The organism is Bradyrhizobium ingae (assembly GCF_055791185.1).
Genome location: NZ_JBVUBB010000024.1, coordinates 1 through 56,118 on the forward strand (window position 1 = coordinate 1; position 56,118 = coordinate 56,118).

51 protein-coding genes and 2 tRNA genes (1 of these 53 only partly in view) are annotated in these 56,118 nt (G+C 64.3%); 29 read left to right on the plus strand and 24 right to left on the minus strand.

All coding sequences use genetic code 11. From position 1 onward, the window contains the following. Positions 1–1,005 (minus strand): acetamidase/formamidase family protein (locus ACV1FX_RS27835; protein ID WP_473120766.1); only part of this gene is annotated, 1,005 nt, incomplete at its 3' end. 156 nt (positions 1,006–1,161) lie between these two features. On the opposite strand from ACV1FX_RS27835, the gene ACV1FX_RS27840 reads away from it, so the two are divergent. The 3 genes from ACV1FX_RS27840 (at position 1,162) to ACV1FX_RS27850 (ending at position 4,127) form a co-directional block, all read left to right on the plus strand. Then, on the plus strand, positions 1,162–1,965 hold the full coding sequence (locus ACV1FX_RS27840; protein ID WP_473120858.1) for a YdcF family protein: 804 nt from the start codon (positions 1,162–1,164) through the stop codon (positions 1,963–1,965). A gap of 52 nt (positions 1,966–2,017) precedes the next feature. Next, on the plus strand, positions 2,018–2,800 hold the full coding sequence (locus ACV1FX_RS27845; RefSeq protein ID WP_473120767.1) for a DUF169 domain-containing protein: 783 nt from the start codon (positions 2,018–2,020) through the stop codon (positions 2,798–2,800). A gap of 145 nt (positions 2,801–2,945) precedes the next feature. Further along, a complete protein-coding gene (locus tag ACV1FX_RS27850) occupies positions 2,946–4,127 on the plus strand; it encodes a saccharopine dehydrogenase family protein (protein WP_473120768.1) in 1,182 nt (393 codons plus the stop codon). Positions 4,128–4,191: 64 nt separating this feature from the next. Here the strand turns inward: ACV1FX_RS27850 and ACV1FX_RS27855 are convergent. Next, positions 4,192–4,957 (minus strand): IS5 family transposase gene (locus ACV1FX_RS27855; protein ID WP_473120769.1). Its coding sequence is split into 2 segments (ribosomal slippage): positions 4,192–4,449 and positions 4,451–4,957, totalling 765 coding nucleotides; the frame shifts between segments, so codons are not numbered across the junction. A gap of 254 nt (positions 4,958–5,211) precedes the next feature. On the opposite strand from ACV1FX_RS27855, the gene ACV1FX_RS27860 reads away from it, so the two are divergent. Together ACV1FX_RS27860 and ACV1FX_RS27865 are read left to right on the plus strand one after the other, a co-directional pair. Next, the gene (locus tag ACV1FX_RS27860) at positions 5,212–5,631 is read left to right on the plus strand and encodes a RidA family protein (RefSeq protein WP_473120770.1); all 420 of its coding nucleotides are present in this window, start codon (positions 5,212–5,214) and stop codon (positions 5,629–5,631) included. A 200-nt stretch (positions 5,632–5,831) separates the two neighbouring features. After that, positions 5,832–7,007, plus strand: a complete 1,176-nt coding sequence (locus tag ACV1FX_RS27865) for a saccharopine dehydrogenase family protein (RefSeq protein ID WP_473120771.1) — start codon at positions 5,832–5,834, stop codon at positions 7,005–7,007. A 140-nt stretch (positions 7,008–7,147) separates the two neighbouring features. Here ACV1FX_RS27865 and ACV1FX_RS27870 read toward each other — a convergent pair whose 3' ends face one another. Then, positions 7,148–8,344, minus strand: coding sequence for an FAD-dependent monooxygenase (locus ACV1FX_RS27870; protein WP_473120772.1), 1,197 nt, complete (start codon positions 8,342–8,344; stop codon positions 7,148–7,150). Between the two features lie 148 nt (positions 8,345–8,492). Here ACV1FX_RS27870 and ACV1FX_RS27875 point away from each other — a divergent pair, with 148 nt between their 5' ends. Next, positions 8,493–8,963, plus strand: a complete 471-nt coding sequence (locus tag ACV1FX_RS27875; RefSeq protein WP_473120859.1) for a MarR family winged helix-turn-helix transcriptional regulator — start codon at positions 8,493–8,495, stop codon at positions 8,961–8,963. A 25-nt stretch (positions 8,964–8,988) separates the two neighbouring features. Here the strand turns inward: ACV1FX_RS27875 and ACV1FX_RS27880 are convergent, their stop codons facing one another. From ACV1FX_RS27880 to ACV1FX_RS27910, 7 genes are all read right to left on the minus strand, one after another. Beyond that, a complete protein-coding gene (locus tag ACV1FX_RS27880) occupies positions 8,989–10,242 on the minus strand; it encodes an LVIVD repeat-containing protein (protein WP_473120773.1) in 1,254 nt (417 codons plus the stop codon). 112 nt (positions 10,243–10,354) lie between these two features. Then, positions 10,355–11,482: a substrate-binding domain-containing protein gene (locus ACV1FX_RS27885; RefSeq protein ID WP_473120860.1), complete on the minus strand. Its 1,128-nt coding sequence runs from the start codon at positions 11,480–11,482 to the stop codon at positions 10,355–10,357. A 79-nt stretch (positions 11,483–11,561) separates the two neighbouring features. After that, a complete protein-coding gene (locus ACV1FX_RS27890; protein WP_473120774.1) occupies positions 11,562–12,647 on the minus strand; it encodes an ABC transporter permease in 1,086 nt (361 codons plus the stop codon). A 1-nt stretch (position 12,648) separates the two neighbouring features. After that, positions 12,649–14,223 carry a sugar ABC transporter ATP-binding protein gene (locus ACV1FX_RS27895; protein ID WP_473120775.1) on the minus strand — a complete coding sequence of 525 codons (1,575 nt, stop codon included), beginning with the start codon at positions 14,221–14,223 and terminating at the stop codon, positions 12,649–12,651. 290 nt (positions 14,224–14,513) lie between these two features. Continuing rightward, on the minus strand, positions 14,514–15,779 hold the full coding sequence (locus ACV1FX_RS27900; RefSeq protein WP_473120776.1) for an O-antigen ligase family protein: 1,266 nt from the start codon (positions 15,777–15,779) through the stop codon (positions 14,514–14,516). 141 nt (positions 15,780–15,920) lie between these two features. Next, positions 15,921–17,444, minus strand: coding sequence for an undecaprenyl-phosphate glucose phosphotransferase (locus ACV1FX_RS27905; protein ID WP_473120861.1), 1,524 nt, complete (start codon positions 17,442–17,444; stop codon positions 15,921–15,923). 147 nt (positions 17,445–17,591) lie between these two features. Further along, a complete protein-coding gene (locus ACV1FX_RS27910) occupies positions 17,592–18,725 on the minus strand; it encodes a glycosyltransferase family 4 protein (RefSeq protein WP_473120777.1) in 1,134 nt (377 codons plus the stop codon). A 211-nt stretch (positions 18,726–18,936) separates the two neighbouring features. On the opposite strand from ACV1FX_RS27910, the gene ACV1FX_RS27915 reads away from it, so the two are divergent. Beyond that, positions 18,937–21,150: a GumC family protein gene (locus ACV1FX_RS27915; protein ID WP_473120778.1), complete on the plus strand. Its 2,214-nt coding sequence runs from the start codon at positions 18,937–18,939 to the stop codon at positions 21,148–21,150. A 75-nt stretch (positions 21,151–21,225) separates the two neighbouring features. On the opposite strand, the gene ACV1FX_RS27920 is transcribed toward ACV1FX_RS27915, so the two are convergent. Further along, on the minus strand, positions 21,226–22,407 hold the full coding sequence (locus ACV1FX_RS27920; RefSeq protein ID WP_473120779.1) for a GNAT family N-acetyltransferase: 1,182 nt from the start codon (positions 22,405–22,407) through the stop codon (positions 21,226–21,228). 133 nt (positions 22,408–22,540) lie between these two features. Here ACV1FX_RS27920 and ACV1FX_RS27925 point away from each other — a divergent pair, with 133 nt between their 5' ends. After that, on the plus strand, positions 22,541–23,593 hold the full coding sequence (locus ACV1FX_RS27925; RefSeq protein ID WP_473120862.1) for a polysaccharide deacetylase family protein: 1,053 nt from the start codon (positions 22,541–22,543) through the stop codon (positions 23,591–23,593). Positions 23,594–23,622: 29 nt separating this feature from the next. On the opposite strand, the gene ACV1FX_RS27930 is transcribed toward ACV1FX_RS27925, so the two are convergent. Continuing rightward, a complete protein-coding gene (locus ACV1FX_RS27930) occupies positions 23,623–23,832 on the minus strand; it encodes a DUF2842 domain-containing protein (protein ID WP_473120780.1) in 210 nt (69 codons plus the stop codon). A 94-nt stretch (positions 23,833–23,926) separates the two neighbouring features. Between ACV1FX_RS27930 and ACV1FX_RS27935 the strand changes: the two genes are divergently transcribed. Continuing rightward, positions 23,927–25,009 (plus strand): COX15/CtaA family protein, encoded by a 1,083-nt coding sequence (locus tag ACV1FX_RS27935; protein ID WP_473120781.1) that lies wholly within the window; start codon positions 23,927–23,929, stop codon positions 25,007–25,009. Here ACV1FX_RS27935 and ACV1FX_RS27940 read toward each other — a convergent pair whose 3' ends face one another. The 4 genes from ACV1FX_RS27940 to ACV1FX_RS27955 all read right to left on the minus strand — a co-directional run bounded on the left by ACV1FX_RS27940 (position 25,010) and on the right by ACV1FX_RS27955 (position 28,582). Continuing rightward, positions 25,010–25,402 carry a hypothetical protein gene (locus ACV1FX_RS27940; RefSeq protein ID WP_473120782.1) on the minus strand — a complete coding sequence of 131 codons (393 nt, stop codon included), beginning with the start codon at positions 25,400–25,402 and terminating at the stop codon, positions 25,010–25,012. Positions 25,403–25,632: 230 nt separating this feature from the next. Then, positions 25,633–26,913, minus strand: coding sequence for an O-acetylhomoserine aminocarboxypropyltransferase (locus ACV1FX_RS27945; RefSeq protein ID WP_473120783.1), 1,281 nt, complete (start codon positions 26,911–26,913; stop codon positions 25,633–25,635). A 153-nt stretch (positions 26,914–27,066) separates the two neighbouring features. Continuing rightward, on the minus strand, positions 27,067–27,651 hold the full coding sequence (locus tag ACV1FX_RS27950) for a CoA-binding protein (RefSeq protein WP_473120784.1): 585 nt from the start codon (positions 27,649–27,651) through the stop codon (positions 27,067–27,069). Between the two features lie 106 nt (positions 27,652–27,757). Continuing rightward, positions 27,758–28,582, minus strand: a complete 825-nt coding sequence (locus tag ACV1FX_RS27955) for an enoyl-CoA hydratase (protein WP_473120785.1) — start codon at positions 28,580–28,582, stop codon at positions 27,758–27,760. Positions 28,583–28,666: 84 nt separating this feature from the next. On the opposite strand from ACV1FX_RS27955, the gene ACV1FX_RS27960 reads away from it, so the two are divergent. The 6 genes from ACV1FX_RS27960 to ACV1FX_RS27985 all read left to right on the plus strand — a co-directional run bounded on the left by ACV1FX_RS27960 (position 28,667) and on the right by ACV1FX_RS27985 (position 32,348). Then, the gene (locus ACV1FX_RS27960) at positions 28,667–29,095 is read left to right on the plus strand and encodes a PaaI family thioesterase (RefSeq protein ID WP_473120786.1); all 429 of its coding nucleotides are present in this window, start codon (positions 28,667–28,669) and stop codon (positions 29,093–29,095) included. A gap of 157 nt (positions 29,096–29,252) precedes the next feature. Continuing rightward, positions 29,253–29,717 carry a 50S ribosomal protein L13 gene (rplM, locus tag ACV1FX_RS27965; protein WP_027522853.1) on the plus strand — a complete coding sequence of 155 codons (465 nt, stop codon included), beginning with the start codon at positions 29,253–29,255 and terminating at the stop codon, positions 29,715–29,717. A 1-nt stretch (position 29,718) separates the two neighbouring features. Beyond that, entirely contained in the window at positions 29,719–30,195 is a 477-nt protein-coding gene (gene rpsI / locus ACV1FX_RS27970; RefSeq protein ID WP_473120787.1) for a 30S ribosomal protein S9, read from the plus strand. 225 nt (positions 30,196–30,420) lie between these two features. Next, entirely contained in the window at positions 30,421–31,635 is a 1,215-nt protein-coding gene (locus tag ACV1FX_RS27975; protein WP_473120788.1) for a GGDEF domain-containing protein, read from the plus strand. Between the two features lie 59 nt (positions 31,636–31,694). Beyond that, positions 31,695–31,931, plus strand: coding sequence for a hypothetical protein (locus ACV1FX_RS27980; RefSeq protein ID WP_473120789.1), 237 nt, complete (start codon positions 31,695–31,697; stop codon positions 31,929–31,931). A 117-nt stretch (positions 31,932–32,048) separates the two neighbouring features. Beyond that, a complete protein-coding gene (locus tag ACV1FX_RS27985; RefSeq protein ID WP_473120790.1) occupies positions 32,049–32,348 on the plus strand; it encodes an antibiotic biosynthesis monooxygenase family protein in 300 nt (99 codons plus the stop codon). Positions 32,349–32,354: 6 nt separating this feature from the next. Here ACV1FX_RS27985 and ACV1FX_RS27990 read toward each other — a convergent pair whose 3' ends face one another. Then, a complete protein-coding gene (locus ACV1FX_RS27990) occupies positions 32,355–33,485 on the minus strand; it encodes an AI-2E family transporter (protein ID WP_473120791.1) in 1,131 nt (376 codons plus the stop codon). A gap of 293 nt (positions 33,486–33,778) precedes the next feature. Here ACV1FX_RS27990 and ACV1FX_RS27995 point away from each other — a divergent pair, with 293 nt between their 5' ends. Continuing rightward, a complete protein-coding gene (locus ACV1FX_RS27995; RefSeq protein ID WP_473120792.1) occupies positions 33,779–34,552 on the plus strand; it encodes a gamma-glutamyl-gamma-aminobutyrate hydrolase family protein in 774 nt (257 codons plus the stop codon). 233 nt (positions 34,553–34,785) lie between these two features. Here ACV1FX_RS27995 and glnA read toward each other — a convergent pair whose 3' ends face one another. Both glnA and ACV1FX_RS28005 read right to left on the minus strand, forming a co-directional pair. Next, positions 34,786–36,195: a type I glutamate--ammonia ligase gene (gene glnA / locus ACV1FX_RS28000; RefSeq protein WP_473120793.1), complete on the minus strand. Its 1,410-nt coding sequence runs from the start codon at positions 36,193–36,195 to the stop codon at positions 34,786–34,788. A 152-nt stretch (positions 36,196–36,347) separates the two neighbouring features. Then, positions 36,348–36,686 (minus strand): P-II family nitrogen regulator, encoded by a 339-nt coding sequence (locus tag ACV1FX_RS28005; RefSeq protein WP_007603495.1) that lies wholly within the window; start codon positions 36,684–36,686, stop codon positions 36,348–36,350. A gap of 377 nt (positions 36,687–37,063) precedes the next feature. Between ACV1FX_RS28005 and ACV1FX_RS28010 the strand changes: the two genes are divergently transcribed. Both ACV1FX_RS28010 and ACV1FX_RS28015 read left to right on the plus strand, forming a co-directional pair. Beyond that, positions 37,064–38,563: an NAD(P)H-hydrate dehydratase gene (locus ACV1FX_RS28010; RefSeq protein WP_473120794.1), complete on the plus strand. Its 1,500-nt coding sequence runs from the start codon at positions 37,064–37,066 to the stop codon at positions 38,561–38,563. Further along, positions 38,563–39,000, plus strand: a complete 438-nt coding sequence (locus ACV1FX_RS28015; RefSeq protein ID WP_473120795.1) for a GNAT family N-acetyltransferase — start codon at positions 38,563–38,565, stop codon at positions 38,998–39,000. Before ACV1FX_RS28010 ends, ACV1FX_RS28015 begins: the two co-directional genes overlap by 1 nt. Positions 39,001–39,005: 5 nt before the next feature. Here ACV1FX_RS28015 and ACV1FX_RS28020 read toward each other — a convergent pair whose 3' ends face one another. Then, positions 39,006–40,310, minus strand: coding sequence for a multicopper oxidase domain-containing protein (locus ACV1FX_RS28020; protein ID WP_473120863.1), 1,305 nt, complete (start codon positions 40,308–40,310; stop codon positions 39,006–39,008). A 155-nt stretch (positions 40,311–40,465) separates the two neighbouring features. On the opposite strand from ACV1FX_RS28020, the gene ACV1FX_RS28025 reads away from it, so the two are divergent. The 3 genes from ACV1FX_RS28025 to ACV1FX_RS28035 all read left to right on the plus strand — a co-directional run bounded on the left by ACV1FX_RS28025 (position 40,466) and on the right by ACV1FX_RS28035 (position 42,994). Next, positions 40,466–40,550 (plus strand) — tRNA-Leu (locus tag ACV1FX_RS28025). A 179-nt stretch (positions 40,551–40,729) separates the two neighbouring features. Next, entirely contained in the window at positions 40,730–42,091 is a 1,362-nt protein-coding gene (tig, locus tag ACV1FX_RS28030) for a trigger factor (protein ID WP_473120796.1), read from the plus strand. A 267-nt stretch (positions 42,092–42,358) separates the two neighbouring features. Further along, positions 42,359–42,994, plus strand: coding sequence for an ATP-dependent Clp protease proteolytic subunit (locus tag ACV1FX_RS28035; RefSeq protein WP_473120797.1), 636 nt, complete (start codon positions 42,359–42,361; stop codon positions 42,992–42,994). Between the two features lie 57 nt (positions 42,995–43,051). Here the strand turns inward: ACV1FX_RS28035 and ACV1FX_RS28040 are convergent, their stop codons facing one another. After that, complete coding sequence (locus ACV1FX_RS28040; protein WP_473120798.1) at positions 43,052–43,264, minus strand: hypothetical protein; 213 nt, start codon at positions 43,262–43,264, stop codon at positions 43,052–43,054. Between the two features lie 178 nt (positions 43,265–43,442). Here ACV1FX_RS28040 and clpX point away from each other — a divergent pair, with 178 nt between their 5' ends. From clpX to ACV1FX_RS28080, 8 genes are all read left to right on the plus strand, one after another. Next, positions 43,443–44,714, plus strand: a complete 1,272-nt coding sequence (clpX, locus tag ACV1FX_RS28045) for an ATP-dependent Clp protease ATP-binding subunit ClpX (RefSeq protein ID WP_254095610.1) — start codon at positions 43,443–43,445, stop codon at positions 44,712–44,714. Positions 44,715–45,034: 320 nt separating this feature from the next. Next, the gene (gene lon, locus ACV1FX_RS28050; RefSeq protein ID WP_473120799.1) at positions 45,035–47,458 is read left to right on the plus strand and encodes an endopeptidase La; all 2,424 of its coding nucleotides are present in this window, start codon (positions 45,035–45,037) and stop codon (positions 47,456–47,458) included. 61 nt (positions 47,459–47,519) lie between these two features. Then, on the plus strand, positions 47,520–47,924 hold the full coding sequence (locus tag ACV1FX_RS28055; RefSeq protein ID WP_473120800.1) for a GFA family protein: 405 nt from the start codon (positions 47,520–47,522) through the stop codon (positions 47,922–47,924). A 59-nt stretch (positions 47,925–47,983) separates the two neighbouring features. Continuing rightward, positions 47,984–48,060: transfer RNA gene (locus ACV1FX_RS28060), tRNA-Val, on the plus strand. Between the two features lie 234 nt (positions 48,061–48,294). After that, on the plus strand, positions 48,295–48,486 hold the full coding sequence (locus ACV1FX_RS28065; RefSeq protein WP_473120801.1) for a hypothetical protein: 192 nt from the start codon (positions 48,295–48,297) through the stop codon (positions 48,484–48,486). 285 nt (positions 48,487–48,771) lie between these two features. Beyond that, entirely contained in the window at positions 48,772–49,272 is a 501-nt protein-coding gene (locus ACV1FX_RS28070) for a hypothetical protein (RefSeq protein ID WP_473120802.1), read from the plus strand. Between the two features lie 182 nt (positions 49,273–49,454). Next, a complete protein-coding gene (locus ACV1FX_RS28075; protein ID WP_473120803.1) occupies positions 49,455–50,894 on the plus strand; it encodes a cytochrome P450 in 1,440 nt (479 codons plus the stop codon). Further along, a complete protein-coding gene (locus tag ACV1FX_RS28080; RefSeq protein ID WP_473120804.1) occupies positions 50,894–51,754 on the plus strand; it encodes a class I SAM-dependent methyltransferase in 861 nt (286 codons plus the stop codon). Before ACV1FX_RS28075 ends, ACV1FX_RS28080 begins: the two co-directional genes overlap by 1 nt. 6 nt (positions 51,755–51,760) lie before the next feature. On the opposite strand, the gene ACV1FX_RS28085 is transcribed toward ACV1FX_RS28080, so the two are convergent. The 3 genes in view from ACV1FX_RS28085 to ihpB are tightly spaced (at most 2 nt apart) and all read right to left on the minus strand, a layout consistent with a single transcriptional unit that may run on beyond the window. Then, on the minus strand, positions 51,761–52,747 hold the full coding sequence (locus ACV1FX_RS28085) for a cation diffusion facilitator family transporter (protein ID WP_473120805.1): 987 nt from the start codon (positions 52,745–52,747) through the stop codon (positions 51,761–51,763). Between the two features lie 2 nt (positions 52,748–52,749). After that, positions 52,750–55,965 carry an efflux RND transporter permease subunit gene (locus ACV1FX_RS28090; protein ID WP_473120806.1) on the minus strand — a complete coding sequence of 1,072 codons (3,216 nt, stop codon included), beginning with the start codon at positions 55,963–55,965 and terminating at the stop codon, positions 52,750–52,752. Further along, a protein-coding gene (gene ihpB / locus ACV1FX_RS28095; RefSeq protein WP_473120807.1) for a divalent metal ion exporter adaptor subunit IhpB crosses the window boundary here: on the minus strand, positions 55,958–56,118 show its end. 811 nt of this gene lie beyond the right edge of the window; the window shows 161 of its 972 coding nt (coding positions 812–972); its start codon lies off the right edge, out of view — the gene reads right to left on this strand; its stop codon occupies positions 55,958–55,960. Before ihpB ends, ACV1FX_RS28090 begins: the two co-directional genes overlap by 8 nt.

A 56,118-nucleotide genomic window follows, 5' to 3' on the forward strand; every position in this document is an offset into this window, starting at 1 on the left:
TGCCCCCCCCCCCCCCCCCCCCCCCCCCCCCCCCCCCCCCCCCCCCCCCCCCCCCCCCCCCCCCCCCCCCCCCCCCCCCCCCCCCCCCCCCCCCCCCCCCCCCCCCCCCCCCCCCCCCCCCTCCCAAAACAAAAAACCACCCACTGTATAAGAGACAGGCATATAGGCGTCCTCGCGCGACAGGTTTCGCTTCTCGCCCAGGAGCGCGATCATGTCGCGCAGCGCGCGCACCACGCATTGGTCGAGGTCCGGGTCCATCGCCATCGTGATGTAGTGCGAGGGCGTTTCCGCACGGGGATAGGCGAGGCGCATGTCCTTGCGTAGCGTGAGGCGGAAGCGGCCCTGCAGCGCGGTCTCGATCGCGGTGACGCAGACCTCGCCGTCGCCCTGCACGCCATGGCCGTCCCCGCAGGAGAACAGTGCGCCCGGCACGAATACCGGCAGATAGAGCGTGGCGCCTGCACCGAGCTCCTTGTTGTCGAGATTGCCGCCCATCGCGCGCGGGATCAGCGAGGAGATGCGGCCCCAGGCGGGCGGCGGCGCGACGCCCATCACGCCGAAGAACGGCTTGAGCGGCAGCTCGAGCCCCCAGGGCATGCGACCGACCATCCGCGTCAGATCGAGGGGAATGTTGAGGATGCGCGTCTCGTGGAAATCGTCGGGCAGGGTGCCCGAGAGCGGCTTGATGAGATTGTAGCCCCAATCCTGCCGCAGCCTGACATCGAGGATCTCGACGGCGAGCACGTCGCCGGGCTCTGCGCCCTCGACTGCGATCGGGCCGGTGAGGATGTGGCCGGGCAGCACGCGCTCGGACTTCGCGTGAACCTCGAACAGCTCCGGCGGAACATGAAACTGTTTGCGATCGGGCAGCACGTCCGGGCCGCCGCTGATGGTATCGACGGTCACCTCGTCGCCGCTCTCGATCGTGAGAACCGGCTTCAGCTTCGCCTCGAAGAAGCCCCAATGACAGGTTTCGGGACTGGATTGCAGGTGGTGACGGGTCATGGGTCTGGTCCGGTCGTTTGCGATTGTTTTCGTCGGGACTCGTCACTGCCGGGCTTGACCCGGCAATCCATCCTCTTCCAAGAAGATTTCTGAAGATCGGTCGGCCCGTCAAGGTCCGCGGATCGATAGGTTCGATGATCCAAAGCGAGGCTCCCCCTGTTATTCGTCCTGTCCAAGACGCTCGGCGTCGCGGTATTGCCCCTCAATTTCCTGGTCGAGCTCGGCATTCTCTCGCTCGTTCTGATGGCGACGCGCTTTGCGCGGGCCGGCCGCAGGCTTGCGGTGGCGGTGCTGGTCCTGCTGGCGCTGGCGGCATTCTCGCCGCTCGGCAAGCTGCTGCTCTATCCGCTGGAGTCGCGCTTTCCGAAGTGGGATTCCTCGCGCGGCGCGCCCGACGGAATCATCGTGCTCGGCGGCTCCGTCGACACCGATCTGTCGTCGGCGCATCGAACGCCGATCGTCGCCCATGCCGCCGATCGCATGCTGGCGCCTGCCGTGCTCGCGCGGCGCTACCCGAATGCGCGCATCGTCTTCACCGGCGGCAATGCCAATGTGATCTCCACCGAGGCCAAGGAGGCCGACTACGCCGCACCGATCCTGGAAGATCTCGGCATCGCCAAGCAGCGTCTGATCGTGGAGCGCAACTCGCGCAACACCTATGAGAACGCGATCTTCACCAAGGAGATTGTTGCGCCGAAGCCGGGCGAGCGCTGGCTGCTGGTGACCTCGGCGTACCATATGCCGCGCTCGATGGGGATCTTCCGCAAGGCCGGATTTGACGTCGAGGCTTATCCCGTCGACTTTCGGATGGGCGGCCGCGAGGACCTGTTCAGCTTCACCAATGTGGGCACCGATGGGCTCGTCCGAACCGACCTTGCCATGCGCGAATGGATCGGGCTCGTCGCCTATCGCCTGATGGGCCGGACCGGCGAGTTGCTTCCCGGGCCGGCCAGGGACTAGAACGGACGACATGAGCGCCGGCGCAGGATCGGCGCGCCGCCGGGAGGACGTCATGCGGCAGGACAGTGCTGAGCCGATCGATCTCGCCGGCATCGTGACCGACCTCAACGCGCTTTTGCGATTGAAGACGACAGTGATCGGCATGAAGCTGTTTGCACGCGCCGAGGACATGGAAGCGATCCCGAAGATCCGGCGGCCGAACGCGGTGCACACCACCGACCAGATCGTCAGCATGGCCTCGCGCCTCGGCTGGACTGTCGGCATCACCGCCGACGATCTCGTCGGTAGCCAATGCCGCGCCGTGATCGGCCTTGCGCCGCAGGACGAGAAATGGCTTGCCGGCGAAAGTTATGTCGGCGTGTGGCATGGCACGGCCGAGGACGCACGCAAGCGCCAGGAGGCGCTCGACGTGGTGCCGTTCGGCCAGTACAAGGCGCTCGCGGTGAGCCCGCTGGCGAGCGGGCGGCTCGATCCGCCGGACATTTGCCTGGTCTACGCCACGCCGGGGCAGATGATCATCCTGATCAACGGGCTGCAATATACCGGCTACAGGAAGTTCGAATGGGGCGTGGTCGGCGAGACCGCCTGTGCGGATTCCTGGGGGCGGGCGCTGAAAACCGGCGAGCCCAGCCTGTCCTTGCCATGCTATGCCGAACGGCGCTATGGCGGCGTGCCGGACGAGGAGATGCTGATGGCGCTGAGCCCGGCGGATCTCGCCAAGGCGATCACGGGGATGAAAGCGCTGGCGAAAAACGGCCTGCGCTATCCGATCCCGCCCTATGGAATTCAAAGCGACGTCCGCGCGGGCATGGGCGTGAGTTACGGAAAGAAGTAGATCGTCATTGCGAGCGAAGCGAAGCAATCCAGGATGCCACTGCGGAAACAGTCTGGGTTGCGTCGTCGCGGAGCCTGTCATCCCGGCCCGCCAAAGGCGGGACCGGGTGGCTCCTCGCAATGACGGTGCAAATTGAGGATGCAACATGAGTTCTTCGTCGAAATTCGACATCGTCGTCTATGGCGCGACCGGTTTCACCGGCCAGCTCGTCGCCGAATATCTCGCCGCGCATTACAAGGACGACAAGGCGCTGAAATGGGCGATGGCCGGCCGCAGCCTCGACAAGCTGAAATCCGTGCGCGATGCGATTCTCGCGCCGGCCGATACGCCGCTGATCGTTGCAGACGCGGCCGATCCGGCCTCGCTGAAGGCGATGGTCGAGCAGACCAGGATCGTGATCACCACCGTTGGTCCGTATCAGCTCTATGGCGGCGAGCTGCTCGCGGCCTGTGTCGCCTCCGGCACCGACTATATCGACCTCTGCGGCGAGCCGGTGTGGATGCGGCAGATGATCGACAAGCACGAGGCGCAAGCGAAGGCGAGCGGCGCGCGCATCGTGTTCTCCTGCGGCTTCGATTCCGTGCCGTTCGAACTCGGCGCGTTCTTCGTGCAGGAGGAAGCCAAGCGCGTGTTCGGCGCACCGGCATCGCGCGTGAAGGGCCGCGTGCGCGCCATGCGCGGCACGCTCTCCGGAGGCACTGCGGCGAGCGCGAAGGCGACCTTCGACGCCGTCGCCAAGGACATGAGCCTTGTCGCGATCCTGAACGATCCGTTCGCGCTGACGCCCGGCTTCACCGGCCCGAAGCAGCCGAAGGGCAACCGTCCGGCCTATGAGGAGGATCTGCAGTCCTGGGCGGCGCCGTTCATGATGGCGCTGATCAACACGCGCAACGTCCATCGCTCCAACATGCTGATGGGCTTTCCGTTCGGACAGGACTTCGTCTACGACGAGATGGTTTTGACCGGCCCCGGCGAGAAGGGCGAGGCCAACGCCAAGCTCGTGATGGCCGCGAACACGGAGAAGACCGGGCCGAACGCGCCGAAGCCGGGCGAGGGGCCCTCGAAGGAGGAGCGCGAGAACGGCCTGTTCAACCTGCTCTATGTCGCGATCGCGCCCGACGGCCGCCAGGTCCGCGCCGGCGTCACCGGCGACCGCGATCCCGGCTACGGCTCAACGTCCAAGATGATTTCCGAATGCGCGATCTGCCTGCTGCGCGACACACCTGATGTTGCGGGCGGCTTCTGGACCCCCGGCGCGGCGATGCAGCACAAGCTGATCGAGCGGCTCGAGGCGCATGCGGGGCTGACGTTCAGGGTGGAAAGCTAAGAGTCCGTCTCGGAACTCATGAAGTTCGCGCGATGCGTCTGATGAGGACCACGGCAGCGGCAGCCTAGAGGAAGGCGGTTGCCGATGCAATTGTGGCTTCCGCGTCTTTCCAGAGCCGTCGGTTTCGGTTGATCCAAGCGAAGAAGCGCTCGACCACCCAGCGTCGTGGTTGGACGGCGAAGCCGATCTGATCGGGCTTGCGTCGGACGACCTCGACGGCGATGCGGGTCGCGTTGGCGACGCGCGAGCCTTGGTATCCGGTGTCCGCGAAGACCTTCTCGATGAACGGGAAGGGACGGCGCGATGCGGCGAGAAGCGGGCCGGGCTCCATCACGATCCTGCACGCTGGCCGGGTGCGCAAATAGGACGAGGCCGCGCCCGTCGATATCGACAAGAGCGTGGCGCTTGCGCCCCATGATCTTCTTGCCAGCGTCGTAGCCGCGTGGACCGCCTGCCTCGTTGGTCTTCACGCTCTGGCTGTCGATGATGCAGGCACTTGGCGAGGCTGCACGCCCATTGCGTTCGCGATCGATCATCAGCAGGGCATGGTTCAATACCTTGAACAGGCCCTTGTCCCGCCAGATCGCGAACCAGCGATAGGCCGTGCTCCTCGGGGGAAGGTCGCTTGGAAGAAGCCGCCATGCGACGCCACTGCGCATCACGTAGAAGATCGCGTTGACGATCTGGCGCAAAGGCCAGGAGCGTGGCCGCCCCGTCCGTTTCGGTGCCGGCAGCAGCGGTTCCACCAGCCGCCATTCCGCATCCGTCAAATCCGTTTCGTATCGAAGCCCCGCGCGACTATGTTGCCGGCGAGTGGCTGGGGTCCACATCGCTTGCTCCGAGATGGGGGCGCTTGTGAGACGGGGCGAAGTCCTAGCTAGCGCTGAAAATTCGACGGGTCACCGAAGACGTTTATGCGACACGTTGATTGCGGTACGACTTATGAAAGCATAAGCGGGAAGATTTGGACCGATCCTCGTTCTGCGTCTCAAACACTCGTTTGCGATAGCCCGATGAGGATTCACACTTTTGCACAAGCCTGATATACCATCCCGTCCGCAAGTGACCAAAAATGTGAGGGTTTATGACGACTGATAAAGGAAGTACGATCCAACGTCTAAACCCGCCGGAGCTAGGGTCACCGCCGGGCTATTCGCAGGTGGTGGAAGTCAAGGCTAGCCGACTGATCTTCATCGCAGGTCAGACTGCGCTCGACCGGGACGATGTATTGGTTGGCAAAGACGACTTCACCGCTCAAGCCGATCAAGTTTTTCGCAATCTGAGTGCGGCCCTCCAGGCTGTGGGCTGCGATGCAAGACACCTTGTAAAAATGACAGTCTTTCTCCGAGACATGGGTAATCTCGGCGCGTATCGCGAGAGCCGAAACCGGTTCTTCACCACAGTAACGCCTCCGGCAGCGCCTGCTGTCACTCTGGTTGAGGTGTCAAAGCTCTACGGGGAAGACTTTTTGATCGAGATCGAAGGCATCGCCGCTGTCGCCTGATCTCATCTAGCGGCCATATTTCTCCCTTCGGATGGGAACGCGTAGACCTCTCACGGGCGAATATCATCGGCCAGCGCCCAAGCGTAGGATTTCGCCCTGTCCAGCAAACGGCTCCAAGATGGCCTGAACAATCCCTTGGAATCATACCCCCGACCGCTCAAACCTTTCGGGATGGGCTCTAAGCACAGGACGTCCGATCCATGTCGTCGAAGTTCGACATCGTCGTCTACGGCGCAACCGGCTATACCGGCCAGCTCGTCGCCGAGTACATCGCTGCGCAGTACGCGGGCGACAACGCGCTGACATGGGCGATGGCCGGGCGAAGCCGGGAGAAGCTCGCGTCGGTTCGCGACACGGTTGGCGCATCTGCCGACACGCCGCTGATAGTTGCCGATGCCGCCGATCCTGCGTCGCTGCGTGCGATGGTCGATCAAGCGAAGCTGGTGATCACCACCGTCGGTCCGTACCAGCTTTATGGCTCCGATCTGCTCGCCGCCTGCGTTGCGTCGGGCACGGACTATGTGGACCTCTGCGGCGAGCCGATCTGGCTGAAGCAGATGATCGACAGGCACGACGCGGCAGCCAAGGCGAGCGGCGCGCGGATCATGGTCTCCTGCGGTTTCGACTCGGTGCCGTTCGAGCTCGGTGCATTCTTTGTGCAGGAAGAAGCCAGGCGCGCGTTCGGCGCACCGGCGCCGCGCGTCAAGGGCCGCGTCCGCGATATGGTCTGGAAGTTCTCCGGCGGCACCTCGGCGAGCGCGCGGATTACCTTCCAGGCGGTTGCGCAGGACCTCAGCCTGGTGTCGATCCTCAAAGATCCGTTTGCGTTCACGCCCGGTTTTGAAGGTGCGAAGCAGCCGCGCGGCAACAAGCCCATCTTCGAGGACGACCTGCAATCCTGGGCCGCGCCGTTCGCGATGGCAACGCTCAACACCCGCAACGTCCATCGCTCCAACATGCTGATGGGCTTCCCGTATGGCAGGGACTTCGTCTACGACGAGATGGTGTTGACGGGGGCAGGCGAGGAAGGGCAGGCCAACGCGAAGCGCGTGATGGCTGCGAACAGCGAGAAGACCGGCCCCGAAGCGCTCAAGCCCGGCGAGGGCCCGTCAAAGGAAGAGCGCGACAACGGTCATTACGATCTGCTCTATGTTGCGATCGCCCCTGATGGCCGTCAGGTCCGCGCCGCCATCAAGGGCGATCTCGATCCCGGCTACGCGTCGACCGCGAAGATGGTTTCCGAATGCGCGATCTGCCTGCTGCGCGACACGCCTGATGTCCCGGCCGGCTTCTGGACGCCGGGCGCGGCGATGCAGCACAAGCTGATCAAGCGGCTCGAGGCGCATGCGGGGCTGACGTTCAGGGTGGAGACGTAGCCGGAGCTGAGCATCTCCATCACGGTGTCATCGCCCGGCTTCGACCGGGCGATCCAATATTCCAGAGACGGCAGTAATTGAACCGAGAGGCCGCAGCGTACTGAATGCCCCGCCTTCGCGGGGCATGACAGCGTTCATTGCTACGCCGCCCGCGCATCATACGCATACATGAAATCCATCCCCTTCGAGCTCAGCGGCAGCAGCCATTTCAACATTTGATCGCGGATGAACGCGCCGGTGGCTGAGAATTCGCGCTTGCTGTTGCCGTTGCGACGGGCGATGGCGACGATCTTTTCGGCGCGGGGGCGGCGTTCGGCTTCAAAGTTCTGGAAGGTCGCGCTGAGCTCCTGGCCCTCCGCCATCAGTCGTCCGAGCCGCAGCGCGTCTTCCAGCGCGAGCGAGGCGCCCTGGCCGGCGTGCGGACTGGTCGCATGGGCCGCATCGCCAATCAGCAGCGAGCGCTTGCGCGACCAGGTCGGCAGGGTCGCGACGTCGAGCGTATCGGTGACCACGATGCTCTCCGCTGCCTCGATGATGGCGGGGATCGGATCGTGCCAGCCGCGATGGAAGTCGCGCAGGTGCTGCTGGAGCGTCGCCTGATCCTGCGCGCGGAACATGGTGGCGTCCATGCCGTGCGCGGGCTGCGTGCTCCACCACATAACGCCGTCGTTCGGATCCGGGCTGCAGAAGCCGTAGCCGAAGAAGCCGCTCTGGCCGAACGTCGTCTCGACGCGCTGGCCGATTGGATAGCCCGCGAGCACGGCGCGTGGCACGAAACCGCCAAAACCGATCAGGCCCGTGTTGAAAGGCTTCGGCCCATCCGGCACGACCTGCCGGCGCGCCACCGAATGCACGCCGTCGGCGCCGATCAGGAAATCGCCTTCCGCGGTGGTGCCGTCGGCGAAATAGGCGATGATCGGCTGGTCGCCGCGGTCCTCGATCTTGATCAGGCGCTTCTCGAAATAGAGCGAGACGCACGAGCACCAGGCCTTGTCGGTCAGGATCTCGTTCAGCGTGGCGCGGCAGATGTTCACCGCGGGCTGGCCGAAGCGCCGCTCCATGTCGCGGTTGATGGAGCCGAGCTTCTGGCCGCTTTGCGAATGGAAATCGAAGGCTTCAGCAATCGAACCGCGGCTGATCACTTCGCGCGCGAGTCCAAGCTCGTCCATCACCTGCATGCCGTTCGGCGCGAGCTGCAAGCCGCCGCCGATCCCCTTGGAATAGGGCCAGGCCTCGAAGATCTGCGCCTCGATGCCGGCGCGGCGGAGCAGGATTCCGGTGACGGGCCCGGCGATACCGGCGCCGATGATGAGAGCCTTGCGGGGGCGTGACGACATGGCTTGCTCCTGGGACTGCTGCGGTGCTAGTAAAAAATCACGGCCGCTAATTATCTTAGCGGCTAAGATATATATTCGCTAAGAGATGGGGCCATCCTTGTCAAGAGGGAAAGCGCGCGCCGGTTTGGTGCAGGAGCTCGAGGAGGCGATGCGCCGCTCGTCGGCGCAGGGCGTCTTGTACGGCCAGGCCGTTGCGAACGTTGCCGGAATTTCCGGCTCCGACCTCGAATGCATGGACTTTCTGCAGCTCGAAGGGCGCGCTACCGCGGGACGGCTCGCCGAGGTCACGGGGCTGACGACGGGCGCCATCACCGGTGTCGTCGACCGGCTGGAGAAGGCGGGCTATGTGCGCCGCGAGCGCGACGAAGCCGACCGCCGCAAGGTGTTCATCACCATCGTGCCGGAGGCCCTTGCCGAAATCGGCAAGCTCTACGTGCCGATGCAGCAGGCGATGCACAAGGTCTGGAGCCGCTATTCCGACGAGGAACTGAAGCTGTTGCTGCGCTTCGGGACTGAAGCCTACAAGGGCGCGCTCGAGGCGACCGAAGCCCTGAAGGGCGTGCTCGCCACGCCGCCGAACCAGCGCGCCAGTCTCAAGACGCCGAAGTCGCCTCGCTGACCGGGCGCGCTGCTATGGTGCAAGGCTAGCCCTTGTATTCCACGATGTAGAGGCCAGCGCTGAAATCGGTGACGTAGCAGAGCGCATTCTTGTCGACGAACACGTCCGCCGAATGCAGCACGACCGGGCGGTTCGGCCGCGGGTCCATCCATTTCGCGGGCGGCGGCGGAACGAAAGCGCCGATCTCCTTCGGGCGAAACTGATCCTTGATGTCGTACACGCGTAAACCCGCGTTCTGGTAGGTCGCGAAGATGACCTCTTCGCTGTAGAACGCCTCTGGCCGGTTTTCGTGGACGTTGTGCGGGCCGAAATGGCCGCCGACCTTGAGATAGTCCTTGTCCGACGGCGCCGGGAATGTCGAGATGCTGATCGGATTGGACTTCACCTGGTTGTCGAAGATCCAGATCGGCTTGAAGCCGTCTTCCTGATTGTCGAGCACCGTCTCGTCGACGACGACGAGCAGATTGCGGTTGGGCAGGGGAAGCGCGTTGTGCGTGCCGCCGCCGAACGGCGGGGCCCACACCTTGTGCGTAATCAGTTTCGGATTCGACTTGTCCTTGACGTCGACGACGGCAAGGCAGGCGTCGCGCCAGCTGCAATAGGCGACGTCATCGCGAACGATCGGATGGTGCAGGCCGAAGCGGCCGTTCTTGGTAGGCCAGTTCGGAACTTCGCCGGCAGCCTTGTTCATCCCGGGAAGCCAGTATTTCCCGACGAGTTGTGGTTTGGTCGGGTCGGCCAGATCGATCACGATCATAATGTAGTCGGTGAAGCCGTCGAGCAGCGCGGAGGCATAGGCCCAGCGGCCGCCGGTCCAGTAGATGCGGTGCAGGCCGGTGCCTTCAACCGGCATGAAGCCGATCTGCTTGGGATCGCCCGGCGCGGAGATGTCATAGACGGCCATGCCGGCCGACCAGTCGCGCTTTGCCTGCTTTTCGTCGGCATGATGGTCGACCGAGCCCTTGTAGTAGTTCTTTTCGTCGGCGAGCTCAGCCTGCGCGAACATGTCCTTGTTGTGGATCACGAGGAGCTTGTCCTCCGCGGCTTGGAGATGCAGCGTCCAGGTGTTGTGCGGAGCGGCGACGTATTTGACGGTCTTCGGGCTCTTGGGATCGCGCACGTCGATGACGGAAAAGCCCTTGGAGAAGATGTGGCCGACATAGGCAAAGCCCTTGTGGACCATGATCTGCACGCCGTCGCAGCGTCCGCCCTGGTCGCTGTAGCCGACAAGCTTCAGGTTGGCGGTGGCGTAGTCGGGTTTGGGAAGATCGTTGCTCATCGGCTGCCTCTGCGAATTCCAATGTGAGAAGAAAGTCGTCCGAAGGTCGGGAGGAGGGCGGCCGCAGCGAAGCGGGCGACCGCCCTTGTGGTTGCCGGGCGTTCCGGTGCTGCTACTTCACACCCCAGATCTTCTTGTATTCGTCGCGATAGCCGTTGCCGGGATCGAACTTGTTGTCCTTGCCGCCGTCCTTCTCGACATTGTCTGCGGTGAAGAGATGGACGTGGGGCACGAACCCGCTCGGCTTCTCGCCGGCGAAGGCGCGGTTGATCTCGTCGATCATGATCCAGCCCTGTAGGTTCAATGGCTCAGCCACGGTTGCGTTCTGATATTGTTTTTCGCGGATGCGCTTGAACGCAGGAACCGAACCGTCTCCCGCTGATATCTGCTGCGGGAATCCGTCGGCCGGATCCACGCCCGCCGCTCGCAGCGCGGGCGCCGAGAAGTCGTAATAGAGGTCGTTGACTGCGATCGAGTAGGTCCACTGCTTGCCGTATTTGGAAAGCAGCGACGTCGTCAGCTGGCCCATCCGGTTGGAGAGATCGGCAATCGGTGTGTCGACGACTTCGAGCACCTTGCAGCCCTTGCAGCCTTCCACGGCTGCCCGCTCGGCGTTCGTCTTGGCGGTCGCGATGGCATAGATCGAGTCCGTGAACAGGATGACGCCGGCATGGCCATCCGACTTCACGACAGCCTGGAGCCCTGCGGATTTCGCGACCTCGGTCGGATCAGTCGTTACATTGGTGAAGACGGCGGGAATGCCTTCGACCGGCCCCGGCGTCGGCCCGGCATGCCAGCCGATGATCTTGATACCTGCAGCGGCAGCCTGCTCGAGCAGGGGCTGCTGCTCCTTGCTGTCGATACCGACGTTGAGGATGCCATTGGGCCTCATCGCGATCGCCTGTGTCAGCGCGGTTGCGTGTCCGGGCACGGTGCCCTGGCCGTCGAGCTGGCGTACGTCCCAGCCCAGCGCTTTGGCAGCCTCCGCTGCGCCATCGCCTGCACCTTGTGCGCCGCCATTGCGCTGGTCGGTCGAGACGATGACGATCAGCTTCTTGCCCTGTGCTTTCGGACCCGTGGTCGGCCCGTCCCACTTGGTCACGGGTGCGGCCACGTTTTGAAGATAGGCCTTTGCCATTTGGATATAGGCGGCGTCGTCATCGGCGCGCGCCCAGGCCGTGCCGAGCAGCAGGACGCTCGCCGACGTCAAAAGCCCTTTCAGTACGACTTTGCTCGTTATCATTGCTTCTCTCCCCGGATTGAACTGGCAGCCAGAGACGGTCGCCAGGCCGGCTTTGCCGGCGGTTTAGGCAGCGGCGTCAGGTGGCCCTGGCCGTCTCTGCGGAATTTGATTGGGCGGGCATGGCCTGTGGATCGCGTGGCGGCGGCTTGGCGACTGCACGACGGCGCTGCGCGAACGCTGCGAGCGCGATCGCGACGACCAGCGTCGTGCCGTTGAACAGGGGCTCGATGAAGAACGCGCCGCCGAACAACTGGATGCCGGAAATGCCGACGGCGAGAATGAGGATACCGAATACGCTCCCCCAAACATTGACGCGGCCGGGCTTGATCGTCGTCGATCCTAGGAAGGCGCCGACGAGGGCAGGGAGGAGGAAATCGAGACCCACATTGGCCTGGCCGATGCGCAGCTTTGCCCCGAGCACGCAACCGGCGAGCCCGGTGATGACGCCGGACGCCACGAACACGCCGATGACATAGGCGCGCACCGGGATGCCGTTGAGGGCGGCTGCCTTCTCGTTGGCGCCAATCGCGTAGATGAAGCGGCCGATCGGCAGGCGCTCGCTGACGACCCACAGGACAAGCGCGAGCCCGATCACGTAGAAGGCGGGAATTGGTATGCCGAACACCGACGCCCAATTGATCGCCACGAAATCGGGCGGCAGATTGCCGATAATCTGGCGGCCTTCGGTGTGCCAGAGCGCGAGCGCATAGAGGATCGTGCCGGTGCCCAGCGTCGCGACGAAGGCATCGACCTGGGCGACTTCGACCAGCACGCCGTTGACGAGGCCGACAAAGCCTGCGCAAGCGACGACCAGCAGGATGGCGATCGGCCACGAGATGCCGTATTTCACCTGGAAGCTGATGGCCAGGATGTGCCACATCACGATGCCGAAGCCGACCGTGAGATCGATGCGGCCGGCCATCATCGGCAAGGTCGCAGCAAGCGCCAGCAGCGCAACGATGGACTTGTCCGCAAGGATCGAGCGTGCGTTGAGCCAGGTCGGAAAAGTATCGGGCAGGGCGATCGAGAAGAAGATGATCAGGAGCAGCGTCAGCAAGGGCAAGCCGTAGACCGGGAGCAATCGCAGGATCGCCTGCCCGTTGGACAGCGCTGCGAGTTCGGGTCGCGTCGGCTCCAGGGCGTTCGACTTGATGGATTGCATCTCAGGCCTCGGTCAGGTGAGCCGCCCCTAACGCTGCGACGGAGCTGCCCGCAACGCTGGCGGAAGCGGCGGACAACAGATTGCTGATGGACAGGTCGTCGGAATGAAGCTCGCGAACGACCTGCCCGCGGCTGAACACCAGCGCGCGATGGCAGACCTTTGCGATCTCCTCGAAGTCGGTCGACACGATCAGGATGGCGGCGCCTTCGGCGAGCGCCACATCGAACAGCTTGTAGATCTCCGCCTTCGAGCCGACGTCCACGCCGGCGGTCGGATCCTCGAAGACATAGACCTTGGATTTCAGATTGAGCCAGCGTCCGACCGCGACCTTCTGCTGGTTGCCGCCGGACAATAGCTCGATCGCCAGGTTCGGATCGTTGGGCCGAAGATCCACGGTCACGCCGAGCCGTCTCGCCGCCGCGCGCTCCTTCGCGGGCGCAAGCCAGGTTGAGGTCGTGTGTCCTGCCGCAAGGGGATTGAGGAAGAAGTTCTCCCGTACCGACAGTCCCGGGACGATGGATTCTCCGACGCGGTCGGCGCAGACGAGGTTGATCCCGAGGTCCATCGCGCTCCGTGGAGATGTGATCTCGACGGCTACGCCGTCGACCAGAACGCGTCCGCCGGTAACGGCTTCCATGCCGAACAGCGCACGGCCGAGGGCCTCCTGGCCGGCGCCACGCAGGCCGACGAGACCCACGATTTCGCCGGCGTGGATGCGGCAGTCGATCGGCCCGACGGACGCCATCGATGCATGGTCAAGTTCGAGTCGAGCGGCGCCTTCGCGCTCCGCTGGCCGTCGGAAAACCTGGGATGGCTCGCGTCCGACGATGAGCAGGATGGTTTCATCCGGCGTCGTCTGCGCGACCACGCGCTCGCCCGCCACCCGGCCGTCGCGCAATACGACCATCCGGTCGGCGACCTCGAACACCTCGTCGAGGCGGTGCGAGACATAGATCATGCCCACGCCGTGCTCGCGCAGGCGACGGAGCGCCTTGAACAGGCGCAATACCTCGTCGGCAGGCAGACTTGCAGTCGGCTCATCGAGCACCAGAATCTCGGCGTCGGTCGCAAGCGCACGGGCGATCGCGACCAGCGACTTTTCCGTTCGTGTCAGACTCTGGATACGGAGGTCCGGGTCGATGTCGGCGCCAAGCTTTGCAAGAGCAAGCGCGGCGCGCCTGCGCGCCTTTGACCAGTCGATGACGCCGAAACGACGGGGGTATCCGAGCGTCAGGCAGATGTTTTCGGCAACCGTCATCCAGTCGATCAGTCCGAGATCCTGATGGATGAACGATAGGGGCAGGCGCCTGAGCGAGGACGTCATATCCTGGCCCGCATAGGAGATTGTTCCGCTGTCCGCGGAGTACACGCCCGCCAGGATTTTGATCAGGGTCGATTTACCGGCGCCGTTCTCGCCGAGCAGAGCGACGACCTCGCCGCGACCTACGGCCATGCTGACGTCGTTGAGGGCCTGGGTACCGCCGAAGCGTTTGCATAGACCATCGACCCGCAGCACCTCGGAGCGGGTGCCCTCGGGCGGCTCGTCATCACTGCGCCGAGGGCCATCGCCTGTCACCGCGGCGCCCCTCCCACATTACAAACGACTTGGGTCGTCTTTTTCGTCATTGTGCACCGCGCTTCTTTGTGTCGCGACATGCAGTCGAGCTTCGTTTCGTCCGAGCAAACGGCTCTGGCGAAAGGAAAATCGATTAGAATTGTCGGGTCTCAGCTTGTCAATCGGGATGTCCGGGCCTGAACATCACGGATTGGACATATTCGGGATGTCGGGCTGCGCAACGCAGCACGATGAGGAAAAGACAAGGCGGCGTCCGGCTGGCCCGTGTGCCGCGTTTTCCGAAACGCCTGCTAGGGCTCCAGCGAAACCTTTCCGACGCCCGAATGCGCCGCCTTGTAGGCCTGCGCGGCCGCGATCATGCCCCACATCGCCCCCAGCATCATCCAGAAGTGCCGCCAGTGATCGGTGTCGATGATAAAGCTTTCGCCGACGGTGCCGACGAAGGCGGAGAAGATCGCAAGATAGGCGCGCTGCCAGGGCACGCGGACGAAGACGTGGCGAAAGCCCGTGATCACGGTGGTGAAGACCAGCGCGGGATAGCAGATGCCGGAGAGCCAGCCGCCCGACATGAAGGCGTTCAGGTAGGAATTGTGGGTGTCTTCGGGGAAGTAGCGGTGGAATTGCAGGGGGCCGATGCCGAACGGCAGGTCGAGCGCCATCTCGGCGCCGAGGATGTGGCGGCCGAAGCGGCCGAAGCGGCCTTCGTCGTAGCTCTGGTCGAAGCTCGCGCGCTGCTTGAACATCTCCGCGATGGAATCGAATGAAAGCAGGATCGCGATCAGCGCCAGCCCCAGCACGGCTGCAACAAGTGCCATGATGATGATGCGCGAGCGCTGTGCGTTGCTCGGGCTGGTCAGCACCATCAGCGCGAGCATGAAGCCGGAGGTCAGGATCAGGCCGCCCCAGGCAGCGCGCGAGAAGGCGAGCAGGATCGCGAGCGCCATGATGGCGAAGGCGATCGCGTTGCGGAACGCCTTGGCCAGCTTGTCCGAGACCACGCTTTGCAACGAGAACAGCGCCGGCAGGATCAGAAACGCGCCGAGCACGTTCGGGTCCTTGAAAGTGCCGCGCGCGCGCTCGTAGAGCGTCAGAAGGTCGTGGCCGCCAGGAACGAGATTGAAGTAGCCGGCGATTGCCGACAGCGATGCGACCATCGCGCCGACCACGAGGCCGCGCCGCAGCATGCCGAGCCGCGCCGCCGTATCCTCCGATGTGACCATGGCGAAGAACACCACCGTCACCGCCATGTACCAGGAGGTTGCGATCCAGCTTGCCACCTCGGACTGGCCGAGCAGCGGAATGGCGCTGATGGTGTAGCCGACATTGAGCAGGATTAGCAGCAGCGCGAGCGGCATGAAGACGAGGCGAAGCCGCAGGCCGGTGGCGAAGAAGGTGACGGTCGCAAGCAGCGTTACGACCTCGTAGGGGCTGGGCTCGATGAAGACGATCGCGCCGCAGGCGCCGGCCAGCCACACCATCGCGCGCTGCAAGGCCAGCACGCCGGGCGCAGCCGGCGCGGCTGCATTCATTCCCCCGACTGTCGCCGCATACGCCATCACACGCTCACACAACTCGTGGACACAAAACACGCTGTCATCGCCCGGCCTGACCGGGCGATCCAGTAATCCGAGACAGTGAAGCCAAGCCTCGATGCCGCGGAGTACTGGATGCCCCGGTCAAGCCGGGGCGCGACGAACTCAATACGCGTTCTCGTTCTTGGTCAGCAGCGAGAGCGGCGTCTTCAGGAGGATGTAGAGGTCGAACAGCACCGACCAGTTCTCGATGTAGTAGAGATCGAACTCGACGCGCTTCTGGATCTTCTCTTCGTTGTCGATCTCGCCGCGCCAGCCGTTGATCTGGGCCCATCCGGTGATGCCCGGCTTGACGCGGTGACGGGCGAAATAGCCGTCGACGGCCTCGTCGAACAGCCGGCTCTGGAGCTTGCCCTGCACGGCGTGCGGGCGCGGGCCGACGAGTGAGAGATTGCCGGAGAAGACCACGTTGAACAGTTGCGGCAGCTCATCGAGGCTGGTCTTGCGGATGAAGCGGCCGACGCGGGTGACGCGCGGATCGTTCTTGGTGACGACCTTCGAGGCTGTCGGGTCGGCCTGATGGTGATACATCGAGCGGAATTTGTAGACGTCGATGCGCTCGTTGTTGAAGCCGAAGCGCTTTTGGCGGAACAGCACCGGGCCTGGGCTGTCGAGCTTCACCGCCAGTGCCACCAGCGCCATCACGGGAAGGGCCGCGAGCAGCGCGAGGCCGCCGACGATGCGGTCGAACAGCCATTTCATCACCAGATCCCAGTCGGTGATCGGCGCCTCGAACACGTCGAGCGTAGGCACCTCGCCGAGATAGGAATAGGAGCGGGGACGGAAACGCAGCTTGTTGGTGTGCGCGGAGAGGCGGATGTCGACGGGCAACACCCAGAGTTTCTTCAGCATCTCGAGGATGCGCGTCTCCGCCGAGATCGGCAGCGCGAACAGCACGAGATCGACGCGGGTGCGGCGGGCGAACTCGACGATGTCGTCGACCTTGCCGAGCTTCGGCGCACCCGCGCAGGCATCGAGCGCGCGGCTGTCGTTACGGTCGTCGAACACGCCGAGCACGTGGATGTCGGAGTCCTCCTGCGCCTTCAATGCCTCGACCAGCTCTTCGCCGTTGCGGTCAGAGCCGACGATGATGGTGCGGCGATCGAGCCGGCCCTCGCGCGCCCAGTTGCGCACCAGCGTTCTCAGCACCAGGCGCTCGGCCACGAGCGCGGCGAGGCCAAGGAAGAAGAAGGCGGCGAGCCATAGCCGCGACACTTCGCCGCCGAGCCTGGCGAAGAAGGAAATGCCGATGAACAGCAGGAACACGAACGCCCAGGACGAGATCATCCGGGTCATCTGGCGGAGCTGACCGCGGAAGAGCTGCACCTGATACATGTCGGCGGCCTGGAAGCAGATCACGGCTGCCGCCGCGACGGCAGAGATCGCGGCGAGATATTCCCAGCGGAAGCCGGTCTGCGGCGCGACGTAGCCGACGTAAAGCACCGTGCCGACGAGGCTGAGCAGAACGAAATCAGCGACGCGCACGAAGCCGGCGATCACGATCGGCGAATAGGCACGGGCGACCTTCTGATTGACCACCTCGAGCGCTGCGGGTGAGAGCCGGCGACGGCGCTCGATAAAGGGCTTGTCAGCTGGGGCGGCCGCGGCGCTGGTCGCGGCGTCGAGCATCGAGCGTGCGTTGAGCTGTTCCACGGTCGTCCACGTCCATTCCTGAACCCCGCTGGACGCGCATATAGGCGCGCGAAGCGCGGGAGTCCCCCTCGCTCTCGCTTATCGGACAAATCGGAAGAAATTCTAAAGCCGTCTTAAGGATGGTTAATGATTGATAAACGCATCGCGATAGCCGGCCAGCACGCCGTCCACCATCGCCTGTTGCGAGAAGTGCGCCGAGATGCGCTCGCGCAACCTCGCCGCGCGCTGGGCAGTCGCTTTCGGATCATCCAGTGCAGACCCAATGGCTTCCGCCATGGCCTCGGCATTGCTCGGAGCGAACAAGGCGGAACTTTCGGCATCGAAGATCTCGGGGATGCCGCCGACCTTTGCGGCGATCATGGGGATGCCGGCCGCGCCGGCTTCGATCACGACATAGGGCATGGAGTCGCCGCGCGAGGGAACGACCAGCAGCCGCCCCTTCGAGAAACCGTAGCGCGCCTTGACGTGGCCGATGAAGCGGATCGAATTGGTCAGGCCGAGCCTCTCGACCTGCGCCTTCAGCACCGCCAGCTCTTCGCCATCGCCGCCGAGTGTCAGAGTGACGTTACGACCCTGGGCATGCAGACGCGCCACCGCGTCGACGAGAAGGTCCGCGCCCTTGATGTGCCGGAACTCGCCGACATAAGCGAGGTCGGTCGCATCGTCGGCGATGGCGACGGGCTCGAATTCCTCCGGCGTGACGCCGTTGAAGACGCAATGCACCACACCTTTGGGCGTACCGACGATGCGCTGATAGGTGTCGCGGGCGAAGGCGCTTTCGAACAGGAACAGGTCGGTGCTGTTCATCAGCGTCCGTTCAAGTCGCGCGTAGAACTCGCCCTTGAAGGTGTGCAGGGGATAATGCAGCGAGCCGCCATGCGGGGTATAGATGCGGATGGTGTCGCCCGAGCGTCGCCTGAGCCGCACGAAGGCGCCGGCCTTGGCGCCATGGCCGTGCATCACATCCGGATCGAGCTTGGCGATCAGGCGCTTCATGCGCAGCCAGACGAGAAAATCGTCGGGCGATGGTTCGCGGCGGATCGCCAGCCGATGGACACCGAGCTTCAGACGCGGTGCGATTTCGGCCAGCGCATTCGCCGCGCGCTCGCCGCCGGTGAGATCGTCGGCGAGGATTCCGACATGATGTCCGCGATCGACTTGCCCGTTGGCGAGGTCGAGGATGTGGCGGAAGATGCCACCGACGGGGGCACGCACGGCGTGCAGGATGCGAAGCGGCCGGTCGACAGGGGGAGGCATGATCTGAACCGGCGCTCGCAGGCGATGACGTAGCAATCCACTGAGGTATCGATTCCGATTAAGGGGGCTCATGGTTAACAAATGGTGTTCGCGCGCGAGTGTACGTTCGCGCCATGCACGCATGTGGCGCGATTAACCCAGCGGCAACCTTAATGGAGTGTAATCGCGCCGGTTGAGGTGGGTAGCAGCGTTGCCCTTGCGGGAGTGTGTGATGCGTTTAGCGTTCTGGCGTGCCGGCAAGGACAACGCCGTGATCGAGCGGGCCTTGCACAAGCCCGAGCCGAAGCCCGCTGTCGCGCGGCCGACCCAGGCCGTATCCGGCGACATCGATCTGCATGCGCTCGGTGCCGCGCTCAAGCGCAGCCGCGGCTTCATCATCGCGCCGACGTTGCTGGCGCTGGTGCTCGCGCTGGCCGGTGTCAATCTGGTGACGCCACGCTACAAGTCGGAATCCCGCATCCTGATCGATGGCCGCGAGAACGTGTTCCTGCGTCCGACCAGCGACCGCAGCACCGAGGAGCGGCAGGCGCTCGATGCAGAGGCCGTTACCAGCCAGGTGCAGCTCGTGCTGTCGCGCGATCTGGCGCGCGAGATCATCAGGAAGAACAAGCTCGCGGAGCTGCCCGAATTCGATCCCGTCCTGCGCGGCATCTCGCCGCTGAAGTCGCTGGCAGGGCTGTTCGGGATCGGCCGCGATCCGTTCTCGATGACGCCCGAAGAACGTGTGCTGGATTCTTATTACGACCGCCTGACCGCCTACGCGGTCGACAAGTCGCGCGTGATCGTCGTGGAATTCCAGTCGACCGATCCGGAGCTGGCCGCGCGCGTCGCCAACTCGATCGCCGACGGCTATCTGGTGCTGCAACAGAGCGCGCGCCAGGAGCAGGCCAGGTCGGCCAGTGCGTGGCTGTCGGGTGAGATCGAGAGCCTGCGCAAGAAAGTCTCGGAGGCCGAGGCCAAGGCCGAGGATTTTCGTTCCAAATCCTCGCTGTTCGTCGGTACCAACAACACCACGCTGTCGAACCAGCAGATGGGCGAGCTCAACACCCAGCTCAACAACGCGCGCGCGATGAAGGCTGACGCCGAAGCCAGGGCGCGGCTGATCCGCGAGATGCTGCAGAGCGGCAAGCCGATCGAGGCATCGGAGGTGCTGAATTCCGAGCTGATGCGCCGGCTGTCCGAGCAGCGGGTGACGCTGCGCGCGCAGCTTGCCGAGCAGTCCTCGACGCTGCTCGGCAATCATCCGCGCATCAAGGAATTGAAGGCGCAGATCGGCGATCTCGACACGCAGATTCGTGACGAGGCGGGCAAGATCTCGCGCTCGCTGGAGAATGACGCACGGATCGCCGGCAGTCGCGTCGACAGCCTTACCGCCAGCCTCGATCAGCTCAAGAAGCAGGCGACATCGACCAACGGCCAGGACGTCCAGCTCCGCGCGCTGGAGCGCGAAGCCAAGGCGCAGCGCGACCTGCTCGAGACCTATCTCGCCAAATATCGCGAGGCGAATACCCGCGAGACCATCGACACCGCGCCGACCGAAGGACGCATCATCTCGCGCGCCATCGTCTCGAACACGATCGCCTATCCGAAGAAGCTGCCGATCGTGCTCATCGCCACGCTGGCGACGCTGCTGCTCAGCACCGGCGTCGTCGTCACCGGCGAGCTGCTGCGCATGACCGCGCCGCGCGGAATGGCCGCATTCACGCCGGCCTCTGCCGGCTCGCGGGTTGCTGCCCGCAGTGAACCGGTCGTCGAGATCGAGTCCGTGGCGAGCGAGCCGGCGCCGCTGCAGCCGGAGATGGCCTCTGACGCCGATATCACCGAGTTTGCCGAGATCGATCAGCTTGCCGACAGCCTGCGCCGCGACGGCGCCGCCGCGCGCAAGGTGACGGTGCTCGGCACCGCTGCGGGCGAGGATATCACGCTGACCGCGCTGACGCTGGCGCGCCATCTGGCGCGCGAGGCCCGGGTCGTGGTCGTCGATCTCGCGGCATCGTCGCCGACGATTTCAGCCATCTCGGCCGATCCTTTGGCGCCGGGCCTTGCCGAATTGATGCAGGGCGAAGCGTCGTTCGCGCAGATCATCACCAAGGATAGGCTCTCGCGCCTTCAGCTCGTCGCCGCGGGTCGTCCGGGCTTCGACCGCAGCCTGCTGCAATCGCCGCGCGTGATGCTGGCGATCGATGCCTTGCTCCGCGTCTATGACCACGTGCTGCTCGACGCCGGCACCGCCTCCGACCTGCCAGCCGAGTTGCTGACGACGAACGCTCGCGCCGTCGTGGTGCCGGACGCCGGCATGCCTGCCGAGGCCCGCAGCTCGATGTGCGAGCAGCTCAAGGCGGTCGGCTTCAGCGAAGTGACGATGCTGAAGAAGCCCGTGCAGCCGTCGGATGCAGTCGAAGCGCCGCGCGTGGTGGCGGCGTGATCTCTCTTACCCTCTCCGCCTGTGGGAGTGGGTGCCGAGCTCACGAGTGGAGAGATCGATTTGGAAGTAGCTGTCCTACCTGAATGCGCGCCGCAGTCTTCGCGCGAGGTCGAACAGCATCTGGTTCTGCTTCACGAGGCGCTTGCCGTGGTTCAGCGATGACATCGCCATCGCCGCGAGCTTGCCGCGCGAGGTCAGCGGGATGAAGCTGTCAAAAATCTCTTCGTCGTCCTTGCAGAACATGCGCTTGTAGTCGTCCGAGCCGATGCCGAGATCGAGCGAGTCGTAACCCGCTTCCGCGTAGCGATCGATGATGTTGCGCATCAGGATCAGGCCGGGGCTGAAGCGCGAATGCTCCGACATCGTGTAGGTGTTGAACATCGTCGAGAAGCGGCTTCCGTCGGCGACGCCGGCGAAGATCGCGATCACCTCCTCGTCGCATTCCAGCGCATGGATGTCGATGATGCGGGCCTCGCCGCGCGGCGCAAGGCAGGCCGTGCGGATGAAGGCCTCGACGCCAGGCTCGGCGAACACGTTCGGCAACTTCTGCTCCGCCATTCGTGCCGGCTTGACGCGGAAGAACCAGTCGAGCAGGCGCGTGATGTCGTCATCGGTGGTGGCGAGGTGGTAGCGGTAGCCGGCGAGCGCCTGGAGCTTCTTTTCCTTGCTCTTCAGACGGCGGCGGAAGGAGTTGCTGATGCGCGACGCCGGCGGGCCGCCGGGCGGCATCGCGAGCGACGGGCAGCCATTGATCGAATTCTGGCGCGGCAGCAGCGCGAAGGGGTTTGGCTGACCGCGCCAGCGCTTCGGCTGCTGCGAGAGTGCGAGCACGTCGACGCGCGCGCGCAAGGCCGCAAGCAGCGCGTCGAGATCGGCGGTGTTGGCGTGACCGGCGAAATCGGCGTCCCACAAGCCCATGTTGAAGGTCGTGTGCTTGCCGCCCATGAAGCAGGCGACGGTGACGCCATGGCTTTGCCGCATGCACAATGGCAGCACGACGAGCGGCTGGCGCTCGGCATCGCGGCCAATGACGATAAGCGGTCTCGCGCCTTCATGCTCTCCGGCGAGGCGCTGCCAGGGGGCGAGCAGGTCAAAGCGCTGATAGGGCGTTGCGAGGTGGCCGGGCCTCTCCAGCGCGCGCCAGTCCGGTTCGGCCATGGCGAGATCGCTGACGATGTCGACGTCAGCGATGCGGCTCGCTTTCGACCGCGCTGGCGCTTCTGCCGTCCGGCTTTGCATCGCCGCAGCCATGGTCATTCGCGAAACCTGTCGAGAAAATGGAAAACAAGCGTAGTTCGGCCTGTGGCCGACCTTTGCAAAGAAATGTCAACAAAGAGTAAGGAGAATGGAAAGCGGAACCGGCCGCTCGCCGGCTCGCAAAGGACGGATATTGGCTTCCGACGACCGATGGATGGAACGGCTGCGGCTGGAACTGGCCTGGTTCACCGGCCAGCATCGGCTGCGCGGACGGAGCGCAGGCGGAGCGGGTGCGATCCTGCGCTTTCAGCGCGTGAGGCCGCGCGGGCGCGCGCCGTTCCAGCCGCTGCTCGCCAATGAGATCACACCCAAATTCCTCGACCGCGTGCTTGACGCGTTGAAGCGGTGGAAGTTCGACATCGTCGGCATGGATGAGGTCTGCCGGCGCGCGGTGACGCTGCATGCGCAGCGGCGCTTCGTGGCGCTGACCTTCGATGGTGCGTACAAGGATCTCGCCACCTTCGCCTATCCGGTGCTGTCGCGCCACGGCGCTCCGTTCACGGTCTACGTGCCGACCGCTTTTCCCGACGGCGTCGGCGAATCCTGGTGGCTCGCGCTCGAACAGGTCATTGCGCGCGAGAGCCGCATCAGCCTCATGATGGGCGAGAAGCAGCAGCGTTTCGTCGTAACCGGACGGGCCGAGAAGCAGGCGCTGTTCACGCTGCTCGAACAGTGGCTCAGAACCTTGCCGCCGGCGGAACTGTCGGCTGCGATCAACGATCTCTGCAGGCGCCATGCGGTGGATCTCGCCGCGCTCTCGCGCGAGGCGTCGATGGATTGGTCGGATCTTTCGAAACTTGCGGCCGACCCGCTGGTGACGATCGGCAGCGCCACGGTGAATTATTCCGCGCTCGCCACCATGAAGGATACGGCGGCTGCGCGCGAAATGGCGATGGGCAGGGCGGTGGCGGAGTCCGCGTTCCACCGTGAGATCGGACACTTTGCCTATCCGTTCGGCGATCGCATCTCGTTTCGGCGCAGCCACGTGGTGATGGCGGAGGAGGCGGGCTTTGCCAGTGCGGTGTCGACGATTTCCGGCATCGTCGACGTCGAAGGGCGGACCAATCTGCGCGCGTTGCCGCGAATTTCCTGGGACGGCCGGCGTCGCTCGCTGCGGATGCTGCGCGTGCTGCTCTCCGGCGCGACGTTTCCGCCGGTGAAGCCGACGGGCAGTGCATCGTCTTGAGCTGAAACGCGCAAGCGCGTTTGCGTGGGCTAAACCGGGTCGGGGCGCTGCATCCAGCTCACGACCGGCATTGCCGGCAGCACCCAGCCCATGCCGACCACGACATAATAGATCGCCTGCCGCCATCCGGATTCCGCAATCCACGGCATCTGCGCCAGCGCCATGCCGAGCAGCGCCCAGGTCGCCGCCAGCACCAGGAGCGCGATGGTACCGAGGAACTTGCGAGTGCGGATCTTCATGGGGGAAATTGCGGCTTTCGCGTAACTTGCGCTGCAGGAGCGGGGGACTATAAGGGGCGCGCAGCCTGGTTCAAGCACTGGTTTTCCGGCCGAAATGACCACGATAACAGCTCCGTCCGACCCGCCTCGCGCCGTGCGCTGGTGGCTCATCTCCGTGGCCGCGCTGATCGCGTTGATGGTGCTGGTCGGCGGCGCGACGCGGCTGACGGAGGCCGGGCTTTCGATCGTCGAATGGAAGCCGGTAACGGGCGCGATGCCGCCGCTCAGCGAGACGCAGTGGACGGAGGCCTTCGAGGCCTACAAGAAGATCCCGCAATATCGCGAGCTCAATGCAGGCATGAACCTGTCCGAGTTCAAGACCATCTTCTGGTGGGAATGGAGCCACCGGCTGCTCGGCCGCTTCATCGGTGTCGCCTATCTGTTGCCGTTCCTGTTCTTCCTGTGGCGCGGGGGGCTATCGGGCGAATTGAAGCGGCGGCTCTGGCTGCTGTTCGGCCTCGGCGCGCTGCAAGGCGCGGTCGGCTGGTGGATGGTAGCCTCCGGCCTCTCTGAACGGGTCGAAGTGTCGCAGTATCGGCTTGCGACGCATCTGGTTCTGGCGCTGCTGATCTTCGCCGGCATCGTCTGGACCTTGCGGCGGCTCGGCGCGCGGCAGGAGATCGTTGTCTCGGTGCGCCTGAAGCTGGCAAGCGCGGTGCTCGTCGTCGTGACCTTCGTGCAGCTTTATCTCGGCGCGCTGGTGGCGGGCCTGCGGGCCGGGCGCGCCTACAACACCTGGCCCGAGATCGACGGTGCGTTTATCCCGTCGGCGGAGCGGCTGTGGTTCGAGACGCCGTGGTGGCGCAACCTGTTCGACAATGTGCTGACCGTGCAGTTCGAGCACCGCATGATGGCCTACACACTGTTCGCGCTGGCGGCACTGCATGGGTTCGACGCCGTGCGCTCGCGCGCAGGTTCTGCCGCGAGCGGTGCCGTGTGGCTGTTTGCTGCGGTCAGCCTGCAAGCGATGCTCGGCATCCTGACGCTGCTCAACCAGGTGCCGATCGGGCTTGCGCTTGCACATCAGGCCGTCGCGATCCTCGTTCTGACGCTGGCGGTGATGCAGGCCGAGCGGCTCGCGGCACGAAAGCCTGCACAGACCTATTCGCGCGTCGTCCCCGCACGCCAGGCCGGCTGATCAGCAATAGCCGTAGACGCCGCAGGCGTAGGGCAGGCGCCAGAAATAGTCGACCTGCGGGCCGCCATAATACGCCCCCTGATAATCGTAGTCCCAGGGACGGCCGTAATAACCAGGCAGCGTGTGCGCGCCCGGCAATAGCGGTGTGCCCGGCAGGTTGCGGATGTAGCTGCCGGCTCCATAGGCCGGCGAGATCAGCGCGTCCGGATCTGTCTCGACCCAGACCTTCGGCGGCTCTGCCGGCGCGATCGTGGTGCGGTACTTGTAATGCGGACGCGGCAGCCCCGGCGGCAATTGCTCGTGTCGCTTCTTCTGCACGACAACCTGGTCGGCCGCGAGCGCGCTCGTGACCATCAGCATCACGGCCAGAGGGGACATTATCCATCGCAGCATGGTCGGCTCCGAATCAATCTCGGCGGCCCAGTATGTCAGCCGCGAGCGGAGAGGGTGTTAACGGCGGGTGCCCACTGTCCGTTCGAACGCGCGCTCGAGGTGTATGCCCAAGCCGTCATGCCCGGGCTTGACCCGGCCATCCACGACCTTTCTTCTACTGGCGCCAAAGAACGTGGATGCCCGGGATAAGCCCGGGCATGACGTCAACATCCGCGTACTCGAAACGTGGCTCACGTCCCCAGAGCCTGCTCGAGGTCCGCGATCAGGTCTTCCTTATCCTCGATGCCGATCGACAGGCGGACCACGTCGGGGCCGGCGCCGGACTTCACCTTGGCGGCATCATCGAGCTGGCTGTGCGTGGTGGAAGCCGGGTGGATCACCAGCGAGCGGGTGTCGCCGACATTGGCCAGATGCGAGAACAGCGTCAGCTTCGATACCAGGCTGACGCCGGCGTCATAGCCACCCTTCAGGCTGAAGGTGAACACCGCACCCGCGCCCTTCGGCGCGTATTTGCGCGCGAGCTGGTTGTACTTGTCGTTCGCCAGGCCAGCATAGCTCACCGACGCCACCGCGGGATGGCCGGCGAGGTATTCGGCGATCGCCTTGGCATTGTCGCAGTGCTTCTGCATGCGCAGCGGCAGTGTCTCGATGCCGGTGAGAATGAGGAAGGCGTTGAACGGCGACAGCGCGGGGCCGAGGTCGCGCAGGCCGAGCACGCGGCAAGCGATCGCGAAGGCGAAATTGCCGAACGTCTCGTGCAGCTTGATGCCGTGATATTCGGGTCGCGGCTCCGATAGCATCGGATATTTGCCGTCCTTCGACCAGTCGAAGGTGCCGGCATCGACGATGACGCCGCCGATCGAGTTGCCATGGCCGCCCAAAAATTTCGTCAAGGAATGCACGACGATGTCGGCGCCGTGGTCGATCGGCTTGATCAGATAGGGCGTCGCCAGTGTGTTGTCGACGATCAGCGGCACGCCGGCCTTGCGCGCCACCGTGGAGATCGCTTCGATGTCGGTGATGCTGCCGCCGGGATTGGCGATGGATTCGACGAAGATCGCCTTGGTCCGCGGCGTCACCGCGCGCTCGAAGCTCGAAATGTCATCGGGGTCCGCCCACACCACGTTCCAGCCGAAGCTCTTGAACGCGTGGGTGAACTGGTTGATCGAGCCGCCATAGAGTTTTCGCGCCGCGATGAATTCATCGCCGGGCTGCAGCAATTGCTGCATCACCACGACCTGCGCGGCATGGCCCGAGGCGACCACAAGCGCGGCGGTGCCGCCCTCGAGCGCGGCGACGCGCTCCTCCAGCACGGCGTTCGTGGGATTGCCGATGCGGGTATAGATGTTGCCGAACGATTGGAGGCCGAACAGCGAAGCGGCATGATCCGCGTCGTTGAAGACGAAAGAGGTCGTCTGATAAATCGGCGTTGCGCGCGCGCCGGTCGTCGGATCGGGCTGTGCACCGGCATGCACGGCAAGGGTCGAAAATCCCGGAAGGCGATCGCTCATTCGTGGCGTCCTGTTCTTGGGGGGCGGCTGAAAATGCGCGGCATGCTGATCGCGGCGATGGCCGTCGTCAAGGCGCTCGCGCAGGCATGGCCTTGTTCGAAACTGCCGTGCTTCGCTTTGTCGCGTTCGCGAAACGAATCTTTCGCAGCCGCGTCAGCTCTGCTCGGTCTTGTTCTTGGCCGCGCGATCGGCCGCTGCGGTATTGCCGCCGCCGACACTCGTGCGATTGAGCGACAATTGCATGCCCTGCGTCGGTGCAGGGGGCCGCTTGGAGCTGAGCGTGCGCGAGTTGACGCCCATCCAGGAGATTTCGGAGGACAGCCGGCCATATTCGATCTTGGGGCAGCGGTTCATCACGACCTTGATACCGGCAGCCTCGGCCTTCTCCGCGGCCGCATCGTCGCGTGCCCCCAACTGCATCCAGATCACCTTCGGCAGCGGATCGAGCTTCAAGGCTTCTTCCACAACGGGCATGATGTGACTGGAGTTGCGGAAGATGTCGATCATGTCGACGGGACGGCCGATGTCGGCAAGCGAGCCGACGAAGGGTTTTCCGATGAGATCCTTGCCGACATGGCCGGGATTGACCGGAATCATGTCATAGCCGCGCTGCGCCAGATATTTGAACGCGAAGTAGCTCGGCCGCACATTGACAGGCGAGGCGCCGACCATGGCGATCGACTTCACGCTGTTGAGGATGCCGCGGATGTAGTTGTCGGGATAGGCGTCGTGATTCATCAGCTGTCTTTTTCTTGTCATTGCGAGGAGCGGAGCGACGAAGCAATCCAGTCTAGTCACTGTAGTGGAATTGCTGGATTGCTTCGCTTCGCTCGCAATGACGGGGTTACTTATCTTCCCATTTCGGCTCGCGCTTTTCGATGAAAGCCTGGATGCCTTCCTCGGCATCGCGCGCCATCATGTTCTCGGTCATCACCTCCGCCGCGTAGCGGTAGGCGTCCGCAAGGCTCATCTCGGCCTGGCGGTAGAACGCCTCCTTGCCGAGTTTCACGGTGTAGGCGGATTTCAGCGCGACCTGTTCCGCCAGCGCGATCGCAGCATCGCGTTCGGTGCCGGCCGCGACCACACGGTTGACGAGGCCGATCTCGCGGGCGCGTGCGGCCGGGATCGGCTCGCCGGTCAGCAGCATCTCCATTGCCTGCTTGCGCGGCACGTTCCGCGACAGCGCCACCATCGGCGTTGAGCAGAACAGGCCGATGTCGACGCCCGGCGTGGCAAAGCTGGCGGCGTCGGATGCGATCGCGAGGTCGCAGCTTGCGACGAGTTGGCAGCCGGCCGCCGTCGCAATCCCCTGGACGGCAGCAACCACCGGCTTGGGCAGGCGCACGATGGCCTGCATCATCGCGCTGCAGGCGTTCATGATCTCGGCGAAATAGGCGCGGCCGCGATCGGGATCGCTGCGGCGCGCGGTCAATTCCTTCATGTCGTGACCGGCGGAGAAGGCCGGGCCGTTGGCGGCGATGACGGCGGCGCGGATGCGCTTGTCCTCGGCGATCGCATTGAAGCTCGCATGCAGCTGGCCGATCATCGCCTCCGAGAGGCTGTTGCGCGCGGCAGGGCGGTTCAGCGTGAGCACGGCGATGGTGCCGACGATCTCGCGCAGCAGGATCGGCGGTTCCGGGGAGGGGGCGCGGGCGTGCTGGACGGACATTGAAGATTCCGTTTGGGGTCTTGCAGTTGGATGACGCTGATAACTTAATGTAACAGGCAACGTGAAGCGAGGGCGAGGGGTGGCATGGCGTCAGCGAAAATGAGCGTGGCGGAGGTCGAGCAGTTTCTCCGTGAGGAGTTTCCCCAGGCCTTCAGCGGCGACGACATCACCATCGAGAGCGCTGACGGACAGACCGCGCTGCTGCGCCAGCGCTACAGCGAAAGGATGCTGCGGCCGGGTGGAACCGTGTCGGGTCCGACGCTCATGGCGCTCGCCGATTTCGCCATGTATGTGGTGCTGCTATCCGCGATCGGGCCGATCGGGCTCGCGGTCACCACCAATCTCAACATCAATTTCCTGCGCAAGGGTCAGCCGGGGCAGGACGTGCTGGCGGAAGCCCGCCTTCTGAAGCTCGGCAAGCGGCTGGCGGTCGGGGAGGTGAACCTGCTCTCGGGCACATCGCCGGACCCCATTGCGCATGTCACATCGACCTATTCCATTCCAAATGTTTGAGGTTTTTTGAGGTATTATCGCACCATATTTTTAACTTATTGATTTTGCTGATCTAATTTCTCTTTCGGGGCATTGACCCGCGCGTGTCACTTCTCTAGAAACCGCCCAGTCCGGCGCGTCGTTCGCGCCGTCATCTCCCGTCCACGGAAATTCAGATATGAAAACCTTTTCGGCAAAGCCCGCCGAGGTGACGAAGAAGTGGGTGCTGATCGACGCCAAGGGTCTGGTCGTCGGTCGTCTCGCCACTATCGTTGCCATGCGGCTGCGCGGCAAGCACCTCCCGACCTACACCCCGCATGTCGATTGCGGCGACAACGTCATCATCATCAACGCCCAGCATGCGGTGCTGACCGGTCGCAAGCGCGAGCAGAAGACCTATTACAAGCACACCGGCTATGTCGGCCACGTCAAGGAGCGCACCGCGCGCCAGATCCTCGAAGGCCGTCATCCCGAGCGCGTGCTTGAGAAGGCTGTCGAGCGCATGATCCCGCGTGGGCCGCTCGGTCGCGTCCAGATGGGCAATCTCCGCGTCTATGGCGGGGCCGATCATCCGCACGAGGCCCAGAGCCCGGAAAAGATCGACATCGCGAAGTTGAACCGCAAGAACACGAGGGCCGCATAACATGGCCGAATCCATCCAGTCGCTCGACCAGCTCTCGCAGCTCAAGACGGCCGCGCCCGATGCGCCCAAGCACGAGAAGAAGGTCGACAAGTTCAACCGCGCCTATGCCACCGGCAAGCGCAAGGACGCTGTCGCCCGCGTGTGGATCAAGCCAGGCGCCGGCAAGGTCACGGTCAACTCGCGCGAGCTCGAGGTCTATTTCGCCCGTCCCGTGCTGCGCATGATGATCGAGCAGCCGTTCTCCGTGGCCCAGCGTTCCGGCCAGTACGACGTGATCTGCACCGTCGCCGGTGGCGGTCTGTCCGGCCAGGCCGGCGCCGTCCGCCACGGCATCTCCAAGGCGCTGACGCATTTCGAGCCGGAACTGCGGACCGTGCTCAAGAAGGGCGGCTTCCTGACCCGCGACTCCCGCGTGGTCGAGCGCAAGAAGTACGGCAAGGCAAAGGCCCGCCGGTCCTTCCAGTTCTCCAAGCGCTAACCGCTTCGATAAAATTCGTCGCGAAAGCGGCTTCAATGAAATGCAAAAGGGCGCCGAATTCGGCGCCCTTTTTGTTGTTCGTTTGTATGCAAATTGAGCCGGTGTTTTCCCGAAAAGTTGCGTCTGCATGAAAACCTGAATGGAACTCGCAAGACCTAGCGTCGCACCTGGAAGGGCGCGCGATCGGGCTGATCGCGTAATGACTTGGTTTCAAAGGGGGCTGACATGATGTCGCTCGATAGCATCACGCTATATCTGGTTGCCACGATGGTAGCCGCACTGCTCGGAGCCATGATGGTGTTCTTCGGCAGGCAAGAAAAAAGTCCGGCGCTGAAATGGTGGGGCACCGCCTATCTGCTCGGCGCAGCCTCCGTCGCGCTGTGGACGGCCGCCGGCGACAAGCTCGGCGCGCAGCTCTACCTCGCGCTGAACGCCGTGGGCTTCGTCGCCTGCGGCATGGTCTGGAACGCCGCGCGCGTCTTCCATGGCCGCAAGCCGAACTGGCCGGGACTTCTGTTCGGCGCACTCGGCTGGGCGGGCGCGGTGACGCTGCTCGATCCGGCCGCCGCGACGATGCGCATGTTGATCGGCGCCGGCATCGTCTCGGTCTACGCAGCACTGACCGCGGGCGAGCTCTGGTCCGAGCGGCGCAAAAGCCTGCAACGGAGCTGGCCGGTCTACGCCGTGCCAATCATGCACGGTTGCGTGCTGATGATGCCGGTCCTGATCGGCAGCTTGCTGCGGCCGAACGATCCGCACTTCTCCAGCAGCATCTGGGTCACGGTGTTCGCGGTCGAGCTCATTCTCTACGCCGTCGGCACGGTATTCGTGATCTTCATGCTGGTGTCCGAGCGCACAGTGACCGCGCACAAGACCGCTGCATCGATGGACCCGCTGACCGGCATGTTCAACCGACGCGGTTTTGCGGAAGCCTGCTCACGCGTCATCGAGCGCGAGGCCAAGGCGGGGCGGCCGGTGACGGTCATGATCTTCGACATCGACCACTTCAAGTCGATCAACGACCGCTTCGGCCATCCCGCGGGCGACGAGATGCTCAAGCTGTTCTCGACCGTCGTGACCACCAATCTGCGCATCTCCGACCTGTCGGGCCGGATCGGCGGCGAGGAGTTCGCGGCGCTGCTGCCGTGCTCGCTGGAAGAGGGCGTGCTGGTCGCCGAGCGCGTGCGCGAGGCGTTCGAGACCTCGGGCATCGTCGTCGACGAGGGACCAGTCGACACCACCGTCAGCATCGGCGTCGCCGGTGGGCCGGCCGGCACCGAGCTCGAGGTGCTGCTTGCCGCCGCCGATACCGCGCTCTACCAGGCCAAGCGCGGCGGCCGCAATCGCGTCGAGGCCGCCGAAGAGCTCCCACTTTCGCTGGAAAATTGGCGCCGTCAGACCGCCGCGCGGCTCCCGGTGCCACGGCCCGTGACGGCGTAGGTTGCGAGAAGAGGCGTGCGGTAAGGCGCTGTTTACCGTCGCCCCCTACCATCGTGGTCATGGAGTCGATCCGTCAACAGACCTCGCATGCCGCTCTCGTGTCGCTCGAAACGGCCGCGGCATCCGCACGCGGCGGCTTCGGCTGCATCTTCTCGACATCGGACGAATATGAGACGGCGCTGATCACCGAGCGCCGCGCCCAGGGGCGCTACGCAGAGAAACGCGACTATCGGCCGCTCACGCTGTTTGTGGCCTGCGCGCTGACGGTGGCCGGCATAGTCCTGTTGTTCGCCTGAGAAGAAGCAGGGCGGTTTGGCTGTGACCCCAAGGTGATCCAAGGCGCCGTTTCGGCGCCTTTTTCTTTTCGGCCGCCTGCGCTAGACACGCCCTGTCAAACAAGAAGGGTGGAAACGATGATCACCGAGATCGCACAAATCGACGTCAAGCCGGGCACCGAGAAGGACTTCGAGGCGGCGGTAGCCAAGGCCAAGGCGGCGTTCAGCCGCTCCAAGGGTTTTCAAGGCTTCGAGCTGCACAAATCGATCGAAAAGCCGCAGCGCTACCGGTTGATGGTCAAGTGGGAGACGCTGGAGAACCACACCGTGGACTTCCGCGGCTCGGAAAACTTTGCTGAATGGCGCGGCCTCGTCGGTCAGTACTTTGCCGCGCCGCCCGAGGTCGAGCACACCAATACGGTGGTGACGACGGCTTGAGCCGTCTCAGGCCGCCGCGGCCGGCGCTTCGTAGCTCTTGAAATGATCCAGCAAAACCTTGGCGATGGCGACCAGCGGGAGCGCCAGCGCCAGGCCCCAGATGCCGAAGACGACGCCGAGCAGGATCTGGAACGCGAACAGCGTGGCGGGTGGAATGTCCAGCGCCTGCCGCTGCAGGATCGGCGTCAGCACGTAGCTCTCCATTGCGTGGACGCCGAGAAACAGGATCAGGGCGGAGAGCGCCGCGACCCAGCCTGACGCGATACTTGCCAGCACCACGATCACGCCGGCGATGATGGCGCCGACCGTCGGGATGAAGGCGAGCAGGCCGGCCTGGATTCCCAGGATGAACGAGCCGGGGATGCCGATGATGGCAAGCCCGATCCAGGTCACCACGCCGACTGCGAGCATGACGACGATCTGAGCGATCAGCCAGCGCTCCAGCGTCTCGCCGATGCGGTCGATGATGACCGTGGCACGCGCGCGATGCCCGGCCGGCGCGATGAAGAGGAGCCCATCGTGATAGACGCTGGGCTGCGCCGCGAAGGCGAGCCCCAGGAACAGCACGATGAAGAAGTTGCCGACGGCGCTGATCGTGCCAAGCAGCAGCTTGAGGGTCTGGCTCACGATCGCTCCGCCGCTTGAGGCCAGCGCACCGGCGCCGGGAAGGGCGCCGTGCGGGGTTGACGCGCTTGGCGCCGTTTCCGAGCCGGATGGTGTCGCGTTCGCGGAGGAGGCGTTGCCGATGTCGAAGAAGCTGGTGTCGATGCCGTGGTTTTCGAGGAAGGCTTTGACGGTAACGAGTTGCGACTTGATGGTGTTGCTGAGTGCGGAAGCCTGGTCGGCGATGGTTGCGCCGCCGAGATAGGCCACGCCCGCAAGCATCACCGCAAGCACCACGCAGACGATTGCAAGTCGGAACGGATGCGGCAGCGCGACATGGCGCCCGAGCGCGTTGGTCAGCGCGTTGAGGCCGACGCCGAGCAGCATGCCCGTGAAGATCAGGAGCAGCGTTGCGGCAAAATACCAAGTGAAGACCAAGAGCGCTGCAAACACCACGATACAGATGCCCCCGACCGCGATCGCCCAGGCCTGATCGTTGCGGGTCCGGGATCGTTCATCTGCGGGAAGCGTCACATGGTGTCCTTTGCGCGGCCGGCGTGCACGGTACTCTTTCGCGAAATCCTGCCGCGGATCAAGCCGGGAGCCGCGTGCCGGTTTGACGCGCTCGCAACCTTGGCAGGGCGTTGTGAACGGCCCCGTCGGCCCCCTGGAGCAGCCTTGCTGGGGCGGCCAAGGCCTCAACTGCGTGCCTCCGGGGGCATTCAGGTGAAAATAGCATTGCCGTCCCGCGATCCCCTCGGTTGAAATTGTTCCATCCGACGGGCATGTTTGGAGAATCTTATTCGGCGGGGAGGTCGGAACGGGAGATGAAAAAGCCGGTCGTCGGCGTGATCGGGAATTCCCATCGCGTCGAAAATCGATTTCAGGTCCAGATGGTCGGGGAGCGAAACCTGCGCGCCGTGGCCGAAGTCTGCGGCGGCCTGCCCCTGATGTTTGCGGGCTCGCCCGACATCACAGATATCGGCGCGCTGCTGGATTGCGTTGACGGCATCGTGCTCACCGGCGCCCGCGCCAACGTCCATCCCACGCGCTTCAACGTCGATCCCTGCCAGAAGCACGAGCCTTACGACATTCACCGCGACGAGGTCGCGCTGGCGCTCTCGCTCGCCTGCGTCGCCCGCGGCATCCCGCTGTTCGGCATCTGCCGCGGCCTCCAGGAGATGAACGTCGCCTTCGGCGGCTCGCTGCATCCCGAGATCCGCGAATTGCCCGGCCGCATGAACCACCGCATGCCGCGGCTGGAGAACGGCGAGATCCATCCCGATCCCACCGTCGTGTTCGCCGACCGCCATGATGTCGATCTCACCCCCGGCGGTGCCTTCGCCAAAATCCTTGGTTGCGAAAAGATCAAGGTCAATTCGCTGCACGGCCAGGGCATTCTGGAGCCGGGCAAGCGCGTGCTGATCGAAGGCGTCGCCGAGGACGGCACCATCGAGGCGATCCGCATCGCGGAAGCCCCGACCTTTGCGCTCGGCGTGCAATGGCACGCGGAATACGACCCGCAGCGCAATCCGATCAACCGGAAGATCTTTCAGGCGTTTGGCGAGGCGCTCGTGGCGCGGCAGCGCGCGACGGCGTAGCGGCCGCCACCTCGTCATTGCGAGCGCAGCGAAGCAATCCGGAGATATATCCGCGGAAAGATTCTGGATTGCTTCGCTGCGCTCGCAATGACTGAGGGGAGACGTGAAGGTCGATCTCCAATTCGCAAGCGCAGCGTGTAGGATGAGTAGAGCCGCGGTCTACCCGTCCCACGGAATCAAACAAAAAGGCGCCCCTCTCGGAGCGCCTTTCGTTTGTCGTCGTCCGGGGCCGCTTAGCCCGAATAATACATCTCAAACTCGACCGGGTGCGGGGTCATTTCGAAGCGCTCGACTTCGGTCATCTTCAGCTCGATGTAGCTGTCGATGAAGTCGTCGTCGAACACGCCGCCGGCCTTGAGGAAGGCGCGGTCCTTGTCGAGGTTTTCGAGCGCCTCGCGAAGCGAGCCGCACACGGTCGGGATCTGCTTCAGCTCTTCCTTCGGAAGGTCGTAGAGATCCTTGTCCATCGCGGGGCCCGGATCGAGCTTGTTCTTCACGCCGTCGAGACCAGCCATCAGCATCGCGGCGAAGCCGAGATAGGGATTGGCGAGCGGGTCGGGGAAGCGCACCTCGACGCGCTTGGCCTTGGGCGAAGCGGTGTAGGGGATGCGGCAGGAGGCCGAGCGGTTGCGCGCGGAGTAGGCGAGCAGCACCGGCGCCTCATAGCCCGGGACCAGACGCTTGTAGGAGTTGGTCGTCGGGTTGGTGAAGGCGTTGATCGCCTTGGCGTGCTTGATGATGCCGGCGATGTAGGACAGGCAGGTCTCCGACAGGTCGGAATACTTGTTGCCCGCGAACACCGGCTTGCCGTCCTTCCAGATCGACTGGTGAACGTGCATGCCCGAGCCGTTGTCGCCATAGACCGGCTTCGGCATGAAGGTGGCGGTCTTGCCGTAGATGTGCGCGACCTGGTGGATGCAGTACTTGTAGATCTGCAGGTGGTCGGCCATCAGGGTCAGCGTGTCGAACTTCATGCCGAGCTCGTGCTGGGCGGAAGCGACCTCGTGATGATGCTTCTCGACCTTCACGCCCATCTTGGCCATGGCGCCCAGCATCTCCGAGCGCATGTCCTGGACCGAATCCTGCGGCGGCACCGGGAAGTAGCCGGCCTTGGTGCGGACGCGGTGGCCGAGGTTGCCGCCCTCATATTCAGTGTCGGAGTTGGTCGGCAGTTCCGAGGAGTCGAGCCGGAAACCGGTATTGTAGGGCTGCGCCGAATAGCGCACGTCGTCGAACACGAAGAACTCGGCCTCGGGGCCGACATAGACGGCGTCGCCGATGCCCATCGACTTCACCATCGCCTCGGCCTTCTTGGCGATGCCGCGGGGATCGCGGTTGTAGGGCTCGCCGGTGGTCGGCTCGAGCACGTCACAGACGATGACCATGGTGGTCTCTGCGAAGAACGGATCGATCGTCGCGGTGACCGGGTCGGGCATCAGGCACATGTCGGACTCGTTGATCGCCTTCCAGCCGGCGATCGAGGAACCGTCGAACATCTGGCCTTCGGCAAAGGTGTCCTCTTCGATCATGCTGACGTCGAAGGTCACGTGCTGCCACTTGCCGCGCGGATCGGTGAAACGGAGGTCGACGTACTTGACGTCGTTGTCCTTGATCGCTTTCAGGACGTCTTTGGCGGTCTTCATGCATACCCCTTTTGGCTCTGCGGGTCGGTTTCCAGACTACGAGCGACGTTGTTCTCGCTTCTTGAGGCGCGCGAGTGCACAAACGACATCAGGCCGCCGAGGCGGCCTTATTTCTTAGGTAGAGTGTCGCAAAATGCGGGATAGCACCCGGCTCAGATAGCGTCCAGCCCGGATTCGCCGGTCCGGATGCGGATGGCTTCTTCGATGTTGGAGACGAAGATCTTGCCGTCGCCGATGCGCCCGGTCTGTGCCGCGCGGCGGATCGCGTCGATCGCGCGCTCGACCAGATCGTCGCCGATCACGATCTCGATTTTGACCTTGGGCAGGAAGTCCACGATGTATTCTGCGCCGCGGTAAAGTTCGGCATGACCTTTCTGTCGTCCGAAGCCCTTGGCTTCGGTCACGGTAATGCCTTGCAGTCCGACTTCCTGGAGCGCCTCTTTTACCTCGTCGAGCTTGAACGGCTTGATGATGGCTTCGATTTTCTTCACTGCGCGTCTCCCGGCCTTTCGATCAAATAGCAACGTCTGCGTCAGGATGCGCTTTGTCTTGGCGCGAAGTTGTCCTCAGTCCCAAGCTGCCTGACCAGCCCGGGCGGCGGCTGGTCACACCCTGATGAATGCCAGTGAGCACGACGAACCGAAGCGGCTTCCTCGAAAGCAGGGTCTATGCCAAGTTGCAAATGCCCAGATTTTTGGAGCGTTATCAGCCTTTTAACGAGCATCTCGGATAGGTGGGACCAACCAGCCCAAGATAGCGAAGACTACGAAATAGGCAAACGGTTCAATCTGTGGGCAGACTACGGGATTTGAGCCGGGGTCGGCACGGAAACTGCCTGTTGAAAAGGCGTTTGTACCAGGGAAGTGGCATGGAAGTTCTGACCAACGCGGAAATGCAGCGGGCCGACCAGCTCACCATCGCGGCCGGCACGCCCGGTTTCAAGCTGATGCTGAGTGCCGGCCAGGCGGTCGCTGAAGCGGCTGGCGCGCTGGCGGAAGAGGGGCCGATCCTGGTGGTGGCCGGTCCCGGCAACAATGGCGGCGACGGTTTTGTTGCCGCAGCCGAGCTTGCAGCGCAGGGGCGCGAGGTCTCCGTGATCCTGATGTGCGAGCGCGACCAGCTCCAGGGCGATGCGGCCTCTGCCGCGCGCGGCTGGAAGCATCCGCTCCTGCCGTTCAATCCGCAGGCGATCGGAAGGCCCGCGCTGATCATCGATGCGCTGTTCGGCGCCGGCCTCAGCCGTCCGCTCGAAGGCGTGGCGCGCGAGATGATCGAGGCGATCAACGCCAATGGCGCGCCGGTGCTGGCCGTCGACCTGCCGAGCGGCATCAACGGCACCAGCGCAAGCGTGATGGGCGTTGCGGTGAACGCCACCGAGACCGTCACCTTCTTCCGCAAGAAGCCCGCGCATCTTCTATTGCCCGGCAGGATCCATTGCGGCCGTGTACGCGTCGCCGACATCGGCATCGGAAGCGAGGTGCTCGGGGAGATCGAGCCGCAACTGTTCGAGAACGATCCGGACTTTTGGGGCGCGACATTTCCGGTGCCGCGGATCGATGGCCACAAATATGCGCGCGGCCACGTGCTCGCGATATCCGGTGATGCCGCGGCAACCGGTGCCGCACGACTGGCCGCGCGCGCCGCACTGCGTGCCGGCGCAGGGCTCGTAACCCTGGCCAGCCCGCGCGATGCGCTCGCGATCAACGCCGGCGCGTTGACGGCGGTGATGGTCCGCCCGGTCGACACCGCGATCGAGTTCGGCGAGCTCCTCTCTGACAAACGCTACAACACCTGCATCATCGGTCCAGGCGCCGGCACGGGCGAGCGCACCTGCGACTTCGTCCACACCGCGCTCACCGCGCAGCGCCATCTCGTGCTCGATGCGGATGCGCTGACGAGTTTTGCCGCCAATCCCGAGCGGCTGTTTGAATCGATCAAGTCGTCGCTCGGCAGCGAGGTCGTGCTGACGCCGCATGAGGGCGAGTTTCCGCGCCTGTTCTCCGACCTCAGCAACAAGCATCCCGGCCGCTCGAAACTCGAGCGCGTCCGTGCTGCTGCTGAGCGCTGCGGCGCAGTCGTGCTTCTGAAGGGGCCGGACACCACCATCGCCGCGCCCGATGGCCGCGCCACCATCGCTGCCAACGCGCCGCCCTGGCTCGCCACCGCCGGAGCTGGCGACGTGCTCTCAGGCATCATCGCGGGACTTCTGGCGCAGGGCGTGCCGGCCTTCGAGGCCGCGAGCATCGGCGTCTGGATGCATGGTGAGGCAGCAAGCGAAGCTGGCCCCGGCCTGATTGCGGAGGACCTGACCGAGACGCTGCCTGCGGTGCACCGGCGGGTCTATGATGCGTTGGGAGTGGAGTACTAGTGCTCAGGCAACTCGCGTTGGTCGATATGGAAGCGGCCGCGCGGGTGCACCGCATCGCCTTCGACGATGCGATGCCGTGGCTGGTCGGGCTGCACACGCCCGATGAGGACCGCTGGTTCTATCGCGAGCGGGTCTTTGCTTCGTGCCGCCTGTGGGGCCGTTTTGACGGGGGCGCGCTAACGGGAATCATTGCGTTCCGCGACGGCTGGGTCGAGCAACTCTACGTACTGCCCGACGCGCAAGGTCTTGGCGTTGGCAGCGAGTTGCTTGATGTCGCCAAGAGCACCTTCGAACGCCTGCAGCTTTGGACCTTCCAGCGCAATTCTCGGGCTCGACGCTTCTATGAGTTTCGCGGGTTCACGCTGGTCGAGGAGACCGACGGGGCACGGAACGAGGAGAAAGAACCGGACGCCCGCTACATCTGGAGGCGCCGGTAGGGCATTCACTCCACCGCGTACCAGCGGACGAGCCGCGGTGCGGCCCAGCCGGTCGCAACGGACTCGACCAGCCAGCGACCAGGGTAGGTCGCCGCGAATCCGATGCGCTGGGTTTGGCCCGGCTCGATCGCGAGCGTGTCGAGCCAGTACGGTTTCCAGCCGTCGTCGAGCCTGTCGAGCAGGCGAAAATGATGGCCATGCAGGTGGAAGGTGGTGGTGACGGAGGCGGAGTTCTTCAGGGCCAATACGACCGTGCGGCCGGCCTTGGCCCGAAAGACTGGGGCGGAGGAGGCGGCGAAACCTGCCGGCCGGGTCCAGCCGGCGTCAGGGGCGCCGAGCGCGACATCGAACCGCAGGGCGCCCTTCAGATCGAGTTGGACGGCAAGGTCATTCGAGGGGAGTGGCGATGGCGGCAGCAGCGGTGCGCGTCGCTCGAACCCGCCGGTGATCGCGAGGGTCCCGATCTGGCGCGCCTCCTTGCCGTCATGCAGCAGGAATGAGGCCGATGTGGCCGTATCCACGAATGCGTCCGCTCGCGCGCCAGGCGCGAGCACCAGAGCACCGTTACGGGCCGGGAAGGGCTCGGCGGGCTGTCCGTCCATCGCCATCACGCGGACGTCGTGGTTTTCCAATTTGATCGCCAGGACAGTACGTTGGGAGCCGTTGATAAAGCGCAGCCGCAGCCGCTGATTGCCGAACGCTGAGAGCTCGAATGAAGTGCGCCCGTTGAGCGTATAGAGCGGTGTCGTCGCACTGGGGTCGTTGCCCGGCGCGATCGCGCCCCCGTCCGGCCGAACGCGCCATTCCTCGATCAACAACACCTCATCACGGTCCACGGCAACGGGGTCGGCTTCCTCGACGATGATCGGAAGCGGCCGGATGGGCTGCTTCGGGCCCTCCTCGAAGAGGTTGAGGTCGGCCAGCAGGGTCCCGGCGTGGGGCATTGAAATCATTGATGTTGTTGTCGCCCCCGGGGCTGCGGCGGCGGCACCCAGCAGCGGCTCCGCAGCCGCAGCGCCATCGAGGCCGTACCAGACCGGTACGACCGGCACAGGCAAATCGTTGCGCAGGGTCACCTCGCAGCGGTCGCCTCGCTTGAGCCGGACCCCACCCGCAGCACTTGGCGCAACCAATTCCCAGATTGGCGTCGCTGGCTGTCCCGGCCTCAGAGCCAGGGGCGCGGGCCGCGCCTGGAGGGCGAGTCGCGCGGCCGCCGACGGCGCTGCTCCGGCCCCGGCCAGACCTGCCGCCGAGGCCGCCAGGCCGGCCAAGACCTCACGGCGGGTCGGGGCAAAAAATCGCTTCGTCATGAGGGTGATGCGGACCACGCCACGCTGGATAAGTCCAGCCATCGCGCCTATCTGAAGAGGGCGTCGACAGGGCCATTTTTTTGCTGCGAACAGGCGGGCACATGCTATAAGCCCGGCCGCCCGCGGCATCGCGGCCGGTCTTGATGCAACTTCACGCGGGCGTGGCGGAACTGGTAGACGCGCTGGATTTAGGTTCCAGTGACGAAAGTTGTGGGGGTTCGAGTCCCTCCGCCCGCACCAAGCGCTTTCAGCGTTTGCACGGATTACTGAAGGACCTCGTTCCTCATGGACGTTTTGTCCCGAGGAGGTGGGTCCGATGAACCACCGGCGCAAAGGCGTTTTGCCCGCGCGCCGGATCGATTGATGACAAATGTCGCGGCGACTAGCGCCGTGACGAAGCGAGAAGAAGATTGAACGCCATGCAGGTCACAGAGACCCTCTCGGAAGGATTGAAGCACGAGTTCAAGATCAGCGTTGCCGCGTCTGATCTCGATGCCAAGGCCGATGCCAAGCTCGTCGACCTCAAGGATAAGGTGCGCCTCAACGGCTTCCGTCCCGGCAAGGTGCCGGTTGCTCACCTGAAGAAGGTCTATGGCCGTTCGGTGATGGCCGAGACCATCGATCAGACCATTCGCGATACCAACACGCAGATCTTCCAGGAGCGCGGCTTCCGCCTTGCGACCGAGCCGAAGATCACCATGCCGACCGAGCAGAAAGAGGTCGAGGAATTGCTCTCGGGCAAGTCCGACCTGACCTACACGGTCGCGATCGAAGTGGTGCCGCCGATTGCGCTCGCCGACTTCAAGAGCTTCCAGGTCGAGAAGCCGGTCGCCGACGTCACCGACGTCGAGGTCGACGAAGCCATCAAGCGCATCGCCGACAACAACCGCAGCTACAGCGACAAGGGTGAGGGCGCCAAGGCGGCCTCCGGCGATCGCGTCACCGTCAACTTCAAGGGCACCATCAACGGCGAAGCGTTCGACGGCGGCACCGGCGAGGGCATCCAGGTCCAGATCGGCTCGAACACCTTCATCCCCGGCTTTGAGGATCAGCTCATCGGTATCGGCGCGGGCGAGACCCGCAACGTGAAGGCGTCGTTCCCGAAGAACTACATGAGCGAAAAGCTCGCCGGCAAAGACGCCGAGTTCGAGACCACTGCAACGCTGATCGAAGCGCCGCAGGACAACAAGATCGACGACGAGTTTGCCAAGTCGCTCGGCCTTGAATCGCTGGACAAGCTGAAGGAAGCCGCGCGCGAGCGGCTCGTGGCCGAGTTCGCCACCGCGACGCGTCAGCGCGTCAAGCGCGCGCTGCTCGATCGTCTCGACGAGGCCCATCGCTTCGACGCGCCGCCCTCGCTCATCGACGAGGAGTTCAATCTGATGTGGAACTCCGTCAAGGCCGAGATGGACTCCGCCGGCAAGACTTTTGCCGACGAGGACACCACCGAAGAGAAGGCGAAGGAAGAGTACCGCAAGATCGCCGACCGCCGCGTGCGTCTCGGTCTCGTGCTGTCGGAGATCGGTGAGAAGAACAAGATCACCGTCACCGACGACGAGGTGGGTCGCGCAGTGATCGAGCGGGCGCGGCAGGTGCCGGGCCGCGAGAAGGAAGTGTGGGACTATTACCGCAACAATGCCAACGCGCTGGCCCAGCTTCGTGCACCGATCTATGAGGACAAGGTGGTCGACTTCATCCTCGAGCTCGCCAACGTGACCGAGAAGAAGGTCTCGCGCGAGGAGCTCTACAAGGATGACGAGGCGGACAAGACCGCTGCATAAGGCTTCGCAAGAAAGCCTTCCGTTAAGGATGATCAGCGGAAGCGGGCGCGCTAGCCAGGTGGCCGGCTGGGCCTGTTTCCGCGAATCAGCTTCAACGGGTCTTGTCGGATTAAGCCTTAATTCGCGCCGGCCTTGTCAGGAGCGAATTGGGCTATATCTGTGGCTACCTACTCAAGTCCTGCATCACGGAACGTCCATCCGGGCTCGGCAATTCCAGCCAAGACTGTCTTGCCGCGAGGATGTCCGCTTCCAAAACCTAGGTGACTCATGCGCGATCCGGTTGAAACCTACATGAACCTCGTGCCCATGGTGGTCGAGCAGACCAACCGTGGCGAGCGCGCCTACGACATCTTCTCGCGCCTGTTGAAAGAGCGCATCATCTTCGTGACCGGACCGGTCGAGGACGGCATGTCGACGCTGATCGTCGCGCAGCTTCTGTTCCTCGAAGCCGAGAATCCGAAGAAGGAAATCTCGATGTACATCAACTCGCCGGGCGGCGTGGTGACGTCGGGCCTTGCGATCTACGATACCATGCAGTTCATCCGTCCGCCGGTCTCCACGCTCTGCACCGGACAGGCAGCCTCGATGGGCTCGCTGCTGCTCGCCGCCGGCGAGAAGGACATGCGCTTCTCGCTGCCGAACGCGCGCATCATGGTGCACCAGCCCTCCGGCGGCTTCCAGGGCCAGGCGACCGACATCATGCTGCACGCGCAGGAAATCCTGAACCTGAAGAAGCGGCTCAACGAGATCTACGTCAAGCATACCGGTCAGACCTACAAGTCGATCGAGGATGCGCTCGAGCGCGACAAGTTCCTCACGGCAACCGATGCCAAGGAATTTGGCCTCGTCGACAAGGTGATCGACAAGCGGGCCGAGGAGCCGGCACCGCCGAAAGCCCCGTAGCACTACCGATATGGTAACGGCGATCCCCGGGATTAGTTGGGATCGTCAGGGCGGGCTTCACGTTAATGGCGCGTTCGCGCGGCGCACAAAGCAGTTTTGCGCGCTGCGACAGGCGGAAAGTTCCGCTTTCGTGCTTGTTTTTTCGTGGTAATCCGGCAACGCCCGGGCGTTTTCGATCAGTTCTCCCGTGCCAAGACCTGAAATCACGGTATTGTCACGGGTAGCCGCCGGCCCCCGATTAGCGAATTCTTGATAGTCGGGTGACAGCATGGTTGGCTACGACTGATCGGCTATGATCGCGGGAGAATCGAGTGACCGTGATTCGCACGGGATGTAACGCGTAGGGTCTTTTTTGGTACGGAATTTGCTCTATTTGAATTCTATACCGGCTGTCGTGCCGGAATGGAGCGATCGAGCGGACGGGATCGAACCGCGGACGGAGACATGAATGAGTAAGGTCGGCACGAGCGACTCAAAGAACACGCTGTATTGCTCGTTCTGCGGCAAGAGCCAGCACGAAGTCCGCAAACTGATCGCGGGACCCACGGTCTTCATTTGCGACGAGTGCGTCGAGCTCTGCATGGACATCATCCGTGAGGAGAACAAGTCCTCGCTGGTGAAGTCGCGCGACGGAATTCCGACGCCGAAGGAAATCTGCAAGGTGCTGGACGATTACGTGATCGGCCAGAGCCATGCGAAGAAGGTTCTCTCGGTCGCGGTGCACAACCACTACAAGCGCCTCAACCACCAGACCAAGCACAACGACGTCGAGCTTGCGAAGTCGAACATCCTGCTGATCGGTCCGACCGGTTCGGGCAAGACGCTGCTCGCGCAGACGCTCGCCCGCATCCTGGACGTGCCCTTCACCATGGCGGATGCGACGACGCTGACCGAAGCCGGCTACGTCGGTGAGGACGTCGAGAACATCATCCTGAAGCTGCTGCAGGCTGCCGACTACAATGTCGAGCGCGCGCAGCGCGGCATCGTCTACATCGACGAGATCGACAAGATCAGCCGCAAGTCCGACAACCCGTCGATCACGCGCGATGTGTCGGGCGAGGGCGTGCAGCAGGCACTGCTGAAGATCATGGAAGGCACGGTGGCTTCGGTCCCGCCGCAGGGCGGCCGCAAGCATCCGCAGCAGGAATTCCTGCAGGTGGACACCACCAACATCCTCTTCATCTGCGGCGGCGCCTTCTCGGGCCTCGAGAAGATCATCTCGGCGCGCGGTCGCTCGACCTCGATCGGCTTCGGTGCCTCGGTGATGGCGCCGGAAGACCGCCGCACCGGCGAGATCTTCCGCCACGTCGAGCCCGAGGATCTCCTGAAGTACGGCCTCATCCCCGAGTTCGTCGGCCGTCTGCCGGTGGTTGCGACGCTCGAGGACCTCGACGAGACCTCGCTTAAGAAGATCCTGACCGACCCGAAGAACGCGCTGGTCAAGCAGTACCAGCGCCTGTTCGAGATGGAGAACATCGAGCTGACCTTCGCCGACGAGGCGCTTGGCGCGGTCGCCCGCAAGGCGATCGAGCGCAAGACCGGCGCGCGCGGACTGCGCTCGATCCTCGAGGCGATCCTGCTCGAGACCATGTTCGATCTGCCGGGCCTGGAAGGTGTGGAAGAGGTCGTGATCTCCCGCGAGGTCGTGGAAGGCACGGCGCGTCCGCTCTACATCTACGCCGATCGCTCCGATCGCGCGGTCGAGAATGCCAGCGCCTGAGCGGCGCTGGTCTGAAGCCTTCGAACCTGTCGAATTGACGGCTGCGGAACGTGTATCCGCAGCCGGTGTTGCGTCGCTCGTCCCGCGTGCGTAAGCGCTGAATGGCGCGCATTTTTCAATGGCTTGACACCCCCCGGGTCGATAGCCACCTAATGTCAACGGCGAGCAGGAATTCTCTTCAAGATTCGCCTCACTTCGATCCGGCAAGGCCGGTCCAAGCTTAAGGGCCTACTGGTTTTGCGGATCACCTCGGCACCTTGTGGCGGTTGCGCTAGCTACAGCGGGCTGCGTGCAAGGGGGCAAAGCAAAAGGAAAAGGCCATGACCACTCCCAAACCCCGGCCAACCATCGTTCACGGCGAGGCGCACGCTTATCCCGTGCTTCCGCTGCGCGATATCGTCGTCTTTCCGCACATGATCGTGCCGCTCTTCGTCGGTCGCGAGAAGTCGATCCGCGCGCTCGAAGAGGTGATGAAGAACGATGCGCTGATCATGCTCGCGACGCAGAAGAACGCGTCCGATGATGATCCGGCGCCCGATGCGATTTACGAGACCGGTACGCTCGCCAGCGTGTTGCAGCTCCTGAAGCTTCCCGACGGCACCGTGAAGGTGCTGGTCGAAGGGCTCGAGCGCGCGCGCGTGGAGAAGTACACTGATCGCGCCGACTATTACGAGGCGACTGCGGTCGCGCTCGCCGATACCGATGCGAAGTCGGTCGAGGCCGAAGCGCTGGCGCGCTCGGTCGTGTCCGACTTCGAGAGCTATGTGAAGCTCAACAAGAAGATCTCCGCCGAGGTCGTCGGCGTCGTGCAGGCGATCACCGATTTCGCCAAGCTCGCTGACACCGTTGCCTCGCATCTCGCCGTCAAGATCGCGGATCGGCAGGGAATCCTGGAGACGCTGTCCGTCACCTCGCGCCTGGAGAAGGTGCTGGGGCTGATGGAGAGCGAGATCTCGGTGCTGCAGGTCGAGAAGCGCATCCGCTCGCGCGTCAAGCGCCAGATGGAGAAGACGCAGCGCGAGTACTATCTCAACGAGCAGATGAAGGCGATTCAGAAGGAGCTCGGCGACGACGATGGTCGCGATGAGCTCGCTGATCTCGAAGAGAAGATCTCGAAGACCAAGCTGTCGAAGGAAGCGCGCGAGAAGGCTCAGCACGAGCTGAAGAAGCTGCGCCAGATGTCGCCGATGTCCGCGGAAGCGACGGTCGTGCGCAACTATCTCGATTGGCTCTTGTCCATTCCGTGGAACAAGAAGTCCAAGGTCAAGAAGGACCTGGAAGCCGCGCAGGCGGTTCTGGATGCCGATCACTACGGGCTCGAGAAAGTCAAGGACCGCATCGTCGAGTATCTTGCGGTGCAGTCGCGCGCCAACAAGCTGACCGGGCCGATCCTGTGCCTGGTCGGGCCTCCCGGCGTCGGCAAGACCTCGCTCGGCAAGTCGATCGCCAAGGCAACGGGGCGCGAATTCGTGCGCGTCTCGCTCGGCGGCGTGCGCGACGAGGCCGAGATCCGCGGTCACCGCCGCACCTATATCGGCTCGATGCCCGGCAAGATCATCCAGTCGATGCGCAAGGCGAAGTCGTCCAATCCGCTGTTCCTGCTGGACGAGATCGACAAGATGGGCGCCGATTTCCGCGGCGATCCGTCCTCGGCACTGCTTGAGGTGTTGGACCCCGAGCAGAATTCGACCTTCAACGACCACTATCTCGAGGTCGACTACGATCTCTCCAACGTGATGTTCATCACGACCGCGAATACGCTCAATATTCCGGGCCCGCTGATGGACCGCATGGAGATCATCCGGATCGCGGGCTACACCGAGAACGAGAAGGTCGAGATCGCGCGCAAGCATCTGATCCCGAACGCGGTGTCCAAGCACGGCCTGGACTCCAAGGAGTTCTCGATCGACGACGACGCGCTGCTGCTTCTGATCCGCCGCTACACCCGCGAAGCGGGCGTGCGCAATCTGGAGCGTGAGCTCTCGACACTCGCCCGCAAGGCGGTGAAGGAGCTGATGATCTCCAAGAAGAAGTCGGTCAAGGTCACCGAGAAGACTCTGGAAGAGTTTCTGGGTGTGCCGAAGTACCGCTTCGGCGAGATCGAGAGCGAGCCGCAGGTCGGTATCGTCACCGGCCTTGCCTGGACCGATGTCGGCGGCGAGCTGCTGACGATCGAAGGCGTCATGATGCCCGGCAAGGGCAAGATGACGGTCACAGGCAATCTGCGCGACGTCATGAAGGAGTCGATCTCCGCGGCGGCGTCCTACGTCCGCTCGCGTGCGATCAACTACGGTGTCGAGCCGCCGATGTTCGACAGGCGCGATATCCACGTGCACGTGCCGGAGGGCGCCACCCCGAAGGACGGCCCGTCCGCAGGCGTGGCGATGGCCACCGCGATCATCTCGGTCATGACCGGCATCCCGGTCCGCCATGATGTCGCGATGACCGGCGAAATCACGCTGCGCGGCCGCGTGCTGCCGATCGGCGGTCTGAAGGAGAAGCTGCTGGCTGCCGCTCGCGGCGGCATCAAGACGGTGCTGATCCCCGAGGACAACGCCAAGGATCTCACGGAGATTTCCGATGCGATCAAGGGCGGCATGGAGATCGTCCCGGTCTCGCGGCTCGACGACGTCGTCGCCCGCGCGCTGGTGAAGAAGCCGGTGCCGATCGTCTGGGAAGAGGACACCAAGGTGACGGTGAAGCCGGATGGCGACGAAGCCGCCGGCGGCCTGACCGCTCACTGAGACCGGCCAAAGATGATAAAACGGCGCCTTCGGGCGCCGTTTTTGTGTTTGGGAGGACGGCATGCGGATCGACGGACAATGCCATTGCGGCCGGGTCAGCTACGCGGCGGAGATCGATCCGGAGGCCGTCTCAGTGTGCCACTGCACCGATTGCCAGGCGCTGACCGGCTCGCCCTTTCGGGTGACCGCGATCTGCTCCGGGCAGACCATCCGCCTGACCGGCGGCAAGCCCAAGGTCTATGGCAAGCGCGGCGACAACGGCCGGATGCGCTTCCAGCATTTCTGCGGCGACTGCGGCTCCCCGCTGTTCACCAGCGGCGAGGGCAGCGAGGCCGATGATTGGGGCATCCGCTGGGGCAGCATCCGCCAGCGCGAGGCCTTGCGGCCCAACCGGCAGATCTGGTGCCAGTCCGCAGCGCTGTGGATCGACGCCGTGCCGGGGCTGCCGGGGCGGCCCCGAGACTAACATTGATTGCCGTTCGGCCCTTGCCCCTCTGGGGGGCCTAGGGCTAAAGAGGCGGCCAGGGGCGGTTAGCTCAGCTGGTTAGAGCATCTCGTTTACACCGAGAGGGTCCGCGGTTCGAATCCGTGACCGCCCACCAGCCTTCGCTCGCTTCGCGAGCTACGGCTGGGCAAGCCAGCCTCTGAACATTATTGACGCGAAGCGAGCGAAGGCTGCCGCGCCGAAGCCCAAGGGGCGAAGGCGGGCTTTTGCCAAACGCGGGCGCCCAGAAAGGGCCCCCGACGGGACCAAAATTGCCTCCGTTCGGCCATCTTTTCGATCCCCGTCCGAACCACCGTTCCGGCTCCTGTCATCAGCGTGGAGTATCGCCGTGATGAGTGATCTTCGCATCAAGCTGGAAAGGTACGAGTCCAAAGCCGCTCACTGCATGAAAGCAGCTCAAGAAGCGAGCGACGAGGCCGGGAAGGCTTTTTATGAGGAGCTCGCTCGCTACTACGACGAGCTGGCAGCGGACTTTCGCCGCGTCCTTGCGAAGCGGACCGGGGCTTCGCTGGCAGCGGAATGATTCTGGCTGGACGGGTCAACGGTTCGATCCTCTCACCGCTTACCCCTCGTCTGACGCCCTGCCGCGCGCGTGACATTCGGAAGAGTTCTCGCCGAGGTGACCGGAGAGGCTGCCTCATTGGTTGCCTGTTGTCATTTCGGCACCGTGGCGTTCCGATCAAGTTGCCAGAGATACTCCATCGGCCAGGCGGACATCACCGGCCGGCATAGTAAACCGCCCGTTAACTCGGGATTGGTATCGTGCGTCTTGTCCGGGTGGTGATCGCCCGGACGGCCGGGAGTAGCCATGATGCCCGTCGAGATGCTGACCTATGCCGAGCTGGGCGAGCGACTCAGGATATCACCTGAGGCAGCCAGATCGCTCGTGAAGCGACACCGATTGCCCCGGGCTCGCTCGAATGATGGAAAGACCCTGGTTCAGGTCGATCTCACCGAGATCAGCCATTCGCCCATCACGCGCACCCCCCAAGCTCCGGCCGGTCACCAGGTGGTCACCGCCCTCAAGGAGCACATTGCCACGTTGCAGGCCGATCTCTTGGAGATGAAGGCCATCGCTGGCAGTCATCGGTCCGACTTCGAGAGAGAGTGCGACCGCACCAACAAGCTGCTGGCCGAACTGCTCAAGGCCAACGTCGAGACTGTGGCAGCCCGCGAGAAGGCCGCTCATCTGGAGGGGAGGCTGTCGACGGTCAAGCAACCCTGGCGGCGACGGCTGGCCGACGCTTTCACCCATATTCCTCTGGAAGCCGTTCGCTGGAATCTCGGCCGTACTGCGCGATCCAGTTGACCGAGTAGTCGCGGTGCCCCGCGGCGGGCTAGGCGCCCGATGTGCGGCGCACAAGGCTGCGCGGACTTTGCTTGTGGCCATTGCTTCGTTTGCCTGCGTTTTCCAAGTCGCCACTGGACGCCGCTAGCAACTCCGACAAGACTCAGGCCTATTGCATATTGTTCCCGATTTTTGCCAGCTCGATGCCCGTTTCCGTTCTGGACGTTTCGGAGAGTTATTGCCCGCCGGCGCCCTGTCCGCCGGAGCAGCGGCTGCGATTGTTTCCGCTGCTCGCGGCGCTGAAACGCAACCCGCTGGAATGCTGGAGTGCAGAATTCTTTCGCGAGCCGATCGCGAAGGTCAGACTTCCCTTCACCGACGCCGTCCTGGTGCATGACCCGGCAGCCATCAAGCATGTGCTGGTCGACAATGCCGGCAACTACCGCAAGGACCCGATCCAGCGGCGCATTCTCGCCAGCGGTCTTGCCGATGGGCTGTTGAGCGTCGAGGGGCAGCGCTGGGAGATGCAGCGGCGAACGCTTGCACCCCTGTTTGCGCGGCGCACGGTCACGTCCTTCACCTCGGCGATGCTGGTGGCGGCCGACCAGCTGGCGGAGAAATGGCGCGCGCTGGGGCCGCGGGCCACCGTCGACATCGCGGCGGAGATGACGCTGATCACGCTGAACGTGCTCGCCTTGACCATCTTCTCGGACGGCATTGGTGGCGACTACGACGAATTCCGCGATGCGATGAGCGCCTATTTTACGGTGATCGGCCGCATCGGTGCGTTTGACCTGCTCGGCCTTCCGCAATCCGTGCCGCGGCCCGGGCGCGGCCGTCTGCGCCGGACGATGGCCTATTTCGAAGCGATCATCGACCAGATCATCGCAACGCGGCAACGGCGGCTTGCCGGCCTTGCAGCCGGCGAGGGGCCTTCCGATCTTCTGACGTTGCTGCTCCGTGCGCTCGATCCCGCGACCGGGCGCGCGATGTCGCTCGCCGAGGTCAGGTCCAACATCCTGACCTTCCTGTCGGCGGGACATGAAACGACAGCCAACACGCTCGCCTGGTCGATCTTCCTTTTGTCACAGGCGCCGGATTGGCGGGCGCGGGTACAGGCGGAGGCCGCGCGGGAGCTGGCAGGACCGGTCGAGGGACTTGCGGACCGGCTGGTCGTGACGCGTGCCGTGGTCGAGGAGGCGCTGCGCCTCTACCCGCCGATTGCGGCGCTGAGCCGGATGGCCGAGGGGGTGGATACGCTCGCAGACTTCGAGATCAAGCCGCGCTCGCTGATCGTGATCGCGCCTTACGTGCTGCATCGGCATCGCCTGTTGTGGCAGCAGCCCGACGCGTTCGATCCGTCGCGTTTCCTGCCCGAGGCGCGCGCGGCGATCCCGCGCTTTACCTACCTGCCGTTCGGCAGCGGGCCGCGCATCTGTATCGGCGCATCCTTCGCGCTGCAGGAGGCGACCATCGTGCTCGCGGCGCTGATGCATCGCTTCGACATGGAGCTGCTGCCGCACGCCAAAGTTTGGCCCTCGCAGAAGATTACGCTGCGTCCGGCCCATGGGCTGCCCATGCACGTGACTACGCGCAATTGCGAGGCTCAGGCCGCTTGCCGATGCGAGACACAGAGGGCGTGATGGAACAGCCGAGCGGACATGAGCAGAATGCGGACCAGATCGCCTATTGGAACGGTCTGGGCGGACAGCGCTGGGCTGATCGCCACGCGGTGCAGGAGACGCTGCTCGGGCCGATCGCGGATATCCTGATTGACCGGGCGAAGCCGAAGCCGGGCGAGCGCGTGCTTGACATCGGCTGCGGCTCCGGCGCGACGACGGTTGCGTTTGCGAAAGCGGTGGCGCCTGATGGATTTGCGCTCGGGCTCGACGTGTCCGACCCGATGCTGTCGCAGGCGCGCGCGCTTTCGCCAAAGAACCTGCCGCTCGATTTCGTGCTGGCGGATGCGACGGTCTATCCGTTCGAGCCGGCGGGCTTCGATCTGCTCGCATCGCGCTTCGGCGTGATGTTCTTTGCCGATCCGATCGCCTCGTTCACCAACCTGCGCGGCGCGCTGAAACCTTCGGGACGGCTGGCCTTCATCTGCTGGCGCGAGCCGCGCGAAAACCCCTGGATGATGACGCCGTTGATGGCGGTCTACAAACACGTGCCCAAGATGCCGCCGGTCGGGCCGGAGGACCCCGGTCCGTTCGCCTTCGCCTCGGAGGAGCGCGTGATGCGCATCCTCAAGGGCGCCGGCTTCGTGGACGTGGCGATGGAGCCGCATAACCTTGCGATGGATATCGCTATCGGCGGTGGGCTGGACGCGGCCGTCGACGGCTCTGTTCAGATCGGCCCCGCCGCCCGCGCGCTGCAAGGCCATCCGCCGGAGACCATTGAGGCCGCAAAAGCCTCGATCCGCGAAGCGCTCGCGCCGTTCGTCGAAGGGCAATCGGTGGCGCTGCCGGGCGCGATCTGGATCGTGACGGCGAAGGCGGCGTAGTCGTCTTCAAACCACGTTGTCGGGCGCCAGCGCGCAGCGGTTGTCCTGGCTGGTCTCGATCTGGATCGTGGTGTGACTGATCCGGTGCGAGGTTTTCAGGAGCTGCGCGGTCTCCATCAGGAAGGCATCGCCGGGGTGGCCGCCCAGCATGACGAGGTGACAAGTCAGCGCCGTTTCGGTGGTGCTGATCGGCCAGACGTGCAGGTCGTGGATATCGGAGACCCCGGGCCGCTGCTTCAGAAAGCTTTTGATCGCATCGAGGTCGGTGCCGACGGGCGCGGCGGCCATCGACATGTCGATCGAGCTGCGGAGCAGGCCCGTCGTGCTCCAGAGGATGACGGCGCAGATCAGAAGACTCGCCAGCGGATCGAGCCAGAGCCAGCCGGTCCACATGATCAGCGCTGCCGAGACGACAACGCCAAGCGAGACCGCGGCATCTCCCGCCATGTGCAGGAACGCGCCCTGGATGTTGATGTCGTCCTTGCGGCCGCTTGCGAACAGCATCGCGGTCGCGCCGTTGATGAGGATGCCGATGCCGGCGACGATCATCACCGTGACGCCGGCGACCGGCTCGGGCTCGCGCAGGCGCAGGATCGCCTCCCAGCCGATCGCACCGGTTGCGACCAGTAGGAAGACGGCATTCGCGAGGGCCGCAAGAATGGTCGAGGCGCGGAAGCCATAGGTGAAGCGGCCGGTGGGCGCGCGCCTGGCGGCGACCGATGCACCCCAGGCCATGACGAGGCCGAGCACGTCGCTCAAATTGTGGCTGGCGTCGGCGAGCAGGGCGGTTGAATTGGCGATGTAGCCGTAAATGCCTTGCGCGACGACGAGCGCGGTATTCAGCGAGATGCCGATCGCAAATGCCCTGCCAAAACTTGCGGGCGCGTGGACATGTGCTCCGTGGCCAAAACCGTGCCCATGACCGTGGTCGTGCCCGGCATGATCATGGTGGTCATCGTGATGATGGCCGGCATGGTGGTCGTGCTTGTCCACGTCTACCGCTCCCCGAAATCGGCGCGCGCCAAATCAGCACGCATTGTAGGCGTTTCGCGGACATCGTCACGACGGAACAGCACGTAGAGCGCCGGCAGAACCAGGAGCGTCAGCACGGTCGAGGAGATGATGCCGCCGATCACGACGGTGGCGAGCGGCCGCTGCACCTCCGCGCCTGCACCTGTTGCGAGCGCCATCGGCACGAAGCCGAGGGACGCGACCAGCGCGGTCATCAGCACCGGGCGCAGACGCGTCAGGGCGCCTTCGCGGACAGCCTCGACGAGCGGCGTACCCTCCCTCCGCAGCCGTTCGATGAAGGCGATGATGACGAGGCCGTTGAGCACTGCAACGCCGGACAGCGCGATGAAGCCGACGCCGGCACTGATCGACAGCGGGATGCCACGGAGCAGCAGCGCCGCGATGCCGCCGGTGAGCGCCAGCGGCACGCCGCTGAACACCAGCAGCGCATCGGCCGCCGAACCCATGCTCATGAACAGCAGGAGGAACACCAGCAGCAGCGCCACCGGCACGACAACGGTCAGCCGCTTGGTCGCAGAGACGAGCTGCTCGAACTGGCCGCCCCAGCCGATCCAGTAGCCGGCCGGCAGCTTGACCTTATGCGCCACAGCATCCTGCGCCTCGGCGACGAAGGAGCCGAGATCGCGCTCGCGGACGTTGGCGGTGACGACGATCCGCCGCTTGCCGTTCTCGCGGCTGATCTGGTTCGGCCCCGGCGTCGCCTCGACCGTGGCGACCGATGACAGCGGCACGTAGCGCATCTGCGTCAGCGGCGAGGCGGAGAACGCGGTCCGCAGCGGCGCCGTCTCCTCGCTCGGCGGCAGCGGAATCGGAATCGCACGGATCGCGTCGAGATTGCCGCGCAGTCGCTCCGGCAGCCGCACCAAGATATCGAAGCGCCGGTCGCCCTCGAACAGCTTGCCGGCCGACTTGCCGCCCACGGCGATCTCGACGATGCCCTGGACCTCGCTGGCGCTCAGGCCGTAGCGGGAGAGGGCCTGGCGGTCCAGCCTGACGGTCAGGATCGGCAGGCCCGAAACCTGCTCGGTCTTGACGTCGGTCGCGCCGCGGATGGTCCGGATCGCTGCCTCGACCTGCTTGGCCGCACCCTGGAGAATGTCGAGATCGTCGCCAAAAATCTTGATGCCGACGTCGCTGCGCACGCCCGAGATCAGCTCGTTGACGCGCAACTGAATCGGCTGCGAGATCTCGTAATTGCTGCCGGGGATATCATCGGCGGCCTTGTCGATCGCCTCGATGATCTCCGATTTGGGCTTGTCGGGGTCCGGCCATTCGGCGCGCGGCTTCAGCATGATGTAGCCGTCGGTTTGCGCCGGCGACATCGGATCCGTCGCGATCTCGGCGGTGCCGATGCGGGTGAAGAACTCCTTCACCTCCGGAATCTGACGGATGCGTTTTTCCAGCGCTTTCTGAAGGTCCAGCGACTGGGTGAGGCTGGTGCCGGGAATGCGGATCGCAGCCAGCGCGACGTCGCCTTCATCCAGGCTCGGGATGAACTCGCCGCCCATGCGCGAGGCCGCAGCGCCGCTCGCGATCACGATGGCGGCAGCAGCGCAGGCGACGACACGGCGGTTGTCGATGGCGAGGCGGAGCAGGGGAACATAGATGCGCTTGGCACCGCGCATGAACAGGTTTTCCGTCTCCGACACCCTGCCGGTGACGAAGATCGCGATCGCCGCAGGCACGAAGGTGATGGAGAACAACACGGCCGCACCGAGCGCCATCAGGACGGTGAGCGCCATCGGCGTGAACATCTTGCCTTCGACGCCGGTCAGCGTCAGCACGGGCAGATAGACCACGGCGATGATCAGCGTTCCGAACAGGCTCGGCTTGATGACTTCGCTCGAGCCGCGCAGGATGGTCCGCAGGCGCTCCGACGTCGTGAGCAGGCCGCCTTTCCCGCGTTGTGCCGCGGCGAGCATCCGCAGGCAGTTTTCGACGATGATCACCGCGCCATCGACTATGATGCCGAAATCGATGGCGCCGAGGCTCATCAGATTGGCGCTGACCTTGGTTCCGACCATACCGGTGACCGTCAGCGACATCGAGAGCGGGATGACGCAGGCGGTGACGAGGGCCGCACGGATGTTGCCGAGAATCAGGAACAGAACGGCGACGACAAGGGCTGCACCTTCAAGCAGGTTGTTCCGGACGGTGCGGATCGTGGCCTCGACCAGATGGGTCCGATCATAGACCGTGCGCGTGACGACGCCTTCGGGCAGCGATTTTGCGATCTCCGCGAGCCGCGCCGCAACGCGCCGCGCGACCGTGCGGCTGTTCTCGCCGATCAGCAGCATGGCGGTACCGAGCACGGTCTCCTCGCCGTCGAGTGTTGCCGCCCCGGTGCGCAGGTCGCGCCCCTCGATCACTTCGGCGACGTCCCTGATCCTGACCGGATTGCCACCGCGTGCACCGATCACGATGTCCTGGATTTCGCTGACGTTGCCCACCTGCGCGGGAGAACGGACGAGATACTGCTCGCCGTTGCGCTCGATATAGCCGGCGCCGACATTGGCGTTGTTGGCGGCGAGCGCCGTCATGACATCGCGAAAGCCGAGCCGGTATGCCATCAGCTTGCCGGGATCGGGCAGCACGTGGACTTGCCGTTCGAAGCCGCCGATGGTGTTGATCTCGATCACGCCGGGAACGTTGCGAAGCTGCGGCTTGATGATCCAGTCCTGCACGGTGCGCAGGTCGGTCGGGGAAAAATCCTTGCCGCTCTGCGTCTTGGCGCCCGGCTTCGCTTCGACGGTGTACATGAAGATCTCGCCGAGGCCTGTCGAGACCGGGCCCATGGCGACTTCGACCCCGGTGGGAAGCTGGTCCTTCGCCTGCTGGATGCGCTCGCCCACGAGCTGGCGCGCAAAATAGATGTCGGTGCCGTCCTGGAAAACTACGGTCACCTGGCTCAGGCCATAGCGCGACAGTGAGCGCGTGTAGTCGAGCTTGGGCAGGCCGCCCATCGCGGTCTCGACCGGAAAGGTGATGCGCTGCTCCGTCTCGAGCGGCGAATAGCCGGGTGCGCGCGTATTGATCTGCACCTGGACATTGGTGATGTCGGGGACCGCGTCGATGGGCAGGCGCTGGAAGTCCCATGCGCCATAGGCTACGGCACCGATCGCGAGCAGCAGGATGAGCCAGCGCTGCTGGAGCGAAAAGGCGGGAATGCGATCAATCATGATCGGCGTCTCCCTTGCCCATCTCCGCCTTCACGACGAAGCTGTTCTCGGCGACGTAACGCTCGCCGGTGGATAGCCCGGCCTTGACCTCGACATGGCGCGCATCGGACTCGCCGAGCTCGACCGGACGGGCCTCGATCTTGTCGCCGTCCT

Excerpts from the sequence above, each read along its gene's own strand:
- ACV1FX_RS27960 (WP_473120786.1), top strand. The coding sequence starts at position 28,667 with ATGGCGTCAGCGAAAATGAGCGTGGCGGAGGTCGAGCAGTTTCTCCGT.
- ACV1FX_RS27940 (WP_473120782.1), bottom strand. The coding sequence starts at position 25,402 with ATGCTGCGATGGATAATGTCCCCTCTGGCCGTGATGCTGATGGTCACG.
- clpX (WP_254095610.1), top strand. The coding sequence starts at position 43,443 with ATGAGTAAGGTCGGCACGAGCGACTCAAAGAACACGCTGTATTGCTCG.
- ACV1FX_RS27860 (WP_473120770.1), top strand. The coding sequence starts at position 5,212 with ATGACGACTGATAAAGGAAGTACGATCCAACGTCTAAACCCGCCGGAG.
- ACV1FX_RS28090 (WP_473120806.1), bottom strand. The coding sequence starts at position 55,965 with ATGATTGATCGCATTCCCGCCTTTTCGCTCCAGCAGCGCTGGCTCATC.
- ACV1FX_RS27905 (WP_473120861.1), bottom strand. The coding sequence starts at position 17,444 with ATGCTCGACGCCGCGACCAGCGCCGCGGCCGCCCCAGCTGACAAGCCC.
- ACV1FX_RS27985 (WP_473120790.1), top strand. The coding sequence starts at position 32,049 with ATGATCACCGAGATCGCACAAATCGACGTCAAGCCGGGCACCGAGAAG.
- ACV1FX_RS28070 (WP_473120802.1), top strand. The coding sequence starts at position 48,772 with ATGATGCCCGTCGAGATGCTGACCTATGCCGAGCTGGGCGAGCGACTC.
- ACV1FX_RS27920 (WP_473120779.1), bottom strand. The coding sequence starts at position 22,407 with ATGACCATGGCTGCGGCGATGCAAAGCCGGACGGCAGAAGCGCCAGCG.
- ACV1FX_RS28040 (WP_473120798.1), bottom strand. The coding sequence starts at position 43,264 with ATGCTGTCACCCGACTATCAAGAATTCGCTAATCGGGGGCCGGCGGCT.
- ACV1FX_RS27900 (WP_473120776.1), bottom strand. The coding sequence starts at position 15,779 with ATGGCGTATGCGGCGACAGTCGGGGGAATGAATGCAGCCGCGCCGGCT.
- ACV1FX_RS28035 (WP_473120797.1), top strand. The coding sequence starts at position 42,359 with ATGCGCGATCCGGTTGAAACCTACATGAACCTCGTGCCCATGGTGGTC.
- ACV1FX_RS27975 (WP_473120788.1), top strand. The coding sequence starts at position 30,421 with ATGATGTCGCTCGATAGCATCACGCTATATCTGGTTGCCACGATGGTA.
- ACV1FX_RS27850 (WP_473120768.1), top strand. The coding sequence starts at position 2,946 with ATGAGTTCTTCGTCGAAATTCGACATCGTCGTCTATGGCGCGACCGGT.
- ACV1FX_RS27930 (WP_473120780.1), bottom strand. The coding sequence starts at position 23,832 with ATGAAGATCCGCACTCGCAAGTTCCTCGGTACCATCGCGCTCCTGGTG.
- ACV1FX_RS27910 (WP_473120777.1), bottom strand. The coding sequence starts at position 18,725 with ATGCCTCCCCCTGTCGACCGGCCGCTTCGCATCCTGCACGCCGTGCGT.
- ACV1FX_RS27950 (WP_473120784.1), bottom strand. The coding sequence starts at position 27,651 with ATGAATCACGACGCCTATCCCGACAACTACATCCGCGGCATCCTCAAC.
- ACV1FX_RS27845 (WP_473120767.1), top strand. The coding sequence starts at position 2,018 with ATGCGGCAGGACAGTGCTGAGCCGATCGATCTCGCCGGCATCGTGACC.
- ACV1FX_RS27995 (WP_473120792.1), top strand. The coding sequence starts at position 33,779 with ATGAAAAAGCCGGTCGTCGGCGTGATCGGGAATTCCCATCGCGTCGAA.
- ACV1FX_RS27875 (WP_473120859.1), top strand. The coding sequence starts at position 8,493 with ATGCGCCGCTCGTCGGCGCAGGGCGTCTTGTACGGCCAGGCCGTTGCG.
- ACV1FX_RS28020 (WP_473120863.1), bottom strand. The coding sequence starts at position 40,310 with ATGACGAAGCGATTTTTTGCCCCGACCCGCCGTGAGGTCTTGGCCGGC.
- glnA (WP_473120793.1), bottom strand. The coding sequence starts at position 36,195 with ATGAAGACCGCCAAAGACGTCCTGAAAGCGATCAAGGACAACGACGTC.
- rpsI (WP_473120787.1), top strand. The coding sequence starts at position 29,719 with ATGGCCGAATCCATCCAGTCGCTCGACCAGCTCTCGCAGCTCAAGACG.
- ACV1FX_RS27945 (WP_473120783.1), bottom strand. The coding sequence starts at position 26,913 with ATGAGCGATCGCCTTCCGGGATTTTCGACCCTTGCCGTGCATGCCGGT.
- tig (WP_473120796.1), top strand. The coding sequence starts at position 40,730 with ATGCAGGTCACAGAGACCCTCTCGGAAGGATTGAAGCACGAGTTCAAG.
- ACV1FX_RS28065 (WP_473120801.1), top strand. The coding sequence starts at position 48,295 with ATGAGTGATCTTCGCATCAAGCTGGAAAGGTACGAGTCCAAAGCCGCT.
- ACV1FX_RS27865 (WP_473120771.1), top strand. The coding sequence starts at position 5,832 with ATGTCGTCGAAGTTCGACATCGTCGTCTACGGCGCAACCGGCTATACC.
- ACV1FX_RS27955 (WP_473120785.1), bottom strand. The coding sequence starts at position 28,582 with ATGTCCGTCCAGCACGCCCGCGCCCCCTCCCCGGAACCGCCGATCCTG.
- ACV1FX_RS27890 (WP_473120774.1), bottom strand. The coding sequence starts at position 12,647 with ATGCAATCCATCAAGTCGAACGCCCTGGAGCCGACGCGACCCGAACTC.
- ACV1FX_RS27870 (WP_473120772.1), bottom strand. The coding sequence starts at position 8,344 with ATGTCGTCACGCCCCCGCAAGGCTCTCATCATCGGCGCCGGTATCGCC.
- ACV1FX_RS27880 (WP_473120773.1), bottom strand. The coding sequence starts at position 10,242 with ATGAGCAACGATCTTCCCAAACCCGACTACGCCACCGCCAACCTGAAG.
- ACV1FX_RS28080 (WP_473120804.1), top strand. The coding sequence starts at position 50,894 with ATGGAACAGCCGAGCGGACATGAGCAGAATGCGGACCAGATCGCCTAT.
- rplM (WP_027522853.1), top strand. The coding sequence starts at position 29,253 with ATGAAAACCTTTTCGGCAAAGCCCGCCGAGGTGACGAAGAAGTGGGTG.
- ACV1FX_RS28075 (WP_473120803.1), top strand. The coding sequence starts at position 49,455 with ATGCCCGTTTCCGTTCTGGACGTTTCGGAGAGTTATTGCCCGCCGGCG.
- lon (WP_473120799.1), top strand. The coding sequence starts at position 45,035 with ATGACCACTCCCAAACCCCGGCCAACCATCGTTCACGGCGAGGCGCAC.
- ACV1FX_RS27935 (WP_473120781.1), top strand. The coding sequence starts at position 23,927 with ATGACCACGATAACAGCTCCGTCCGACCCGCCTCGCGCCGTGCGCTGG.
- ACV1FX_RS27915 (WP_473120778.1), top strand. The coding sequence starts at position 18,937 with ATGCGTTTAGCGTTCTGGCGTGCCGGCAAGGACAACGCCGTGATCGAG.
- ACV1FX_RS28055 (WP_473120800.1), top strand. The coding sequence starts at position 47,520 with ATGCGGATCGACGGACAATGCCATTGCGGCCGGGTCAGCTACGCGGCG.
- ACV1FX_RS28010 (WP_473120794.1), top strand. The coding sequence starts at position 37,064 with ATGGAAGTTCTGACCAACGCGGAAATGCAGCGGGCCGACCAGCTCACC.
- ACV1FX_RS27980 (WP_473120789.1), top strand. The coding sequence starts at position 31,695 with ATGGAGTCGATCCGTCAACAGACCTCGCATGCCGCTCTCGTGTCGCTC.